The organism is uncultured Chryseobacterium sp. (genome assembly GCF_913776365.1).
GTDB lineage: Bacteria > Bacteroidota > Bacteroidia > Flavobacteriales > Weeksellaceae > Chryseobacterium.
In genome coordinates, this window is record NZ_CAJYMO010000250.1 from 1 (window position 1) to 41,083 (window position 41,083).

A 41,083-nucleotide genomic window follows, 5' to 3' on the forward strand; every position below is an offset into this window, starting at 1 on the left:
TGGGAAATATAATCTTCACTTTCATAATACCTGGAAATATCCGGTGGAATAGGAGAGGTCCTGTATATCCCTTTTGTTTCCGTTTCTATAATTTCAAAAATTTCCTGCGAAAGAAAATGATCTTTGATTTTCATTTTTTGTATTCAGTTTAATACAGAATCCGGAGCTTATCAGAGCCCCGGATTTCAGCTTATTTTAATTTTGACAGGCCGGATGTTTCACGTGAAACATAAGCCATTTTAACGCCCTAAATAGACCAATAAAACATTAATATCAGCTGGCGAAACACCACTGATCCTGCCTGCCTGTGCAATCGTTTTAGGTTTCACCCGGGACATTTTCTGTTTCGCTTCTGATGAAAGGCTTGATATTTTCATAAAATCAAAATCTTCAGGGATTTTAATATTTTCAAGCCGGTTTAATTTGGCTACATTTTCTTTTTCCTTCTCAATATACCCTTTGTATTTGATATTGATTTCTGCCTGCTCTTTCACTTCACTATCGTAATGAGAAACTTTTTCACGGATGGCTTCAATTCCTTCCAGTTTTTCTAATGTCATATTCGGGCGGGTCAGGATCTGGGCTGCTCTGAAGGCCTGATCAACCGGGCTGCTTTCGATGGTCTCCAGGATCGGATTTATTATTCCGGGTTTTAAAGAAGTTTCTTTCAGGAAAGATTCGAGTTCTTCACTGGCTTTAACTTTTTCCTGTACTTTTCTCAGACGCTCTTCTCTGGCCAGCCCTAACTGGAATGATTTTTCCGTAAGCCGTATATCTGCATTATCCTGTCGCAGCAGCAATCTGTATTCGGCTCTGGAAGTGAACATCCGGTAAGGTTCCTCAGTGCCCTTTGTAATGAGGTCGTCAATCAGTACTCCGATATAAGCTTCATCACGGTTCAGGATAAATTCATCCTTTTCATGTACTTTATTGTGTGCATTGATTCCTGCCATCAATCCTTGTCCTGCTGCTTCTTCGTATCCTGTAGTCCCGTTGATCTGGCCTGCAAAATATAAATTTTCCACCAATTTCGTTTCCAGGGTATGCTTGAGCTGGGTAGGAGGGAAGTAATCATATTCAATGGCATAACCCGGACGGAATACTTTTACATTTTCAAATCCCGGAATGTGTTTCATTGCTTTGATCTGAACATCTTCCGGTAAAGAAGAACTGAATCCGTTGACATAGATTTCTACCGTTCTCCATCCTTCAGGTTCTACGAAAAGCTGATGCCTGTTTCTTTCTGCAAACCGGTTAATTTTATCTTCAATGCTCGGGCAATATCTTGGGCCGAGGCTCTGGATGGTTCCATTGAACATCGGGCTCCTGTCAAATCCTTCCCTTAAAATATCGTGTACGGTTTCATTGGTATAGACGATATGGCAACTCAACTGTCTGGTTAATTTCGGAGTGTCCAGATAACTGAATTTCTGAGGTTGGTCGTCTCCTTTCTGTTCTTCCATTTTGGAATAATCCAGGCTCCGTCCATCTACGCGGGGTGGGGTACCGGTCTTCATTCTTCCGGCTTCAAAACCCAGAGAGACGAGTTGTTCCGTAATTCCGAAAGCGCGTGGCTCGCCCATTCTTCCGCCGCCCAGCTGTTTGTCGCCGACGTGGATGAGCCCGTTCAGGAAAGTACCGTTGGTGAGAACCACTGAACGCCCTTTTATTTCTATTCCCAGCGAGCTGATAACACCTGTCACTTTATTGTTTTCTACAATCAGCTGTTTTACCATATCCTGAAAGAAATCAAGATTAGGTGTATTTTCCAGGGCCAGCCTCCATTCTTCTGCAAAGAGCATCCGGTCGTTTTGTGTTCTTGGCGACCACATGGCAGGACCTTTTGAAAGGTTCAGCATTTTGAACTGGATAGCCGATTTATCCGCTACGATACCGGAATATCCTCCGAGCGCATCAATTTCACGTACAATCTGCCCTTTCGCAATTCCTCCCATAGCAGGATTGCAGCTCATCTGTCCAATGGTCTGCATATTCATTGTAATCAAAAGGGTTTTTGAACCCAGGTTGGCGGCTGCGGCGGCTGCTTCACAACCGGCATGGCCTGCGCCGACTACGATGACGTCATATATTTCTGAAATCATTTTATTGCTTGTTTTAAGCCTTAAATTTTAAGTTTTTATGTAAATGTTTCACGTGAAACATTATTTAAAAATACAGGTTTAAATCGCCTGTATTGCGGTCTGTTTAACCGGCATTCCATCAGATCCAAGTGTCATTTCTTTAAAGATTGCACTTTGGGTTTTTTTATTGCTGATACCTGGCTAAATAAAAATCTTCTTTCTCCCGCATTTCTTTCTCTTCCGCTTCGGTTTTGTCTTTGTATCCTGAAAGGTGGAGAATACCATGAGCCAGCACTCTTCTGAGTTCTTCTTCATATTCCCGGGATAGAGTAGAGGCGTTATCGGAAATGCGCTGCAAAGATACAAAAATCTCTCCGCTTATGGTCCTGCCTTTTACATAGTCGAAAGTTATAATGTCTGTATAGTAATCATGTTGTAAATAATCCTGGTTAACTTTCAGCAGATATTCGTCATCACAAAAGATATAACTTATTTCGCCCGGCTTTTTTCCTTCCGAAAGAATAATATCTTCCAGCCATGCCTTGTAATCTATAGCTACCGATTCCGGCAGATTTTCGTAAAAAAAATGTATCATGATAAATTTAAAACCAGTGTCCTAGAATAACACTGAATATGCCTTTTTGGTTGTTTTTAAGTGAGTGGCTGAAATTGATTTTAATCTGTCCGAATGGAGATTTATATCCTGCCGTAATCCCGAGTGAACTGTAGTTCAGCTTTACAGCATCCTCAAAACTCAGATCATCCGATAAATTAGCGAATGAAAAATTTCCGCTGATGAAGTAATTTTTGTTGAATTTGAACTGCAGGTCATTGGAGATGAGAATCACATTATTGGTACTGAGCTGTCCGAAATAAAACCCTGAAAAGCTTTTGAGATTAACCATATTCTGTTCAAATATCCCTCCGAGCCTGTATTGGTAAAAAGAGGGAAGATCTTCTCCAATGGTAATTCCTCCATACAGATTAAGCCGGTAGGCAAACTGTTTCGCAATAGGGAAATTAATCCTGATATCCGCCTTTACCTGAACCAGTCTTTTTTCAACTTCCGATTTCATCAGGTCGATTACCTTACCTTCTGCATTGATGTAAATCCCGCGGGTAGGGAAGTCTTTATCGTCCTGGGTATCACTTTTCAGGAACACATACGGATTGAGGAAGCGGTTATAAATTTTATTTCCGCCAATAGGTTCCGATTCAAAATAGTCATGGCTCATTCCTCCGCCTACTGCAAATTTGTCTCTCCAGATAGATTGTATATACGCCTCATTTCTCAGCCATGTCCATTTTTCTGTATCGTCGTTGTTTACATTTCTCAGCGTAAAGCTCATTCCGGAGGAATAAAGCCCGAATCCGGGAATATATCCGTTATCGACAAAATAATTCAGGTAATATCTCGGTTTATCACCTACGATCACATCCAGTGAAAGATTGGAATTTCTGAAAAGCAATCTCTTGGCAGAATAATTGAGCAGAAGCCCTGTTTTGAATATTTCATCGTAATGCAGGCCGAATTTCAGAAAATGCCTTGAGTCGTCTTCCGTTACATAGAGCTTGAGATAATTCGTATTATTTTCCGTAACAATATCATAGTTGATGAATTTATAATTATTTGTAGCAACAAGCTTGTCTATTTTTTTATTAATGCTTCCGTAGGTTTGCAGGGAAGGAAGCCTCAATGCCATTTTACCGAGAACATAATTTTCCCCGTAAATCCTTCCGCCGTCAATTGAAACACTGTCTATTTTATATACATTGGAATAAATAGGGTTGACATGCTGCCGGAGGCGGTCAAAAGGCCGTTTAGGAAGTTCATTCAGGATCTTCAGGTATTTTAGTCCTTCCGTATAGCCGCTGTCGAGTATTTTTTTCTTTTCATCATAACTGGTAGCGGTCATTCCTTTCAGATCGGGCTTGATATTGATGTCTGTGTATTTATATTGACGCCGGGTGTCTTTTTTAATCCCGAAATCGATTACCTGATTCAGGATAGAGATAATGCTGTTCAGATCCTCCCGCTTGGAAAGGTCCTGATTAAGATCAACGCCGATGACGATATCAATCCCTTTATCCTTTAATGGTTTTGAAGGATAATTAACTGACATGGCACCGTCGATATAAATACTGTCCCCGATTTTTATGGGATCCATCAGAGAAGGGAAAGCAGAACTTGCCATGATGGACTGTACCAGATCTCCCTTCTCAAAAATTTCCATATTCCCGCTTTCCAGATTGGTTGCAACGCACATGAATGGAATGGGAAGCTTTGAAAAATCATTGATATTAGAAACGTTTTTAAAAAGTTCTTTCAGAAGATATACATTTTTCTGGCCGGTACTGATGGAAGAGGGAAGGGTAATTTTTCCGTTTTTAAGCGGAATGGAAAGCAGGTATTTGTCTACGGATTTATTAAAGAAAGTGGTTTCCTGCCGTGTGGTTTTAGGATCTGTAATCAGAGAATAAAAATCGGTATCCATCACGATCTTCTCAATTTCCTTTCCGGAGTATCCTGACGCATATAGTCCGCCAACAATAGCGCCCATGCTGGTACCGGCAATATAGTCTATTTTTACGCCCAGTGAATCCAGTACTTTAAGAACTCCGACATGGGAAAAACCTTTTGCTCCGCCACCGGCCAGGGAAAGTCCGATCCTGGGATTCGGAGGGATCTTAAGGTCTTTTTTTACCTGCGCAGGAATCAGGATGACTAGAATCACAAACAGAAGGAACAGAAATTTTCTCATGGCTTAATCTTTTATGTAGATCCTTTTCACACGGGGTGAAATGGAAGTTAATACTTCATAGGTAATGGTACCGCAGTATCCTGCAAATTCTTTTAATGCAGGAAAGGCATTGAAAAGTGTAACGGGATCGCCTTCTTTGGCATCAGGAATATGGTCTACGTTTACCATCATCATATCCATACAGATGCTTCCTACGATGGGTGCCAGAGTTTTATGGATTCCGACATTTCCCACCTGGTTTCCGATCAGTCTCGGAATACCGTCTGCATAGCCGACCGGAATAGTGGCAATTCTCATCCGTTGGTCTGCTTTAAACCGCCTGCTGTAGCCGACGGATTCCCCGGCTTCTATGGCAGAAATCTGTGAAATGACCGTTTTAAAACTTACCACCGGACGCAATTGTCTCTGTATTCCGGAAGCAGGAGATTCTCCCAGCATACCGATTCCGATTCGTACCATATCATACTGATGGGCGGTATAATTGGTAATTCCCGAAGAATTAAGAATATGCCGCAGGGGAGTATAGCCCAGTTTCTTGATCAGACTGGATGAATTGTTCTCAAATGTCGTCAGCTGGGCTGCTGTAAATTCTTTCTCATCCGGCAGATCCGAAGAGGAAAGATGACTGAAGATGCTCTGGACTTTAAGATTCTTATTTCTCAAGGTGTCTGCCAAATGATCCAGCTCTCCGGTTTTGAAGCCCAGCCGGTGCATTCCTGTTTCCAGTTTGATATGGATAGGGTATTTCTGGTCATATCCTGATCTCTGAAGCGCTTCATTAAACAGTTCCAGCACTCTGAAGCTGTAAATTTCGGGCTCCAGATTATAACGGATCACGGTATCATAACTGTGCTGCTCCGGATTCATTACGATGATGGGAACCGTAATCCCTTTTTTCCTGAGCTCTACGCCTTCATCTGCAAAGGCTACTCCAAGGTAATCGATGTGATGGTGCTGAAGAAATTCCGAAATCTCATAGCTTCCCAGACCATACGCATTCGCTTTTACCATGGCCATCATCCGGGTGGATGGTTTCAGCAATGATTTATGATAGGCGATATTATGCAGGATAGCATTCAGGTTAATTTCCAGTACCGTATCATGTTTCCGGAGTTCCAGAATATCTTTTAGCCGTTCAATTTCAAATTTCCGGGCCCCCTTTAAAAGGATAATCTGATTTTCAATTTCTGTAAGATACTTGCTGTCAATAAGTTCTTTAGTATCAATGAAAGTATGGGTTTCAGATTTAAATAAATCACTGTATTTTGATATATTATAGCCGATCAGGAATACGGAATCGAAATGTTGTTCGTTCACCAGGTCGGCAACTTCCTCATACAGATGCTGCAGATCAGAACTTACCTCAATCATATCGGTCAGAACAAGGGACTTTTTTTCCTTATTGTATTCATTCAGAAACTGCAGGGCAGTCTTCAGGGAATCCAGATCGAGATTAAACGAGTCATTGATAATAATGTTGTTCCGGATTCCTTCAATGGCTTCCAGGCGCATTTCCACTGCTTTCAGCGCATTGATTTTTTCTACGATCCTGTGGTTTTCGATCTTCAGTTCTTTTAATACGGTTACAAGAGCCAAGGCATTGGTTAAAGTAGCTTCGTCCCTCTGATGGACAGGAAAGGAGATTTCTTCCCCGAAATAGCATACTATAAGATCTTCATCTCTGGAAGACGGTTCTTTAAAATGTACTTCATTGTGTTGCTTGAGCCCGTATGAAATTAATTTTTTACCTGAATAAAGTGCTTTTAATTTATGATCAGTCAATACGTTATCTCCGTTGTAAATAATGACTCCGGATCTTTTGAAAAGTTTGATTTTTTCGTCGATCAGATGTTCTTCGGAATCAAAATTGGCGAGATGGGCGGTACCGATATGGGTAAGCAGTCCGATCTGAGGTTGAAACAGATGTTCCAGATGTTCCATTTCGCCGGGCCCGGAAATCCCGGCTTCAAAAATTCCAAGCTGATGGGCAGGATTGATCTGAAGCAGTGAAAGGGGAAGGCCGATCTGTGAATTGAAACTTTTCGGGCTTTTCACGGTCGGGAATTCGTTCCACAGACATTGGTAAAGCCACTCTTTCAATATGGTTTTTCCATTGCTTCCCGTAATACCGATTGATTGCAGATGCGAATTTCTGAAATGATATCCCGCCAGTTGTTGCAGGAAGGTTACTGTATTTTCTACAATAATCCAGGTAACTCCTTTGAAACGTGGGTCGTAATGTTCTGATATAATAATACTGATTCCCTTTTCTATGGCTGCTTCAATGAATTTTTCACCGGAATTTTTATGGGTATTGATGGCTATAAAAGCCGTATTACGGGTAGAATAAATAATTCTGCTGTCAAAAGCAATATTCCTGATGAGTAGTCCTGCATCTCCGATAATTTCTGCACTGGTAATTTCTGCTATCTGATGGATGGTATAATTCATTGGTCCCTTTCTGCTAATCTGTTACTTTACATGGATGCAGCGGCAGTATTTCAGAACAGGCCAAGTCTCTGCCTCTGCAAAACCGGCTCTGTTCAACCGGACAATGTTAATTCGGTCTAAGTTACTTAATTTTCTTTCTGGAAAGTACTTCATCTATAAAAACCCTGCGGCTTACCGCTTCGTAGCTTTCCGTCTCTCCCAGCTCCACCAAATCATTTCCCTGGGAAATTCTCATCGAATAGTTGGCCAGGTTTCCTGTCCTTTTGCAGATGGCGTGCACTTTGGTCACGTATTCCGCCATGGCCATCAGATAAGGCATCGGTCCAAAAGGGCGGCCCAGGAAATCCATGTCGAGTCCGGCAATGACTACCCGTATTCCGCTGTTTGCCAGTTGGTTGGCTATATCAATGATTCCTTCATCAAAAAACTGGGCTTCATCAATTCCTACAACATCACAGTTGGAAGCAAGCAGAAGAATCTCACTGGGATTGTCTACCGGGGTACTCCGGATTTTATTCTGGTTATGGGAAATGACATCCTCTTCAGAATAGCGCGTATCCAGTCTTGGCTTATAGATTTCTACCTGCTGGCCTGCCATTTCCGCTCTTCTCAGCCTGCGGATGAGTTCCTCCGTTTTGCCGGAAAACATGGAGCCGCAGATAACTTCCATCCAGCCGCTTTGTTTGGAATGATTAATTGTATTTTCTAAAAACATTTGTTAAATTAGCCGTATATTTTTAAGATCAAAAGTACGCAATTTTAATAAGATTCTTCCTATGCAGAATATCCAAGATTTAAAGGAGAAAATTTTTTCCGAATCCAAGAATATCATTGGTATTCTGGACAGAATAAGCAGTGTAGAGGAACTGTTGGGCAGGGTAGAGCTTATCGATGAGCTTGCCGAAAGAATTTCATTTCTGCGCCTTCTGGAGAAGAATCTTCAGCATTCCGGAGACGTAAGCCCTTCCTATGCTGCCGGAAGTACGCAGCGTATTTCCGGAGAAGAAATCATGGAAGAAGAAGCGGTCTTTAATAATGAACTGAACGGAATTGATGCGCAGGGAAATGATCTTTCCGTAAATCAGCCTGAGGAAGAAGCCATTTTTAACAACCAGCTGCATGAGATTGTAGAAGAAAAGTTTCACGAAGCGCTGGTGAGCAGTGCAGAAGAAAACGCAGAAATAAAAATACCGGAGCCGGATGAGACGGCCTCTTATTCCGGGCCAATACAAGAAGATTCCGGAAGTGAAGAAAATTACCGGAATGAAGATACCGGACATGATACCAGCCCTTTAAGGCCATCCGGCTACAGTGCTGCTACCGAAGAAGAAGTCCTGTTCAATAAGCAGCTGAATGAGATCAATGAATTTGAAAATGAGATTTCCGATCCCGGTGCGACAGACCGTTTCAGCAATTTTGACGAAGAAGAAAGGATTCAGGAGCGGTATGAAGCAGGAATGATAGCAGATCATCAGTCACCTGAAAAAAACCGGCTTGCTCCGGCTATTTTCGGAGACGGGCCTTTAGAAGATCCGGTAAGTGAAAAAGAAGAAAATGAAACCCGTTCCCTGTCTTCGCGGGCGCTGGAAATGGGAGAATTCGCTACGGATACTTCCAGTACAGACCTTCTGGTTCATACAATGGAACATGAATCGGCAACAGAGGAAAAGGAAGCATCCGTTCTTGCCGAAATCAATGACAGAAGAAAGATAACGGATATTGAAAAACAGGTTCCGGATCATGGAAATGATAGTCCTGCTTCGGACAGGGATTTTGAAATCCGGGAATCCGGGAATCCGGAAAGGAAGATAAGACTTTCCGGTATCAGAGGATTGAAATCCGTACAGTCTTTTTTTGATGACCACCATTTTGAAACGAAACAGACTGAAGAGATACAGAGCCCTGTTCAGGATGCCGGAAGCCTGCTGAAAAGCAATGTCCCGACCGGATTTATGGAGGCGGAAAAGAAAAAACCGGAATTCCGGCTGGACCTCAATGACAAAATTGCCTTTTCAAAGATGCTGTTCGGAGGAGACCAGGCTGAACTGAATGCGGTAGTGGATAAACTCAATACTTTCAGGAACATTGAGGAGGCAAAAGAATACCTGAGCGATCTCTATTATTCCCACAAATGGAATAAAGTGGATGAATATGCCCAGCGGCTCTGGGTATTGGTAGAAAACAAATTTTTATAAATCATATTTTGAGCGGAATTCTCTATTTTGTTCCCACCCCGATCGGGAACCTTGAAGACATGACCTTCAGAGCCATTAAGGTACTGAAGGAAGCGGACTATATTTTATGTGAGGATACAAGGACATCGGGTATTCTTCTGAAGCATTTTGAGATTTCAAAACCGCTGAAATCCTATCATCTTCATAACGAACACCAGGCGACGGAAAAAGTGATTGCCGACCTCAAAAGCGGACAGACCGTTGCCATCATCACTGATGCCGGAACTCCCGGTATCTCGGATCCCGGATACCTGCTGGCTAAAGCAGGATCAGATCATGGGATCGAAATGATCTGCCTGCCCGGAGCAACAGCTTTTGTACCTTCCCTTGTGGTTTCCGGCCTTCCGAACAATGAATTTCTTTTTGCCGGCTTCCTGCCGCAGAAAAAAGGCCGCCAGACCAAACTCAAGCAGCTTGCCGAAGAGAAAAGGACAATTGTCCTGTATGAAAGCCCGCATAAGATCAATACAACCCTGGAACAGATCAGGGAGTTTTTCGGGGAAGGAACCAGGGCCAGCCTCAGCCGTGAAATCTCCAAGAAATTTGAGGAGACCAAACGCGGGACCATTACGGAACTTATTGAATTTTCCAAAAGCAAAACGCTGAAAGGAGAAATTGTCCTCATCGTCAATAATTCCATCTGATTGCATCTTGCATTCCCTACACCTGCCGGCCTTATCTTAAAAGATGTGATCCGGCGATCACCCGGGATGTCTGAAGCATTTAAAAAATAAAGCCTGAAACCATAGGATGTAATTCCGGGATGAACTGTATTCACCTGTATAATTTGAGTATAGATCATTAATTTAACACAGAATGAGCAGGAGAACTTCTTTCCGGGCTGACTTTCCAGTCGTTGCCATGACAAAAAACAGCAACAAAATGTTACTAATAGGATGATTTAAAATGTATTGAATAACATTTTGTAATATCTTTGCGCACCGTTTTATTTCGGTGCGGTTTAAATGCTGTATATTAGCCCGGTTTTCACAAAACCGGGAGGTCATAAAGAAAATAATTGTCATACATATGAAACTATTAGAAGGAAAAGTAGCGCTAATTACGGGAGCTACAAGAGGAATCGGTAAAAGAATTGCTGAAATGTACGCCGACCAGGGTGCAAAAATAGCATTCACCTATGCCGGCTCTGTAGATAAAGCGAAAGAATTGGAAGCCACTTTAAGTTCTGTAACTCAAATTAAAGGGTATCAGTCTGATGCATCGGATTTTGATGCGGCACAGAAGTTAGTTGATGAAGTGATTGCCGAGTTCGGGCAGATCGATATTGTGGTAAACAATGCCGGAATCACCAAAGACAACCTGCTGCTGAGAATGACGAAAGAAGATTGGGACAAAGTAATGAGAATCAACCTGGATTCTGTATTTAATCTTACCAAAGCGGTAATCAAGCCGATGATGAAGGCAAAGTCAGGTTCTATTATTAATATGACTTCCGTGGTGGGGATCAGCGGAAATGCAGGCCAGGCCAATTATGCTGCTTCCAAGGCCGGAGTAATCGGGTTTACCAAGTCTGTTGCTCTTGAACTGGGCTCAAGAAACATCCGTTGTAATGCCATTGCACCGGGCTTTATCGAAACGGAAATGACTGCTGCCCTGGATGAAAAAGCTACCCAGAAATGGGCTGATGCCATCCCGATGAAAAAACTGGGGAAAACCACCGACGTAGCCAACGCATGCATCTTTCTAGGCAGCGATATGTCTTCTTATATTAACGGACAGACCCTGAATGTCGACGGAGGCTTATTAACATAAATAATACAATAAAAAAACCGGTAGAAAAGTAAGCTCTTCTGCCGGTTCTATCATATATCGGTCTGGTATGCATTGAAAATGTTTCCAGACCGATATTTATTTATTAGTCCATACAGGCAGGAACTGTAATCGAAGGAACTGGTAGAGTACAGGATGAAGATGAAGTATTCTGACCGGCTGTCAGTAAGGTTTCATTTTAGTCATCTGTACCGGAGGTTCATCCGTTGAATACCTGGTTTTCCTGTTCCTGTACCCGGATAAAAGTAGTTCGCTTAGACAGTTCTTTCAAAGTGGAAGCCCCCACATAGGTACAGGTAGAGCGTACGCCCCCCAGAATATCCCTTACCGTTTCCGCAACCGGGCCTTTGTAGGGTACTTTTACGGTTTTGCCTTCCGAAGCCCTGTATTCGGCGACACCGCCGGCATGCTTATCCATAGCGATCTTTGAGCTCATTCCATAAAACATTCTGAATTTTTTCCCGTTTTCTTCTATGATTTCCCCGCCGCTTTCATCATGTCCGGCGAACATTCCGCCGAGCATCACGAAATCGGCACCGCCTCCGAAAGCCTTGGCCACATCACCGGGAACTTTGCATCCGCCGTCTGCAATGATATGGCCTCCCAATCCATGCGCGGCATCCGCACATTCGATAATGGCTGAAAGCTGGGGATAGCCTACGCCGGTTTTCACACGTGTGGTGCATACGGATCCTGGCCCGATGCCTACTTTGATGATGTCGGCACCCACCAGCAGCAGCTCTTCTACCATTTCACCGGTCACCACATTCCCGGCGATGATGATTTTATCCGGAAAATCAGCCCGTGCCTGCTTTACAAAGTCCACGAAATGTTCCGAATAACCATTCGCTACATCAATGCAGAGAAATGCGATTTCCGGATGTTTTTCCAGAATAACCTTTATCTTTTCGCGGTCTGCATTTCCGGTTCCGGTGCTCAGTGCAATATACTGGTGGATTTCTTCCGGCTGCGATTCCAGGAAGGCGGTCCACTCTTCAGGAGTATAATGCTTATGTATGGCAGTAATGATTTTATCCTTAGCCAGTTCGGCAGCCATTTCAAATGTTCCCACCGTATCCATATTGGCGGCGATAACCGGTGTGCCCTTCCATTTCTTTCCTGTATGCCGGAAGGTGAATTCCCTTTCCAGATCTACCTCAGACCGCGATTTCAGTGTTGAACGTTTCGGACGGAACATTACATCCTTAAATCCCAGTTTGATATCATATTCTATTCTCATAATTCGGAAATATATAACTTAAAATTAAGAAAAAGATCTCACGGAAGACACAGTGAAATGAATTTTATGGATTATTTAAGAGGAGCCCTGCGAAATACGGGCGGGAAAAATATGATGCATTTGTCCGGAGATTGCCTGAAAATCGATATTTTTGAACTTATGGATTTCCCGGTCACCTTTCACCTTTTCGGAAAAAGCATACTTGCCCATCCTGTCTTTGAAACGGCAGGAATATTCCTCGGGATGCGGTATTATTTTTATCTGAAAAGAAAGTCCCATGAAAAAGTCTCCTTTAACGTTTCGGCCGCCGTGCTGATCGGAGCCACGGCAGGAGCCCTTTTCGGATCAAAATTAATTGGAAACCTGGAAAATCCGCATGCTTTTTTCAGTCATTTTGATTTTAAGAAATTCTGGACGAATAATACCATCGTGGGCGGTCTTGCTTTCGGGCTGATCGGAGTGGAGATTGCCAAAAAGAGCGTCGGGCATAAGAAAAGCACCGGTGACCTTATGGTCTATCCGCTGATGCTGGCCATGATCATCGGAAGAATCGGCTGTTTCCTTACCGGAATCCATGAACAGACTTATGGAATTCCTACCCATTCCATATTCGGGATGTATCTGGGAGACCAGTACCGGAGACATCCGGTAGCCTTGTATGAAATTGCCTTCCTGGTCGTGCTCTGGATTGTATCGAGAACAGTTCAGCAAAGAAAATCATTGCCTCCGGGTTTCCTTTTCCAGCTGTTTATGCTGAATTATTTTACTTTCAGGTTCCTGCTGGATTTCATCAAGCCGAGAGTAGAAATTGCCGGAAACCTGGGAACCATACAGCTTGTCTGCCTGTGTGTTATTTTTTATTACCTTTATCTCATAAAAAAAAGAATAGGATTAAAATACAGTAAGATATGAAAACACTGACCTTACTGGAAGTCGGAGGCCTGGAAGGCTTTGTCTTCTTTATTATTCTGATCATTTTGGGGGTCGCTTCATTTGTTTCCCTTATCATTACCGTTTTCGTCAAGCTTATTTATGAAAGCGGAGGCAAGCGAAAGTTTTCGAATAAACAATTCTGGCAGACCATGCTGATCTCACTGCTGATCTGCGGGTTGATCAGCGGAGCGTTATGCGGAGGAATGTAAAAAATAAATTATGCCGGTAAGAAATTATACCTATTACGATTATACCATCAGCCTCTGTCCGGAATGCCTGAAAAGGGTAGGTGCCAAAATCATCATTGAGGAAGAAGCGGTCTTTATGACCAAAAGATGCCCGGATCATGGTTTTTTTAAAACCAAGATTGCTTCTGATGTCCATTACTACAAAAACATCAGAAACTATAACAAAGCTTCTGAAATGCCGCATCATTTCGGAACGGAAGTGGAATATGGCTGTCCTTACGACTGCGGTCTCTGCGTAGACCATGAACAGCACAGCTGCCTGTCAATTGTAGAGGTAACAGACCGTTGTAACCTGACCTGCCCGACCTGTTACGCCATGTCTTCCCCGCATTACGGGAGCCACCGCAGCCTGGAAGAAATAGAGGCCATGTTTGATGTTATCGTAAAAAATGAAGGTGAGCCGGATGTCGTACAGATCAGCGGAGGCGAGCCCACGATTCATCCGGAGTTCTTCAGGATCATGGATATAGCCAAATCGAAACCGATCAAACACCTGATGCTGAATACCAACGGTGTACGGATTGCCAATGATCCCGGTTTTGCCGAAAGACTTGCATCCTATGCACCGGAATTTGAGGTTTATCTTCAGTTTGATTCCTTCAAGCCGGAAGTTCTGCAGGATTTCAGGGGAAAGGATCTTACTGATGTCCGGATGAAAGCGCTGGAGAAACTCAACGCCCTGAATCTTTCAACGACATTGGTTATCGTGCTTCAGAAGGATAAGAACATCGACGAAATCGGAAAGATCATTGATTTTGCCCTGAAGCAGAGATGTGTCCGGGGAATTACTTTCCAGCCGGTGGAAATTGCCGGACGGAACCGGGAAGATTCTGCCCATGAAAAGATTACCCTTACGGAAGTACGACAGGAAATCCTGAACCAGTTCCCGCTGCTGAATTCCGATGACCTCATCCCGGTCCCCTGTAACCCGGATGCCCTGGTCATGGGCTACATCCTGAAGCTGGAAGGGGAAACCATTCCTTTAACACGATACATCAATCCTGCTGACCTGCTGAATAATGAAACGAGAAATACCATTGTGTATGAGCAGGATACCGGCCTGCAGATGCAGCTGCTGGATATTTTCAGTACGGGCATTTCAGTAGATAAAGTACAGCCTAAGGTCAATCAGTTATTATGCTGTCTCCCTGAAGTTTCCGCTCCCGATCTGGATTATGACAACCTCTTCAGGATCATCATCATGAACTTTATGGATGCCCATGATTTCGATGTCCGTGCCGTGAAGAAATCCTGTGTGCATATCGTCAATAAAGACCTGAAGATGATTCCTTTTGAAACGATGAACCTCTTTTACCGGGATGATAAAAGCAAGTACCTGGAAGAATTGAGAAGGGAGGACAAAGTCCTGTTCTGATCCATTACACTTTATCACAGGTAATGGCATGGGAAGCTGAAGCATTACGGAAATTAAAAATCAATCCGTTAAAAAATTCCTGCTGTTTGAAGCCCGGAGAGACACCGATAAAATAATGGATTTGCGTAGGTTACGGGAACTTCAGGATTTGAGCTTTCAGGTGTAAAATGAAAAAGAGGCAGAAATTTCTGCCTCTTTTATCTTATTTAATCAAATTTCATTACTTCATTCAGCGTATTCATGTACTCATAGGCTGTAAGGTCAAACTTTACCGGTACAATGGAGATATATCCGTTGGCCAGAGCCGTTTCGTCGGCATCTTCGGACTCATCCATGTTGTTGAAATAACCGGTCAGCCAGTAATATTTTTTACCGTGCGGATTTACCCTTTCATCAAAGCTTTCTTCCCATTTGGCATGGGCCTGTTTGCAGACTTTTACGCCTTTGATCTCTTCTTTTGCAAGCTTCGGAATGTTTACATTGAGAACAATACCCTTCGGCATCGGGTTTTCCAGTGTTCTTTTTACAATGTTCTGAATGTATTCTTTGGCCTGGGTAAAATCGGCTTCCCAGCTGAAATCCAGGAGTGAAAACCCGATGGCCGGAAGATTTTCCACGCCTGCTTCTACCGCAGCCGACATCGTCCCGGAATAAATGACATTAATGGAAGAATTTGCTCCGTGATTGATCCCGGAAACCACGATATCCGGTCTTCTCGGCAATATTTTATCGAGGGCCATCTTCACACAGTCTACCGGTGTTCCGCTGCAGGAAAAATCGGTTTGCGGGCCGTCCAGCTGTACTTCTTCATAGCTTAGCGTAGAATTGATGGTAATAGCATGGCCTTTACCGCTTTGCGGGGAATTGGGTGCCACCACCACAACTTCCCCGATTTCGTTCATAAAACTGACAAGATTTCTGATACCAGGTGCTGTAATTCCGTCGTCATTCGTTACCAGAATAAGGGGTCTTTCCATAGATGTATTTTAATTTTAACAAATATACTATTAAAAGCTTTTCTTTAAAAACCTTTGTATTTAAATATTATCTGAACTTTTTAATATTTTTTACTCATTTTTGCAGCAAACTAATTGAGATGATTTCCATGAGAATATTTTTATATGTTACCGGTATTTTGGTATTACTGCTGGTACCGTTCTTTGTTAAAACCCATACCGTGAATAAAATGGTAATCGGTTTTTTGCTGGGATTTGTGGCCATAACCTTCCTGATCAATATTGAATTCTTTTCACCGCCTCCCGCTCAAACTTACAAGGAAGACGCGCTGATCTATGTTGTGAATTGGGTAGCCTATGGAATATTCGGCCTGATCTGCCTGTTGTATCTTCTGATAAAAGCGGGAAGCCGGAAAGAATATTTTTTCTTTTTCCCTGCCATAGCTACCTGCGTTGTCTTTACTCTTACCTCTTTCTACGGAGTAAAGTATTCATCCATCATAACAGGGAACATTCTGCTGGTATTTTTACCGGTTTATATCCATATTTATTATCTGAAGTACAAAGCAAGAAAACTTCAGCCATAGCTTTCTAATTTTATCATTTCTTCTTCTTACCGTTGATTTTAACAGTAAGAATTGATTGAAATCATCATTCTGATAAAATGTCTTAAAAGTAATTGATATTTGTAAATAAGGTATTAAATTTGATAGTTTGTAACGATATAAAAAAAGTGACTACTTATTACATACTTTTTTAAAATTAATAAAAATACAGTACAGATTTATGTGGAAAAATTTTAAGTTGAATAAATTTTTACTCCTCATTCCATTAACAAGCCTCATGTTTTGTTTCAACTCGCCAAAAAATGATGACGAAAAGATGCAGACGATAATGGTGAGCGTCAAAAATACACTTTCATATTTGCATTACAGCCCGAAACCGATCAACGATGCCTATTCAAAGGATGTGTACAAGCATTATTTTGAGCTGGTGGATCCGGGAAAAAGATACTTCGTACAGTCGGATATGAATGAATTCGGCAAGCACGAAACCAAGCTGGACGATTACATCAATCAGGGAGACCTTACCTTTTATAAGCTTACCATTGACAGATTGTACCAGCGGGTAGACGAGATTGATAAAATCACACAGGATATTTTCAGCAAGCCGATCAACCTTGAAGAAGATGAAACCCTGATCCTCGAGCCGAAATCGAAAAAAGTTCCGGCCAATAAACAGGAACAGTACAATGAATGGAAGAAGTTCATCAAGTACAATATCCTTCAGGAAATTGAATCGATGAACAGCAAGGAAGAAGCCCAGAAAGAGAAAAAAGACTCTGTTCAGAAATACAACCTGAAAGACACCATCAAATACCAGCCGCTTGCCCCGGACCAGAAGCTGAAAAAAGCAACGGATGAGGTAAAAGACCTTGTCAAAGAGACCTTTACAAGGTTCAAGAAAAGAAAGAAAATGGATTGGTTTACCGTGTACATGAACGCGTATACAGAAGTTTTCGATCCGCACACCAACTATTATTCGCCTAAGGACAAAGAGGATTTTGATACTAATTTTACCGGTAAGGTAATTGGTATCGGTGCGATCATCCAGGAGAAAAAAGGGAATCTCTACCTGGGAGCCTTAACGATCGGAGCTCCTGCATGGAAGTCGAAGCAGCTTTCGGAAGGTGATAAAATCCTGAAGGTAAAATCCAAGCCGAAAGAAGATGCGGTAAATGTGGTAGGCATGCTTTCTGATGAAGCAGTAAGGCTGATCAGAGGTGAAAAAGGAACTCCTGTTACCCTGACCGTACAGAAAAAAGACGGAACCATCAAGGATGTGACCATGATCCGTGAAGAGGTGGCTATTGAAGATACTTTCGCAAGAAGCATCGTGGTAAATTCACCAAATGGGAAAAAATACGGATTTATTAACCTTCCGAGCTTTAATGCTGATTTTGAGAATCCGAACGGCAGAAATGCTTCGGATGACATCAAAAATGAAATCATCAAGCTGAAAGGTCAGAATATTGAAGGGATCGTACTGGACCTGAGAAATAATGGCGGAGGATCGCTGACGGAAGTAGGGGATATCATGGGACTGTTTATGCAGGCAGGACCCTATGTTCAGGTAAAAGACGGAAACGGGAAAATACAGACGTTAAAAAATAAAAACGAAACCCCGGTATGGACAGGCCCGCTGGTAATCATGCAGAATGAATTGTCTGCCTCGGCATCGGAAATCCTGGCCGGAGTGATGCAGGATTACGGAAGGGCTATGATCATAGGTTCCCCGCAGTCTTTCGGGAAAGGTACGGTACAGACTTTCGTAGATCTTAACAGGTTCCTGAATACGGAAGATGATTTCGGATCCCTGAAACTGACCATCCAGAAATTCTACAGGATCACAGGAGAATCTACCCAGAGAAAAGGCATTGTCTCCGATATTCAGATGAAGGATTTCTTTACCTATGCGGAAATCGGTGAAAGGTATGACGAATTTGCACTGGCATGGGATAAAATTCCGGCTACCAAGTTCCAGCCGCTGAATTACTTCAATATAAAGGCACTGGAAGCCAAGAGCGCATCCAGGATGGCTAAAAACAGCAATTACCAGCTGTTGCTTGAATCGGCTCAATGGAGAGAAAAACTGGACAAAGAGGAAACCATTACCTTAAACATGAACAAATTCAATGAGATCATGAAAGAGAGGAAAGCCCAGATCGAAAGATTTAAAGTGCTGACGAAGTTTGACAACGGACTGAAATTCATGATGTATCCGGCCGAAATCGAAAGGGAGAAGAAAGATGAAGCATTCAAGAAAAAATCTGAAATGTGGATCAAGAACCTCCGGAAAGATACCTATCTGCAGGAGGCCATGAATATCATTGCCGATATGAGTGTAAAAGCATAACGATTGCTATAACCATAAAAAGAACCGCTGCCTATTTTTAGGCAGCGGTTTTTATGTTTGATGACGATCTGCTTTTATTCAGAAACTTCTACATCTGGATCATTACATACAACATAAGATACAGGAATAGCAGATAAAAGTGATGGATAAAATGATCAGATTCTGTCATAAAATAAAAATCACTAAACTGACTCGGCGATTTTCATTTTACAGTAAGTCAGTTAATTACTTAATCTCCACACATCCTACACGTCCTCCGGCATTTCCGGTGGGCTGGGTATGGAAATCATCGGCAGCGGCATGAATAATCAGGCCTTTCCCGATGATGTTTTTAGAAGGATCCGTGCATCCCAGGCACCATTTGTCGGTGGTAAAAGTCAATACGGCATTTCCATCCTGGCCGGCGGTAAGGTTTCCGATATCGCCCATATGGAAATGTTCGGCACCCCATTTTCCGTGATCGTCTTTGGCCGGGTTCCAGTGGCCTCCTGTTGAGGTTCCGTCGGCAGCTGAACAGTCACCTTTTTCATGAATGTGTACGGCGTGAATTCCAGGGGTAAGATTGGTGACATCAAGTTTCATGATGACCTCGTTTCCTTTTTGGGTAAATTTTGCCGTTCCTCCGGTTTGGGTATTGCTCTTGGACATCACCTGGTAGGTATTGGTGGTTCCGCAGGATACTGCAAACAGGGCACATCCGGCAAGTAACAGAAGACTTTTGCTTTTCATAGATCAATAATTAAGTGATTATGTGCTAATTTAAAAAAGATTTTCCGGAAAGTTTTCATCACGGCAACGGTTTTTTACAATCTGCAACAAAAGACAAGCATTTTCCTGGAAATCCTGATATTTTTGCAGAAAATACCATTTTGGAAGAATATAAAAAGAGAATTGTAAAAGCGATCCGGTATATTGATGATCATCTGGACGAAGAACTGTCCCTGGAGCAGGTTTCGGAGGTGGCTGCGTATTCCCCTTTCCATTTTCACAGGATCTTCCGGCTGATGACCGGCGAAACGCTACAGCAGTATATCATCCGGAGAAGACTTGAGAAAAGTGCTTTCTACCTTGCCCTGCGGAAAGAGTTCAGTCTCAAAGATATTTATCTCCAGTCCGGTTTTTCCAGCCATTCAGCCTTCAGCAAAACCTTTAAAAACTATTATGGCATCTCACCATCAGGGTTCAGGAAATCGGTTCCCGAAAGCTTTCACCGGATCATTCAGGAACAGAGCAAGAATGGACAAGTCAGCACGGTTTTCAGCGATTACCTTTGCCATATCGAAAATCTTTTAAACTGGACCGATATGAATATAACCATTACCGTCACCGAACTTCCCGAAATGCATCTGGCAGCCGTGATGAGCCTGGGAATCGCCAACGTGGAAACCTCTTATGGCACCCTGATTGACTGGGCAAAAGAAAAAGCCCTGTTTCCTGACGATCATGTAAAAATGATCTCTGTTTATCACGACAGCTTTAAAGTGACACCCCCTGATAAAGTAAGGATTCATGCCTGTATGCTTTTGAAAGACCGGCTGGAAAAGCAGGAAGGTGAAGTTTTTCCGGAAGCCCTTGATGCCGGGAAATACATAGTCGGCAGCGGGGAAGTTACGCTGAACGATTTTGAACAGTGCTGGGTATCACTGTTCATCTGGATGAATGAGAACGGATATGCCATGCGTAAAGCCTTTCCTTTTGAGATCTACCATACCAATTTCAAAGAACATCCCGAAGGCAAAATGACGGTTGATTTCTGCATTCCGGTCAGTTAAGCGGACAGGATTTCCGGCACATTCAGTAAGAATATGATTCTGTACATCCATGAAATCTGCCTCTGGCTTCTTTATTTCTGAAGAAGCCATTTCATTATCTTTTTTCCCCTTAAATAACTACCGGACCCCGGATTCATGACCGGTTTGATATGCCTTCTTCAACAGGATGGAAAGAATATTCTCCCATCCTGAAAGACAGGCTGTCTCATACAATGTATCTTGACTGGGCAAAATAGCTCGGAATCTACGGTTCGGAATTCAAAATCTACGGTTCGGTGACAAAAATTGAGTATCCCTGAAATTTCAGCCTACTTTTGAACCGTAATAAAGAAACTATGACAACAAAATTACTCTTTTTCGTCTCATTTTTTTTGGTAACCCTAAGCTTTGCACAGATTAAGATCTCCGGGAGAGTGACCTATAAAAACAAAGGAATAGGAGCGGTAAATGTAACCCTGAAGGATACATATGACGGGGCAACCACGGGTACAGACGGGCATTTCTCTTTCGAGACTTCAGAAAAAGGAGATCATACCCTTGTCTTTACCCATCCGAAATATACAACAGTTGAAAAAAATATTCCTGCCGGAGATCAGGACCTGGTGGTTGATGCTGAAATGAAGGAGCAGGTTGGCGAAATTGATGCGGTCGTTATCTCCGCAGGATCTATCGAAGCCAGCGACAGGAAAAGGGCAACGGCAGCATTAACACCGATGGATATTTATACGACGGCAGGCTCTCAGGGACAGACCACCACCGGATATAAGTTCCTGCCGGGTGTCCAGAATGCCGGGGACAGTGAAGGCCTTTTTGTAAGAGGCGGCACAGGAGCCGAAACCAAGTTTTACATTGACGGAAACCTGGTCAACAACTATTTCAGCAGCTCGGTTCCGGGACTGGCAGGAAGGGAGCGTTTCAATACTTCCATTTTCAAGGGAAGCGTGTTTTCCAGCGGCGGATATTCCGCATTGTATGGCCAGGCGCTGTCATCGGTCCTGTTGCTGGAAAGCGTGGATATGCCGGACGAAACCTCTTATTCCTTCAGCCTTTTTCCTTTTTCCTTAGGTGGCGACTATCAGCACCTTAATGAAAAAAAGACATTCAGTTACGGCATCGATGCCAGCATTTCCGACTTAGGGCTGGTAACGAAGGTCCTGAATTTTGAAACGGATTTTATAAAAGCACCAAGAAATGTTTCAGTCAACGGGAATTTCCGGATCAAAACAAAGTCAGGCGGATTCCTGAAATACTACGGGAGCTTTGATACCAATTCGCTGACAGTTTCACAACCCAGCCTGGAGCAGAACTATGATGAACAGCAGCCTGCAGTCAACGGGAAAAACACCTTCCACAGCCTTACCTATAAAAAGAAAATGGGCCGTTACCTGATGAATCTGGGATCTTCTTTCAGCATCAATAAAAATGACCTGGAAATAGGCATTATCAATGCAGGAAACAGATTGGGAAATGTCAATATGAATACGGAAGGCCTGTATTGGAACAGCAGGGCGGTCTTCGAGAGAAAGATCGCTGCCGTAAGCAACATAAAAGCAGGGTTTGAACTTCTTTCCGAAAACGATAAGACGTCATTTTCCGTACTGGATGCGCCGCAGCAGGAAAATACGGTCCATAATTTTACCTCAGCCTTATTTGCAGAAACTAATCTGGCTTTCGGGCGCAATTTTTCTGCCAGCTTCGGAATAAGAACGGAAAACTCCGGTGTTCTGAACCAGTGGAACCTGGCCCCAAGGTTTTCAGCCGCCTATCGTCTTTCGGAAAAATGGGTTACTTCACTGGCCTACGGGATTTTTTACCAGACTCCGGAAGCCAAATATCTGACCCAAAGCTTTAAGCAGGATTTCCAGAAGGCAACCCATTATATTTTCCAGATCCAGCGGAGTGAAGAGAACAGGACGCTGCGCATGGAAGCTTTTTATAAAAATTACAAAAATTTAGTAAAAACTTCAGCTTCAGGTTTCCGGAATATCGTCCTGCCAGGTTACGGAAACGGTTTTGCAAAAGGCGTTGAGGTATTGTGGAGAGATAAGAAAAGTATCAAAAATGTAGATTACTGGATATCATACTCTTATCTTGACAGTAAAAGGGAATTCCTGAATTATCCTACAGAATTATATCCGAGCTTTGCTGCAAAGCACAATATTTCCCTTGTGGCAAAGAAGTTCGTTACCCCATGGAAGACAGGTTTTAATTTTTCCTACACCTACACTTCCGGCCGGCCTTTTTACAATATCATAGCTCAGAACGGGGAGAATGTACTGAAATCGGAAGGCAAGGTGAAAGATTTCAATTCATTGAACTTCAGCCTCAATTATCTGCCGAACCTGGGAAAAAAGGATGCCAAAGCATTTACCATACTGGTAGCCGGTATCAATAACCTGCTGGGTAATAAAAATATCTACGGGTACCGGTTTTCTTCCAACGGCCAGATGAGTGCACCCGTTCTGCCGGCAGCCCAGACTTTTGTTTATATCGGTGCACTCATCAGTTTCGGGATCGACAAAACCCAGGAAGCCATAGACAACAATCTTTAATCAGAAAAAAATAACAGTAAAAAACAATTTAATATTTAGAAATCATGAGAAAATACCTTTTAACTTTTGCTTTAGCTTTTACCGGTTTAACTGCTTATGCCCAGTCCGGTTACGAAAAAATAATGGCTGAGAAAATCAGTAAGATCGAAACTTCAAAATCCCCGGAAGATTTCCAGGCGCTGGCGAATGACTTCCAGAGAATTGCCGATAAGGAGAAAGATAAATGGCAGCCGAGCTACTATACAGCACTTGCCTATATCCAGAAAGGACGGGCGCAGATGCAGGGCGGCAACAACCAGGCCCTGGAAGAAACGGCAGACCAGGCCCAGAAATTCGTAGATGCGGCCGAGTCCCTTCAACAGGATAATTCCGAGATCCACCTGCTCCAGAAAATGATCTATTCCCTTAAGATGATGGTAAACCCGATGGAAAGGTTCAGGACTTTCGGGTCGAAAGCTGCAGAAGAACTGCAGAAAGCCGAGCAGCTGGACCCTTCGAACCCGAGAGTAACGCTGATCAGGGCTGAAGATACTTTTTATACACCCGAGCAGTTCGGCGGAAGCAAGACGAAAGGGATGGAGCTCTTTAAGGCAGCCCTGGAAAAGTTCAATACTTTTAAACCGAAAACAGCATTGGACCCAACCTGGGGAAAATCGGAAGCCCAGTATTTCTTAAACAGTGCCGAAAAATAATCATCATTACATTCCTTTAAAAACCTTCTCTTACGGAAGGTTTTTTTTATTTACCTTTCAGCCATGAAAAGTAACCATTCAGCCGGAAATAATTGGTGCGGTACCGAGAATCGGTTAATTTTGGATCAGGAAAATCAGTTATGAAACGTAAAAACCTTATTACCCTCTGCTGGATATCACTGGCTACCTCCATGGTCTTTTTCCTTGGCTTTACGGATGAAAAGACGCCGGAAAACTTCATGCTTAATCTGGCGGTATGTTCTATGTATTCGTTTGTATTGGGAGCAGGAAACGGCTTTATCAATGATTTCCTCAATAAAAAATTCCCATGGTCTGAGGCGACTACGAAAAGGGCAGTCATCAGCATCATATCCATCCTTATTGCCAATACGGTGATGTTATACTTCTGTAACTATATGAACTTCGTGGTATTTCAGAAAGCGGTAACCACGGAAGAATATTTTTCCGGTAAGTATGGCTTTATCAATTGGTTCACCATCAATATAGCCCTGCTGATCTCCGCTTTTCTTCATGCCAAAGGATTTATGGAAGAGCTGAAGAAAACCTCCCGGAAAGAAGTGGTGGAGCAGAAGCTGATCGCCAAATCGGCCAATGCCCAGTTTGAGAGCCTTAAAAACCAGCTGGACCCGCATTTCCTTTTCAATTCGCTGAATGTCCTGAGCTCGCTGATCGATGAAAACCCGAGACAGGCACAGAAGTTTACTGCCTCCATGTCAAAGATTTACAGGTACGTGCTTGAACAGAAAGATAAAGAGCTTGTCACGGTGGAAGATGAACTGGAGTTTGCCAAAACTTACTGCGACCTGTTGAAAACGCGGTTTGAAGACAGCGTGGATTTTGTTTTCGGGGTCAGAAAAGAAGAGTACAGGCAATTTGTAGTGCCGCTCTGCCTGCAGCTGTTGCTGGAAAACTGTATAAAACACAATTTTGCGACTTCATCCAAACCGCTGGTTATAAAAATTTTCTCTGAAAACGATACCCTCTGTATCGAAAATAACCTTCAGGTACGCGAGCAGATCAAAGAAAGCTCAGGGATCGGGCTGGCCAACATCGTCCAGCGGTATGCGCTGCTTACCAGGCGCAACGTCTTCATCGAGAAGTCGGAAGACTACTTCAAAGTGAAGCTTCCGGTGCTTTCTTCCAAACCCAGTACGGTAAGCGTTATACCGGAAAATAGAAATGAATCCTATGAAAGGGCGCAGAAACGCGTCAAGGAAATAAAAAGCTTCTACAGCAACCTGATTTCATATGGTATTATCATTCCATTTTTAATCATTATCAACCTCGTCACAACTCCTGAAAATATCTGGTTCTTTTTCCCGATGCTGGGCTGGGGGATCGGAGTGGTGGCACATGGCATGAGTGTTTTTGCCATCGGTAAAAAGTGGGAAGACGAAAAGATCAGGCAGATTCTTGAAAAACAAAACAAACGATAAATTTTAAAATCATGGAACCGATCAGCAAAGACGATATCCGTTATAAAGAAGCCGAAAAGCAGGTAAAAAGGATCAAACAATTCTATGTTTCCCTGTTCATCTATCTTACTGTGAACATTTTTATCCTCATCCTGAATTACCGGGAACTGAAACCGGGAGAAACAATATGGCACCTGAAATACTTCTCCCTTCCGCTGTTCTGGGGAATTGCCGTGGTCATCCATGCGATGAGGGCTTTTATCCCCGGTTTTATGCTGGGAAGCAAATGGGAAGACCGCAAAATCAGGGAACTGATGGAAAAGGAGAAAATGAAGTAAGATGCCTGTAAACTGTCAATCCGTTAAATTAGAATATAATGAACATCCTTCAGATAACTTTTGCCGTTTCCATGGCTGCCTGGTTCCTGAGTGAATTCCTGTACAAAAACATTCTGAAATCCGGCGAAAACGATCGCAAGGGAAAAGACCGGTCTACCCTGAATTTTCTCTGGATTGCCATTCCGTTTTCCATCACCACCGCTGTCATGGTGTCTGAATACACGCGGATTCCCATTACCGGCAGAAACTGGATCCTGTATCTCGGTGAAGCCTTTATCCTCACCGGAATCCTGGTAAGGTACATCATCATCAGGTCGCTGGGAAGGTATTTTACAGTGGATGTAACCATCCGGAGAGACCACAGCCTGAAAAAGGAAGGATTTTACCGATACCTGAGGCATCCGTCCTATTCATTTTCCCTGCTGACTTCATTAGGGCTCGGATTGTATTTAAATAACTGGCTGTCACTGGTGTTGGCCTTTCTTCCGCCTTTCATTGCTTTCAGCTACCGGATAGCCATTGAGGAAAGAACCCTGATTGAACAGTTCGGGGAAGAATACCTGGAGTACGGGAAAAAGACGAAGAAGCTGATTCCTTTCGTATACTAATACTAAGATCCCGCGGATTTGTAACCGTGAGATGTTATTTTGCAATCCTCAGGTTTCTCATCATTTCCGGAGATATTCCTCCAGTTTAGCCATCATTTCCTCTTTTTCTTTCAGCATTCTTTCATACAGCGCAATTTTCTCCTCGTGCAGCTGAAGAAGCTTGTCAACCGGATGGTAGGTATTGTTTACCGTATCATTCATAATAGGTAAGGAACTGTTGTTAAATGTATTGGCTATGATATTGAATGCCTGTTCTTCCTCTAGTCGTTCGAGAGCTTCTATCGGGACATTCATAATTCCGGCAATTTTTTCAAGCATGTCCTTTTCAATGGTTTCCCTCTGTTCCAGAAGGGATATTTTCTGCTGGCTGCAGTTGAGGTCGTCAGCCAGTGTTTCCTGCTTAATGTTCAGCATTTCCCGGAACCTTCTGATGTTCCTGCCCTGATGTATTTTTTTGTCCTGTATATTTGTGTATGTAAAGAACAAATATAAGTAAAAAGTTTCATGGAATTTTTTCAACAAAGATCCCGCAGATTTGTAATCCGTGAGATCTTTATCTACAATTCTTACCGTTCGGTACCGTTTTTCTACGGTTCGGTAAGGTAAAGTTGATTTGAGGGAAGGACCTGATGTACATTTGTATCAACAAAAACAAACAATTCATCTTTAAAACAAAAAATATGGAAACTTTCATCAACAAAGACACCCAGGCTTACGAAAAAGCGGCAAGAAGAGTAAAAGAACTTAAAGGATTCTATGGAAATTTAACTTCCTATCTCCTGGTTATTTCTTTTTTAGTCATCCTGAACCTCATTACTTCACCAGGTTACCTGTGGTTCATCTGGCCGATGCTGGGATGGGGAATCGGTGTTGCCGCACACGCTGCCGGAACTTTTGGAATCGGTAAAGACTGGGAAGAAAAAAAGATCAGAGAACTGATGGACGAAGAAAGAAAAAATACCAGGGCATTATAAATTAAATCAACTTAAAAAAACAGAATATCATGGACTACAATCAGGCACAGCAAAGAGTAAAAGACCTTAAAAAATTCTATAAAGGCGTTTTATGGTTTTTCATCGTGGCTTTCATTATATTTTTTGATGATATTTTCGAAAAGGGAATCTTCAGTTTTTCTTTATGGGACGGATCCATCATTCTCAGCATCTGGGCGGTTATCCTGATCTCAAGGGCCATAAAGCTTTTTCTTCTGGATGCTGAATGGGAGAGGGGAATTATGGAAAAGGAAATGCGCAAGACAAAGAAGCCGCTGCAGTTTTAGGATCCGCTGAATTTAAGTATTTTTAATCCCTAATTTTACCCGAAAAAATAAACAGCAATGATCAGAACTGTGATTATCGAAGACGAAAGGCCGGCTTCAAGGAAACTGGAAAGAATGCTTGGTGAATTTCCTGATATCGAAGTGGTTGCCAAAATAGAATCTGTGGAAGAAGGCATCCGGTGGTTTTCAGACCAGCCCCATCCGCAGCTCATCTTTTCGGATATTGTACTGGGAGACGGCCTGTCATTCGATATTTTTGAAAAAGTTCCTACCAAAGGCTTCATCATTTACACTACGGCTTTTGATCAGTATACGCTGAAAGCTTTTAAACTGAACAGCATCGATTATCTTTTGAAACCGATTATGGAAGAAGACCTTTCAGGAGCCGTTGAGAAGTTCAGGTCATTCATCCCGTCAGACAGCTCAGAAAATTCCGGGGAGATCAAGAATCTCATCAAAAGCGAGAGAACAATACTCTCCAGGATTCTTGTGAAGATAGGATATAACCTTAAAATTGTACAGACGCATGAAATCAGCTGTTTTTTCAGCGAAAACAAGATTGTATACCTGCAGACCCGTGAGCGGGCTTATCCGTCGGATTTTACCCTTGATGAGCTGGAAGAGGTATTGGATGAAAAGAAGTTTTTCAGGGTCAACCGGCAGTTTATGATCAGTTCGGATTATATCAAGAATATCCATACTTCACCCAATTACAAAGTGGAACTGGAGTTTCAGCCGCAGGAAGAGATTAGCGTCAGCCGTGACCGGGTGAAGGATTTCAAGGACTGGCTGGTAAGCTGATCAGGATATGGCAGAATCAAGGATACACTATAATTTCATCATTCATCACTCATCACTTATCACTCATCACTTATCTGTAATCCATACGGTTAGCTTCGGTATCTTCAAGCTGTTGTACAATGGTTTTCGGGATTTCATCGCTGCCGATTGGGAAGCTGAGGGAATCTGAAATGAAGGTCTTCCGGTCTGCCTTCCGGAAAATTTCGAACAGGGCAATAGGTTCTTGGTTGAAGCTGATACACGTACTTACAAAATGCAACTCATGGAGCTTATATTCTGGATTTTTCAATTTTTCCTTGATGTCTTTTATTCTTGAAATAAAATGACGCTGGCGGATGAACGTATTGCTGTTCATGATGATAAAAACGTAGTCTGAATACGCCGTTATTTTCCCGAAATACTTATGCCGGTCGCCGCCGCTCCTTTCAATAAGATATTCACCGGTGGTTTCGGACTTATAGATTTCCGTTGCCGAGCGCCAGACCCGGTCATCCTTGGCATGAAGCGGACTTTCCGGAAGGTTCCTGTTATAGGAATACCAGCAGCCGACAAGCCTGTCCAGCAGCTCTGTATTCTGTTTCACATTATTCATATCAATCCTGAGGTCATTGAAGTTGAATGATTCCGTATGGGAATTGATAAAGTCGATATAGCTGGAATATCCCAATACCCTGACCATAAGGCTCAGTTTTGCCAGGTTAGGTTTGCTCAGGCCGGCATTTTCGTTTCTTCTGTATTTCTTCAGTTTGTTGATGATAAGATGTTCATACAGATAATTGGAACCGAGCAGTTCAGGATTCTTTCCGTTTCCTTTTTCCTGATGGTCAGTATTGATCAGGTCATTAAGCTCGGCAACGATGTATGACCATTCTGTTTTGGAAACGTCTTCCCAATGAAGCTTTTTCAAAAAATGCAGGCTCAGGAAGTTCATGAGCTTTTCCAGATGCAGAATATCCTCTTTTTTCATTCTTTTAATTTATAAGACCAATATAAGATTATTTTAAAACTTAATACGACTGTTGCAAGACTTTTGTATTTTAGGGTTGACGGATATTTCAGTAAGAAATAAACGTTGAAACAATGGAAACAAAAGCACAGTTACAGAACGATCCACTGTGGATCAGGTTACAGCATCTTTCATTAGACCACCCGGATGCTTATTTTCCTTTCTCTAAAAAACTGGCAGAACAGGAAAACTGGACGGAAGATTTTACGGAAAAGGCAATTGAAGAATACAAGAAATTTATCTATCTCTGCTGTACAATACCCACCGGCGCTTCACCCGGTGAAACAATAGACCGGGTCTGGCACCTTCACCTTACCTATACACAACATTACTGGGAGGAATTCTGCCCGGAAATCCTGCACCGGAAGCTGCACCATCATCCTTCCGGCGGCGGTAAGGATGAAACCGAAAGACACAGGAAATGGTTTGAAGAAACCGTAAAAAGCTATCAGGAAATCTTCCGGCAGCCGCCGCCTGAAGAGATATGGCAGCCATTGCGAAAAAATATTCCTGCGAAAAAGAAATTGCAGTTCACAGGAAAACTGGTCCTGGCTATTCTTATCCTGTCGGTGGTTCTTTATGGTTTCCTGAATGAGTATACGGGACTTATCGCCTGTTTTTCAGGGATTGCCATTGTTTTTATCATCGTAGGGATCATCCGGAGATATGGTAATAATGCAAACTCTTCCGCAAACGGCAGCAGCGGAATATTCTTTTTTACCTGTGGAGGAGACAGTTCCTGCGACGATGGCGGGAGCTCTTCCAGCTGCGGAAGTTCCTGTGGCAGCAGCTGCGGCGGAGGATGCGGGGGATGCGGCGGCGGTGATTGATTTTAAAACCAAATGCAATGAAGAAAGTTCTTATTCATACCCTTCCGGTTGCACTTACCTTTACCGGGCTGCTTGTAATCGGGCATGCATTCAATCCGGTCGCTTTAAAAGGTCCGGACTTTCTGAAGTCTTATCTCATTCTGATATTCAGTTTCTACGCTTCAGTTTTTTCCTCTACATTATTCAAAGAAAGCATTTCGAAAACCACCCTGTATGGTATGGCTCTTATTTTCATTTTAGGAGTCGTTAAACTGATCAATGGGGTCATTTTACAAAAACCCGTAGGATTTTTACTTATGATTTTAACAGGGGAACTGGCTGTTATGCTGTCTGTTTATCTCTATCATTTCAATAAAAGGATGCAGTAGCCATTTCAGGATTCTGCAAAAATAAAACCCGAAACAATTGCTTCGGGCTTATTATTGTATTGATTCTTTACTTATTTTCTTTCCGGTTTTATCCCGTATGTATTGATCAGGGCATAGGTAATGACTACCAGCATAATGCTTAAGGTTAGCTGCGATTTCTCAGGGCTTACTATTTCCTGATACAGGTGGTATCCGAAAAATGAAGATACGATGGCGATGATCAGTTGCTGTACATGAGAATACCTGTTTTCTAAAATGGCTTTCATAATGATATTTTTTATTGTTATTTACTGAGTAAGTATCACAATTCAAAATAGGTTACAGAAAAAAATGAAATTTTTTCCATTTTTATGAAATTACGCCGCTTCCCAACAATTCTTCTCCATTATACCAGGCAGCAAACTGGCCTTCTGCAATCGCAGACTGCGGATCTTCAAATTCCACATACAAAGCCTCTTCAAACTGATATAAAACGGCCTTTTGCAAAGGCTGCCGATACCTGAATCTTGCCATCACCTCCATTGATTCCCCGTTTTTCAGTTTCAGGTCTTCACGCACCCAGTGCAGTTCTGAATAGTTAATCTTCAAAGCTCTTTTCAGCAATCCCGGAAACTGGTGGCTTTCTCCTACGAACAGGATGTTGTTCTCCATGTCTCTGGAAATGATAAAGCAGCTTTCTTTATGACCGCCGATTCCAAGTCCTTTGCTTTGTCCGATGGTGAAAAACTGGGCGCCCTGATGCTTCCCGATCACTTTTCCATCCGTTTTTTTATAATTGATCTTCTGGCTCAGGAATTCCAGCTCCTCCTGTTTTGATGAAAATTCAGGCATTTCCTGCGTAAAAAGCGGTGAATCCTTGAAAATTTCTACAATTTCCCCTTCTTTTGGAACCAGCTGCTGTTGTAAAAATTGGGGAAGGCTTACTTTACCGATAAAGCATAATCCCTGGGAATCTTTCTTATCAGCCGTTACAAGGCCTATTTCTTTTGCAATTTCCCTTACCTGAGGTTTGGTCAGTTCACCAAGCGGAAACAATGCTTTGGACAGCTGATCCTGGCTTAACTGGCATAGAAAATACGATTGGTCCTTGTTATTGTCTTTTCCGGCGAGCAAATGGAAAATTTCCTTTCCGTTCTCATCTGTTGTGGAATCCACCCTCGCATAATGTCCGGTAGCCACTTTATCCGCTCCCAACGACATGGCAGTCTTCATAAAAACATCGAATTTCACTTCCCGGTTGCACAGCACATCAGGATTCGGAGTTCTGCCTTTCTGGTATTCATCGAACATGTAATCTACAATTCGCTCTTTGTAAAGATCACTCATGTCGATTACCTGAAAAGGGATTCCCAACTTCTGAGCGACCATTAAGGCATCATTGCTGTCTTCAATCCACGGACATTCGTCTTCCAGCGTTACGGATGCGTCATTCCAGTTTCTCATAAACAGGGCGACTACTTCATGGCCCTGCTGCTGTAACAGATAGGCTGTTACGCTTGAGTCTACACCCCCGGAGAGGCCTACTACTACTTTCATTGTATTTCAATTTTACGGAACTCTTAACGGGAGTCCTTAGTTTGACCCGGCAAAAATACAATTAAAAAGATTCGTAAGAAAGGGATAATTCAGGCATTGATAAAAACAATGTTGGTGACATTGCGTTTAGCTCTTTATTATAATGTGTCAACTGTATAAGAAAAAACCCGTTCTGAAAATATCAGAACGGGCCTTTCAGTATTTTTTTTCTTTAGTAAAAAATGACCCACTCTTCATCTGCAAATGTAAAATAAGTGCCAGAAATCAGAGTCGTATAAGCAGTAAGATTCAAAACAGGAGACTGTCCGCAGCTGATATACCCGATTGGGAAATACCCTGCTACATTAGTCCCGGTAGCGGGATCTTTCATTCCGAATTTAAATCCCAGAGAAGTAGCGGCGTTGCTGCTGCTCAGCGGGATGGTCGCACCGGGAAGTATGTATGGATTCAGATAATCATTATCAAGCACCCAGCGGTCTATTCCGGTTGTTTGCGGATATAAAGGGTTGAATGTGTTGGACAGATTTAAATCACTTTCGTAAAAGGCCTCAACAGGCGTGCTGGAAGACGGGGCATTGTTCAGCACCATCAGCCCGGTTACGCTGCTGCTGCCTTCCCAGGTAGGAGAGCAGCCTCCTGATGCATTGGTCTGATCAGATTTGATCAGGTTATATTCCAGTATATAGGGCGTGTAGTTTTGAAGATGAACTTTCGTACCTTGTGCCGACATCCAACAAGATACAGTGATGGCGGTTAGAGCTAATAATTTTTTCATGGTATAATCTGTTATCTGTTGATTTTAATTAATAGAATACCACCCATGTATCTCCTGCAAGCGTAAAATAGCTTGCGTTCACTGCAGGGGACGGATATCCGGATAAATCAGGAACTACGGCACCTCCGCACTGTTGTCCTACGGTATAATAGCCACCGATGTTATTGCCAGCCACATCAGTAACACCAAACTTGAGGAATGAATAGGTCGTAACATTACTGAATCCGGTTACAGCACCGGAAGGGGCCACAATGTAGGGCGGATTATAATTACTGTTAATGATGACTCTTCCGATGGGCGGAGTAGGAGGTGTCGCAGAAAATGCTAAATTAAGATTTGAGTCATATTTTGCATCGAGAGATTCAATTCCGGGATTCGGACTGGGCGGCAGCCAGATATGATCATTGGGTGCGGTTCTGGCTTCCAGGGTAGGGGTGCAGCCTCCTGATACATTTGTTAAATTTTGCTTGTTGAGCGTGTAGGCAATCTTATGGGGCGTATAATTCTGCATAATGAAAGACTGTGCGGATAGGCAACCTGAAACTGCTGTTATTGCCATCAAAAATAGTTTTTTCATGAGTCCTAGTTTTCAGATTTAAAATTCTGGTTTGCCTTTTTATTATATTCCCCATAGATCTGCACGGCCCATTTCAGGATTTTTTCCCTGTCGTTGGCAGTCTGTCTTTCGATTTCAGTAGCAGTTACGCCGGTAGAAGCAATCAGTTCCTTGGCTGCAGGAATAAGCATGTCTTTTTTCTCGTCGCTTAATTCTGCTGAGGTTCGCGGCATGGAAGGAGCCGGGTCTTTGATCATGGCTACTTTTTTAATGGCTGCATTAAACTTAGCCACTGCATCCGGTCTTGTAATTTCAGGGGTGACATTTGTGGCAAGGCTGGATTCATTTCCACAGGAAATCATACTCAATGCTGCAATGCTGAAAAGCAAAACTGTTTTTTTCATTTTCATAATATTAATTCTTTATTGTTTAAGGTTTGATAAAGATAATAAAATTTTGTTATTAGTCATCATTTGGTGAAAAATAAATTCAAAAGGTGATATAAAAGAAAAAGCACCGGAAATTCCGGTGCTTTTATGGTATTGTTTTATATTGATATTAAGATTGGGAAGACTTTTCAGCTGATGATTTTTTCGGCTTGGAAGTTTTTCCGGTTAAGCCGTCTTTCGCTTCATTGAGGTCAAGAACTACCGTTTCCCCTTCTGATAACTGTTTGTTCACCAGCATTTCTGCCAATAAATCTTCAATATATTTCTGGATCGCTCTCTTCAGTGGCCTTGCTCCGAAGTCTTTATCCCAACCCTTATCGGAGATGAAATCTTTTGCCTCATCGGTAAGTTCCACTTTATATCCTAATTTTTCCAGTCTGCTGTACAGCTTATTCAGTTCAAGATCGATAATTCTCTTAATATCTTCTTTTTCAAGTGAATTAAAGATTACAATATCATCAATTCTGTTCAGGAATTCCGGTGAAAACGCTTTCTTAAGCGCGTTTTCTATGGTGCTTCTTGCTCTTGAATCAGTATTGGTCTTCTTGGCATTCGTTCCGAATCCAACGCCGTCTCCGAAATCCTTGAGGTCCCTTGTTCCGATATTGGATGTAAGAATGATAATCGTATTCCTGAAGTCAATCTTTCTTCCCAAGCTATCGGTCACATGACCTTCATCCAGGATCTGAAGCAGGATGTTGAATACATCAGGATGCGCTTTTTCAATCTCGTCCAAAAGCACTACGGCATAAGGTTTCCTTCTCACTGCCTCGGTAAGCTGTCCTCCTTCTTCGTATCCTACGTAGCCCGGAGGCGCACCCACCAGTCTGGATACGGCGAATTTTTCCATATATTCGCTCATATCAATCCTGATCAGCGATTCGTCAGATTCAAAAAGCTCTCTCGCCATTACCTTAGCAAGTTCGGTTTTACCGACACCGGTGGTTCCGAGGAAAATAAAAGTACCGATCGGGCGGTTAGGATCCTTAAGACCCGCTCTGTTTCGCTGGATGGCTTTTACCACTTTTTTCACGGCATCTTCCTGGCCGATTACTTTTCCGTTCAGGTTTCCATCCATTCCGGCAAGTTTGTCAAGCTCATTTTTACCCACTTTGGTTACAGGCACACCGCTCATCATAGAAACCACCTCAGCTACATTTTCTTCGCTCACGGTTTCTTTCTTTTCCTTTACATCTTTGTCCCACTTATCCTGAGCGGAATTCAGTTCCATCTGCAGCCTTTCCTCCTCATCTTTCAGCTTTCTTGCTTCAAGATAATCCTGTGCTTTCACCGCTTTTTGTTTCAGTTCCTTGATTTCTTCGATCTTCTTTTCAAAATCGATAATCTCGGTAGGAACCTTCATATTTTTAATATAGACACGGGAACCGGCCTCATCCATCGCATCAATTGCCTTGTCCGGTAAGAAACGGTCCGTGATATATCTTGAAGTCAGGTTAACACATGCTGCAATAGCTTCAGGGGTATAAATTACATTGTGGTGCTCTTCATACTTATCTTTGATCTGGTTCAGGATCTGAATTGTCTCATCGATGGAAGTAGGTTCTACCATTACTTTCTGGAACCTTCTTTCCAGGGCACCGTCTTTTTCAATATACTGGCGGTACTCATCCAGGGTAGTGGCCCCGATGCATTGGATTTCACCTCTCGCCAACGCCGGTTTGAACATATTGGAGGCATCCAGGCTTCCGGTAGAACTTCCGGCTCCCACAATCGTATGGAGCTCATCGATAAATAAGATGACATCCCTGTTCTTTTCCAGTTCGGTCATGATGGCTTTCATCCTTTCTTCAAACTGGCCACGGTATTTGGTCCCGGCAACCAGGCTGGCAAGATCAAGCGTAATTACCCTTTTTCCGTACAGGACGCGGGACACTTTTTTCTGCTGAATCCTCAGCGCAAGCCCCTCTGCAATGGCTGATTTACCTACACCAGGCTCCCCAATGAGGAGCGGGTTGTTCTTTTTCCTTCTTGACAGGATCTGGGATACCCTTTCAATCTCTTTTTCACGGCCGATAACCGGATCCAGTTTTCCGTCCCTTGCCAGTGAAGTGAGATCCCTCCCGAAATTATCAAGGGTAGGGGTTTTGCTTTTTGCACCTCCGAGATTGCCTGTGGGCTTTCTCATCTGTTCAAAATCTTCTCTTTCGTCATCGTCATCATAGGCACTCATCTGTGGCGCCTGTCCGGAATTTTTAAGCATGGTCTGGTATTCTTTTGATACCCCTTCATAATCAACGTCATAAGCGCCTAATATGCTGGAAGTAGGATCTTCATATTTGTAGAGAATGCCTAAAAGCAGGTGAACGGTATTAATTTCATTGCTTTTGTATTGTCTGCATTCAAGTTCAGCACGTTTTACGGCATGATCTGCCATTTTCGTGAATGAAATATTGGTCACTTCTTCAGAAACAGGATTAAGACTTGCTGTATTTAGGGTTTCAATTTTTCTTCTGATCTGTGTTAAATCCGCATTAAGGTTATGAAGGATTTCTTTTGCAGAGTTTTCCGTTTTTATAATACCTAAAAGTAGATGTTCTGTATTAAGAAATTCACTTTTCAGCCTCTTCGCTTCGCTTTTGCTTTGTTTGAACACCTGGCTCAAACCTTGTGAAAACTTATAATCCATATTGTATCTCATTAGAATAAAGGCAACATTGCCATTTATTCATTATCTAAATTACAAATATTTTACCAAAAACCAATAAATGACTTTATGGCAGAAAAAATTTTATTATCTTATTGGAAATGATTAAGTTTGTGATCCTGTAAATTTTTTTCATGAATACGGAAACGGCAACTTACATCGGATATTCCGCCTCGCTTTTTATTGTATTAAGTTTTGTCCTGAAAGACATAAGGAAAATCCGGATCGTCAATATGGTCGGCTGTATCTGCTTTGTCATCTACGGGATCTTCAGCGGGATGCTTTGGCCGGTAATTATACCGAACGGGCTCATCTGCCTGATTCAGATCTATCATCTTGTAGCAGATAAGAGAAAAGCCTGATGCGGAAAAGAAAAATCATTACTTCTGCCTTCAGCAATTTATCTAATGACCAGCGTATTGAGAAAGCAGGCCGCACACTTTATGAAAACGGATATGATATCGAACTGATCGGGAATAACTGGGGCGGGGAAGGAGCTTTGTCAAGGCCTTATCCATGTTCAAGAATACCGCTGGCGTCTTCAAGTTTAAAGACTGCTTATTTTGAGTTCAACTGGAAATTATACCGCATCCTGAAAAAAAAAGCGGACCGGGATACCGTGCTGTATGCCAACGACCTGGATGCACTGCTGCCGAATTATCTGGTGTCAGAAAAACTCAATATTCCCTTGGTTTTCGACAGTCATGAAATCTTTTCCGAAATGCCGGCCATTCAGGGCAAAATGTCACAAAAATTATGGAGATATCTTGAAAAATCTGTCGTTCCTGACATAAAATTCATGATCACGGCAAGCCAAAGCTATTCCGAATGGTTTAAAAAAACATATGGTGTCAATGCCGTTGTTGTACAGAATGCTCCCAGAAAACTGTATGATATTACCGAAATTCCGGACAACCATCCCCGCATCATCCTGTACCAGGGAGCCCTTAACCCTTTCCGGGGAATCGATAAGGCCATTATGGCCATGCATCACCTCGACGATGCCGTTTTTAAAATTGCAGGTGACGGACCGATGAAAAAAGAATATGAATCAATGGTCATCAGGGAAAAACTGCACGATAAAGTGGAATTCCTTGGTAAACTGCCTCCTGATGAGTTAAGGAAAGTAACCCTGACTGCCGATTGCGGCATGAGCATCGAAGAAAACGGCGGGGCAAGCTATTATTATTCTTTACCGAATAAAGTGCTGGACTGTATCCAGGCAAGGGTTCCGCTGATCCTTTCCGGGCTTCCGGAAATGCAACGGATCAGGAGCCGGTTCGATATCGGAGAAATCATCGCAGATCACCGACCTGAGAGCATTGCTGTAGCCCTCAGGAAAGTACTTGAAAAAGGAAGAAAAAACTACCGGCCCGAACTGGAAAAGGCAGCCGGCCTTCTGTGCTGGGAAAATGAGGAACCTAAGCTTCTGCAGGTTTTCGATGAGGCCAGCCGCGCCTTCTGAGAAGCCGGTCCTGCCCGGGTGATGCTGAATGGTTTCTCATAGTAAAGCTGCCTGTTTCCGCCTGTATTCATGCTTCCGGCCTCATATAATTGATTTCGATTGCAAATCATCTTTTATAAATTGGCTATCTTTGCAGAAAGAAAGTAGAAATGACCATTAAAGAAAAGCAGCAGGAAATTATTGACGAATTTTCATTTCTTGAAGATTGGGAACAGAAGTATGAATACATTATCGATCTGGGAAAAGAGCTGAAAGGACTGCCGGAAGATAAAAAAACAGAGGAAAACCTGATCAAGGGATGCCAGAGCAAAGTCTGGATTGACGCTGAATTCCGGGAAGGGAAACTGTTTTTCAATGCAGATTCGGACGGAATACTTCCCAAAGGAATTGTTTCCCTGCTGGTAAGCATCTACAGCGGTCATTCTACCGCAGAAATCCTGGATTCTGATTTTGATTTTATCTCAGAAATCGGGTTACAGGAGTTTCTTTCGCCTTCACGTGCCAACGGATTGATGGCAATGACCAAGCAGATTAAATTTTACGCCGTAGCCTATCAGTTGAAATCTTAACCGTGACAAGAATTTTAGCCTACCGTTTTTCCGCTTTCGGAGATGTCGCCATGACAGCTCCCGTATTCCGTGAGTTTCTGGAACAGAATCCGGAAACAGAAATTATCATGGTTTCCCGCAAAAATTTTAAAAGCCTGTTTGATGATATTCCGAATGTGATCTTCAAAGGGATCGACTTGGATGATTATAAAGGTCTTTTCGGATTACGGAAGCTGGCCAATGAACTGATTGAAGAATTCCGGCCGGATCTGGTGGCCAACCTCCATGATGTAATCCGGACAAAGATCCTGGACAGAATCTATCGGGGAAAAGGTCTTAAGGTCTTTAAAATCAATAAAGGAAAAGAGGAAAAGGAATTGCTGACAGATGTCTGGAACCTGAATAAGGTCCAGCTGAAAAAAACAGTGGAACGCTATGCGGATGTCTTCCGGGAAATGGGCTATCCTGTTGAACTTTCCCACCGTTTACGGCCCCGGGCAGTTGAAAAATCAGGAATCGGCTTTGCGCCTTTCGCCCAGCACCGCGGAAAAATGCTGCCATTGGAAAAATCCTATGAGCTGGCGAGGATTCTGGCACAGCAGCATACGGTCTATTTCTTCGGGGGCGGGAAATCCGAAACTGAAACCCTGGAAAAATGGGAACGGGAAATCCCGGGCACCCAGAGCCTGGCAGGCAAACTGAGCCTGACGGAAGAGCTGGATCGGATTTCCCGGCTGGAGCTTATGATTTCCATGGATTCCGCCAATATGCACCTGGCCAGCCTTATGGGAACGCGGTGCATCTCTGTCTGGGGACAGACCCATCCGTATGCCGGCTTTCTGGGATTCGGGCAGAGGGAAGAAGATGTGGTACACGTTAAAGACCTTACCTGCAGGCCCTGTTCCGTTTTCGGGGACAAAGAGTGCTACCGCGGAGACTGGGCCTGCCTGGAAGAGCTCAGTGTACAGAAGATTGCAGAGAAGGTTCTATGATCTCAGTAAGCAGATGAAACAGGGGGTCTGTTTTCCGGCATTCTGATTTCTTTCACCAGGTAAATACCGTACCGCTCTTTAGAATAGGGAGGATTCTGCAGGGATGATCTGTGCAGCAGGAGAAATTCAACCGGATCAGCGCTCTGTGTGCGTACTCTCTGAATGGCCGCCGTAAAAAGATTAAATTCCTCCGGAATCCGGTTGTTCCTTTGTTTTATCCTGTTAACTAAACAGATACTGCTTTTTGGAGCTGATCAGATCATCAGCAGGGCTCTGTTTGAGATGGATGCCTGCGGCTGCCTGGCAATGATTGAAAATTTGCCGTCCGAAGCTTCATGAGCAGACCATTGTCTTCGTTCAGATCCGGCTTTCAACGGTGGTTCCCTCTTTGGATAGTCCCCGGGATTTGTGCCGGATCCCATGATCTGCATACCGGAGTTTAAACCGGATCCTGCGATGGCATTATCACTGAAAATAAAAAGCCTCCGTCATCAGATGACGGAGGCTTTTCTACGCTGTGCGGATGAAGGGACTCGAACCCCCATGCCTTGCGGCACTAGATCCTGATTCTAGCGTGGCTACCAATTACACCACATCCGCAGTTTAAAGAACGTTGTTCATTTATAAGAGCAAAGATAAGACATTTCCTGAAAAATACAAACGCAGACGGAGGAATTTTTACATAATACATCAACGAAACCGGCATTCCGCTTACAATCAAGTTTTTAAATATCTGCGGAAATTCAGAAATCACCTGGGACAGATGTCAAGAAGTCCTGATCACGTGTTATAATTGGTTTTTTCATGTACTTTATAAATGGGAATCCAGAGCAACCGGATCCGAAAATGCAGAGAATAACGCAAAGAATGGTAGGCGGCATGACGTCGAAAATTGCACTTACCTGGAAATCCATTTTCGGACAGGCTTAAAAAAGCGGGGTCTGTTTTTTAGAAGGCAGGCGATATTGATAATTGGAGATTGACGAATGATTTGAAACCAGGATTTTTTAGCAGTTCCCGATTCCGGGCGATAAGGAAGATGGGTATTTCAGAAGGTTAAATAATGCAACAGGCCGCTGACCGGTTTCACATCGTTTCAGGTACTTATGGCTCCTGATTTTTAAAATCAATTATAAAAGTAATGCATCGGCCGCCCGTTCAGTCATTCCTGAAAACAAAAAACCCTCTGTCAACCGAAGTTACAGAGGGTTTTTAGTACCCCGGGCGGGACTTGAACCCGCACGCCAAAAGAGGCACAGGATTTTAAGTCCTGCGTGTCTACCAGTTCCACCACCAGGGCAGCGTGGAGCGAAAAACGGGATTCGAACCCGCGACCCCAACCTTGGCAAGGTTGTGCTCTACCAGCTGAGCTATTTTCGCAAACTGTGCGGATGAAGGGACTCGAACCCCCACGCCTCACGGCACCAG

The 41,083-nt window shown here is 43.0% G+C and carries 39 protein-coding genes, 3 tRNA genes and 1 pseudogene; 23 read left to right on the top strand and 20 right to left on the bottom strand.

Features of this window, described 5'->3' with window-relative positions:
• From QZ735_RS12645 to QZ735_RS12670, 6 genes and pseudogenes are all read right to left on the bottom strand, one after another.
• Positions 1-134 (bottom strand): annotated as a pseudogene (locus QZ735_RS12645) (methyltransferase type 11); the annotation flags it as partial.
• A 105-nt stretch (positions 135-239) separates the two neighbouring features.
• Positions 240-2,102: a tRNA uridine-5-carboxymethylaminomethyl(34) synthesis enzyme MnmG gene (gene mnmG, locus QZ735_RS12650; protein ID WP_294249025.1), complete on the bottom strand. Its 1,863-nt coding sequence runs from the start codon at positions 2,100-2,102 to the stop codon at positions 240-242.
• Positions 2,103-2,265: 163 nt separating this feature from the next.
• Positions 2,266-2,676, bottom strand: coding sequence for an rRNA maturation RNase YbeY (gene ybeY, locus QZ735_RS12655; protein WP_294249028.1), 411 nt, complete (start codon positions 2,674-2,676; stop codon positions 2,266-2,268).
• Between the two features lie 7 nt (positions 2,677-2,683).
• Complete coding sequence (locus QZ735_RS12660; protein WP_294249030.1) at positions 2,684-4,843, bottom strand: patatin-like phospholipase family protein; 2,160 nt, start codon at positions 4,841-4,843, stop codon at positions 2,684-2,686.
• A 3-nt stretch (positions 4,844-4,846) separates the two neighbouring features.
• Positions 4,847-7,294: a bifunctional UDP-N-acetylmuramoyl-tripeptide:D-alanyl-D-alanine ligase/alanine racemase gene (locus tag QZ735_RS12665; protein WP_294249032.1), complete on the bottom strand. Its 2,448-nt coding sequence runs from the start codon at positions 7,292-7,294 to the stop codon at positions 4,847-4,849.
• 121 nt (positions 7,295-7,415) lie between these two features.
• Positions 7,416-8,009 (bottom strand): thymidine kinase, encoded by a 594-nt coding sequence (locus tag QZ735_RS12670; RefSeq protein WP_294249036.1) that lies wholly within the window; start codon positions 8,007-8,009, stop codon positions 7,416-7,418.
• A 61-nt stretch (positions 8,010-8,070) separates the two neighbouring features.
• Here QZ735_RS12670 and QZ735_RS12675 point away from each other — a divergent pair, with 61 nt between their 5' ends.
• The 3 genes from QZ735_RS12675 (at position 8,071) to fabG (ending at position 11,301) form a co-directional block, all read left to right on the top strand.
• Positions 8,071-9,489 carry a hypothetical protein gene (locus QZ735_RS12675; RefSeq protein ID WP_294249038.1) on the top strand — a complete coding sequence of 473 codons (1,419 nt, stop codon included), beginning with the start codon at positions 8,071-8,073 and terminating at the stop codon, positions 9,487-9,489.
• An 8-nt stretch (positions 9,490-9,497) separates the two neighbouring features.
• Complete coding sequence (gene rsmI, locus QZ735_RS12680) at positions 9,498-10,172, top strand: 16S rRNA (cytidine(1402)-2'-O)-methyltransferase (protein WP_294249040.1); 675 nt, start codon at positions 9,498-9,500, stop codon at positions 10,170-10,172.
• Between the two features lie 385 nt (positions 10,173-10,557).
• Complete coding sequence (gene fabG / locus QZ735_RS12685) at positions 10,558-11,301, top strand: 3-oxoacyl-[acyl-carrier-protein] reductase (RefSeq protein WP_294249042.1); 744 nt, start codon at positions 10,558-10,560, stop codon at positions 11,299-11,301.
• A 217-nt stretch (positions 11,302-11,518) separates the two neighbouring features.
• On the opposite strand, the gene QZ735_RS12690 is transcribed toward fabG, so the two are convergent.
• On the bottom strand, positions 11,519-12,559 hold the full coding sequence (locus tag QZ735_RS12690) for a GMP reductase (RefSeq protein WP_294249044.1): 1,041 nt from the start codon (positions 12,557-12,559) through the stop codon (positions 11,519-11,521).
• Between the two features lie 66 nt (positions 12,560-12,625).
• On the opposite strand from QZ735_RS12690, the gene QZ735_RS12695 reads away from it, so the two are divergent.
• From QZ735_RS12695 to QZ735_RS12705, 3 genes are read left to right on the top strand one after another with little or no spacing between them, the layout of a single operon-like run.
• Positions 12,626-13,471, top strand: a complete 846-nt coding sequence (locus QZ735_RS12695; protein ID WP_294249046.1) for a prolipoprotein diacylglyceryl transferase — start codon at positions 12,626-12,628, stop codon at positions 13,469-13,471.
• Positions 13,468-13,701, top strand: coding sequence for a hypothetical protein (locus QZ735_RS12700; protein WP_294249048.1), 234 nt, complete (start codon positions 13,468-13,470; stop codon positions 13,699-13,701). The genes QZ735_RS12695 and QZ735_RS12700 overlap by 4 nt, the downstream gene beginning before the upstream one ends.
• A gap of 10 nt (positions 13,702-13,711) precedes the next feature.
• Positions 13,712-15,115, top strand: coding sequence for a radical SAM protein (locus QZ735_RS12705; protein ID WP_294249050.1), 1,404 nt, complete (start codon positions 13,712-13,714; stop codon positions 15,113-15,115).
• 206 nt (positions 15,116-15,321) lie between these two features.
• On the opposite strand, the gene surE is transcribed toward QZ735_RS12705, so the two are convergent.
• Complete coding sequence (surE, locus tag QZ735_RS12710) at positions 15,322-16,092, bottom strand: 5'/3'-nucleotidase SurE (protein ID WP_294249052.1); 771 nt, start codon at positions 16,090-16,092, stop codon at positions 15,322-15,324.
• 128 nt (positions 16,093-16,220) lie between these two features.
• Here surE and QZ735_RS12715 point away from each other — a divergent pair, with 128 nt between their 5' ends.
• Positions 16,221-16,658, top strand: a complete 438-nt coding sequence (locus tag QZ735_RS12715; RefSeq protein WP_294249054.1) for a hypothetical protein — start codon at positions 16,221-16,223, stop codon at positions 16,656-16,658.
• Positions 16,659-16,857: 199 nt separating this feature from the next.
• Entirely contained in the window at positions 16,858-18,987 is a 2,130-nt protein-coding gene (locus QZ735_RS12720) for a carboxy terminal-processing peptidase (protein WP_294249056.1), read from the top strand.
• Between the two features lie 225 nt (positions 18,988-19,212).
• On the opposite strand, the gene QZ735_RS12725 is transcribed toward QZ735_RS12720, so the two are convergent.
• Positions 19,213-19,716, bottom strand: a complete 504-nt coding sequence (locus tag QZ735_RS12725) for a superoxide dismutase family protein (RefSeq protein ID WP_294249058.1) — start codon at positions 19,714-19,716, stop codon at positions 19,213-19,215.
• A 140-nt stretch (positions 19,717-19,856) separates the two neighbouring features.
• Between QZ735_RS12725 and QZ735_RS12730 the strand changes: the two genes are divergently transcribed.
• From QZ735_RS12730 to QZ735_RS12755, 6 genes are all read left to right on the top strand, one after another.
• A complete protein-coding gene (locus QZ735_RS12730; protein ID WP_294249059.1) occupies positions 19,857-20,759 on the top strand; it encodes a GyrI-like domain-containing protein in 903 nt (300 codons plus the stop codon).
• A 335-nt stretch (positions 20,760-21,094) separates the two neighbouring features.
• Positions 21,095-23,311, top strand: coding sequence for a carboxypeptidase-like regulatory domain-containing protein (locus QZ735_RS12735; RefSeq protein ID WP_294249061.1), 2,217 nt, complete (start codon positions 21,095-21,097; stop codon positions 23,309-23,311).
• Positions 23,312-23,355: 44 nt separating this feature from the next.
• The gene (locus QZ735_RS12740) at positions 23,356-24,003 is read left to right on the top strand and encodes a hypothetical protein (protein WP_294249064.1); all 648 of its coding nucleotides are present in this window, start codon (positions 23,356-23,358) and stop codon (positions 24,001-24,003) included.
• Positions 24,004-24,143: 140 nt separating this feature from the next.
• Positions 24,144-25,460 carry a 2TM domain-containing protein gene (locus QZ735_RS12745; RefSeq protein WP_294249066.1) on the top strand — a complete coding sequence of 439 codons (1,317 nt, stop codon included), beginning with the start codon at positions 24,144-24,146 and terminating at the stop codon, positions 25,458-25,460.
• Between the two features lie 11 nt (positions 25,461-25,471).
• Positions 25,472-25,777: a 2TM domain-containing protein gene (locus QZ735_RS12750; RefSeq protein WP_294249068.1), complete on the top strand. Its 306-nt coding sequence runs from the start codon at positions 25,472-25,474 to the stop codon at positions 25,775-25,777.
• A 38-nt stretch (positions 25,778-25,815) separates the two neighbouring features.
• On the top strand, positions 25,816-26,385 hold the full coding sequence (locus QZ735_RS12755; protein ID WP_294249070.1) for an isoprenylcysteine carboxylmethyltransferase family protein: 570 nt from the start codon (positions 25,816-25,818) through the stop codon (positions 26,383-26,385).
• A 60-nt stretch (positions 26,386-26,445) separates the two neighbouring features.
• On the opposite strand, the gene QZ735_RS12760 is transcribed toward QZ735_RS12755, so the two are convergent.
• Complete coding sequence (locus tag QZ735_RS12760; protein WP_294249072.1) at positions 26,446-26,871, bottom strand: helix-turn-helix transcriptional regulator; 426 nt, start codon at positions 26,869-26,871, stop codon at positions 26,446-26,448.
• Positions 26,872-27,065: 194 nt separating this feature from the next.
• On the opposite strand from QZ735_RS12760, the gene QZ735_RS12765 reads away from it, so the two are divergent.
• The 3 genes from QZ735_RS12765 to QZ735_RS12775 are packed head-to-tail and all read left to right on the top strand — an operon-like array spanning position 27,066 to position 28,465.
• Positions 27,066-27,359, top strand: a complete 294-nt coding sequence (locus QZ735_RS12765) for a 2TM domain-containing protein (protein WP_294249074.1) — start codon at positions 27,066-27,068, stop codon at positions 27,357-27,359.
• Between the two features lie 29 nt (positions 27,360-27,388).
• Entirely contained in the window at positions 27,389-27,664 is a 276-nt protein-coding gene (locus tag QZ735_RS12770) for a 2TM domain-containing protein (protein ID WP_294249076.1), read from the top strand.
• Positions 27,665-27,721: 57 nt separating this feature from the next.
• A complete protein-coding gene (locus tag QZ735_RS12775; protein ID WP_294249078.1) occupies positions 27,722-28,465 on the top strand; it encodes a LytTR family DNA-binding domain-containing protein in 744 nt (247 codons plus the stop codon).
• Between the two features lie 70 nt (positions 28,466-28,535).
• Here the strand turns inward: QZ735_RS12775 and QZ735_RS12780 are convergent, their stop codons facing one another.
• Positions 28,536-29,432, bottom strand: coding sequence for a hypothetical protein (locus tag QZ735_RS12780; RefSeq protein WP_294249080.1), 897 nt, complete (start codon positions 29,430-29,432; stop codon positions 28,536-28,538).
• A 113-nt stretch (positions 29,433-29,545) separates the two neighbouring features.
• On the opposite strand from QZ735_RS12780, the gene QZ735_RS12785 reads away from it, so the two are divergent.
• Both QZ735_RS12785 and QZ735_RS12790 read left to right on the top strand, forming a co-directional pair.
• Entirely contained in the window at positions 29,546-30,301 is a 756-nt protein-coding gene (locus QZ735_RS12785) for a hypothetical protein (protein ID WP_294249082.1), read from the top strand.
• 17 nt (positions 30,302-30,318) lie between these two features.
• Positions 30,319-30,669 carry a hypothetical protein gene (locus QZ735_RS12790; RefSeq protein ID WP_294249084.1) on the top strand — a complete coding sequence of 117 codons (351 nt, stop codon included), beginning with the start codon at positions 30,319-30,321 and terminating at the stop codon, positions 30,667-30,669.
• Positions 30,670-30,740: 71 nt separating this feature from the next.
• Here the strand turns inward: QZ735_RS12790 and QZ735_RS12795 are convergent, their stop codons facing one another.
• From QZ735_RS12795 to QZ735_RS12820, 6 genes are all read right to left on the bottom strand, one after another.
• Positions 30,741-30,935 carry a hypothetical protein gene (locus tag QZ735_RS12795; protein WP_294249086.1) on the bottom strand — a complete coding sequence of 65 codons (195 nt, stop codon included), beginning with the start codon at positions 30,933-30,935 and terminating at the stop codon, positions 30,741-30,743.
• An 82-nt stretch (positions 30,936-31,017) separates the two neighbouring features.
• A complete protein-coding gene (gene mnmA, locus QZ735_RS12800) occupies positions 31,018-32,205 on the bottom strand; it encodes a tRNA 2-thiouridine(34) synthase MnmA (protein WP_294249088.1) in 1,188 nt (395 codons plus the stop codon).
• Between the two features lie 211 nt (positions 32,206-32,416).
• A complete protein-coding gene (locus QZ735_RS12805; protein ID WP_294249090.1) occupies positions 32,417-32,980 on the bottom strand; it encodes a hypothetical protein in 564 nt (187 codons plus the stop codon).
• A gap of 28 nt (positions 32,981-33,008) precedes the next feature.
• On the bottom strand, positions 33,009-33,557 hold the full coding sequence (locus QZ735_RS12810; protein ID WP_294249092.1) for a hypothetical protein: 549 nt from the start codon (positions 33,555-33,557) through the stop codon (positions 33,009-33,011).
• 5 nt (positions 33,558-33,562) lie between these two features.
• Entirely contained in the window at positions 33,563-33,940 is a 378-nt protein-coding gene (locus tag QZ735_RS12815; protein WP_294249094.1) for a hypothetical protein, read from the bottom strand.
• A gap of 154 nt (positions 33,941-34,094) precedes the next feature.
• Positions 34,095-36,632: an ATP-dependent Clp protease ATP-binding subunit gene (locus QZ735_RS12820; RefSeq protein WP_294249096.1), complete on the bottom strand. Its 2,538-nt coding sequence runs from the start codon at positions 36,630-36,632 to the stop codon at positions 34,095-34,097.
• Positions 36,633-36,784: 152 nt separating this feature from the next.
• Here QZ735_RS12820 and QZ735_RS12825 point away from each other — a divergent pair, with 152 nt between their 5' ends.
• The 4 genes from QZ735_RS12825 (at position 36,785) to QZ735_RS12840 (ending at position 39,655) form a co-directional block, all read left to right on the top strand.
• Positions 36,785-37,012: a uroporphyrinogen decarboxylase gene (locus tag QZ735_RS12825; RefSeq protein ID WP_294249098.1), complete on the top strand. Its 228-nt coding sequence runs from the start codon at positions 36,785-36,787 to the stop codon at positions 37,010-37,012.
• Positions 37,012-38,115 (top strand): glycosyltransferase, encoded by a 1,104-nt coding sequence (locus QZ735_RS12830; RefSeq protein WP_294249100.1) that lies wholly within the window; start codon positions 37,012-37,014, stop codon positions 38,113-38,115. The genes QZ735_RS12825 and QZ735_RS12830 overlap by 1 nt, the downstream gene beginning before the upstream one ends.
• Positions 38,116-38,264: 149 nt before the next feature.
• Positions 38,265-38,684 (top strand): SufE family protein, encoded by a 420-nt coding sequence (locus QZ735_RS12835; protein ID WP_294249102.1) that lies wholly within the window; start codon positions 38,265-38,267, stop codon positions 38,682-38,684.
• A gap of 2 nt (positions 38,685-38,686) precedes the next feature.
• Positions 38,687-39,655, top strand: coding sequence for a glycosyltransferase family 9 protein (locus QZ735_RS12840; RefSeq protein ID WP_294249104.1), 969 nt, complete (start codon positions 38,687-38,689; stop codon positions 39,653-39,655).
• A 518-nt stretch (positions 39,656-40,173) separates the two neighbouring features.
• On the opposite strand, the gene QZ735_RS12845 is transcribed toward QZ735_RS12840, so the two are convergent.
• The 3 genes from QZ735_RS12845 to QZ735_RS12855 all read right to left on the bottom strand — a co-directional run bounded on the left by QZ735_RS12845 (position 40,174) and on the right by QZ735_RS12855 (position 41,035).
• Positions 40,174-40,255: transfer RNA gene (locus tag QZ735_RS12845), tRNA-Leu, on the bottom strand.
• Positions 40,256-40,871: 616 nt separating this feature from the next.
• Positions 40,872-40,955: transfer RNA gene (locus tag QZ735_RS12850), tRNA-Leu, on the bottom strand.
• A gap of 4 nt (positions 40,956-40,959) precedes the next feature.
• A tRNA-Gly gene (locus QZ735_RS12855) sits at positions 40,960-41,035 on the bottom strand.
• Between the last annotated feature and the right edge of the window lie 48 nt (positions 41,036-41,083).

Coding starts and splice junctions, on each gene's coding strand:
- QZ735_RS12820 (WP_294249096.1), bottom strand. CDS start 36,632: ATGGATTATAAGTTTTCACAAGGTTTGAGCCAGGTGTTCAAACAAAGC.
- QZ735_RS12700 (WP_294249048.1), top strand. CDS start 13,468: ATGAAAACACTGACCTTACTGGAAGTCGGAGGCCTGGAAGGCTTTGTC.
- mnmA (WP_294249088.1), bottom strand. CDS start 32,205: ATGAAAGTAGTAGTAGGCCTCTCCGGGGGTGTAGACTCAAGCGTAACA.
- QZ735_RS12750 (WP_294249068.1), top strand. CDS start 25,472: ATGGAACCGATCAGCAAAGACGATATCCGTTATAAAGAAGCCGAAAAG.
- QZ735_RS12805 (WP_294249090.1), bottom strand. CDS start 32,980: ATGAAAAAATTATTAGCTCTAACCGCCATCACTGTATCTTGTTGGATG.
- ybeY (WP_294249028.1), bottom strand. CDS start 2,676: ATGATACATTTTTTTTACGAAAATCTGCCGGAATCGGTAGCTATAGAT.
- QZ735_RS12690 (WP_294249044.1), bottom strand. CDS start 12,559: ATGAGAATAGAATATGATATCAAACTGGGATTTAAGGATGTAATGTTC.
- QZ735_RS12740 (WP_294249064.1), top strand. CDS start 23,356: ATGAGAAAATACCTTTTAACTTTTGCTTTAGCTTTTACCGGTTTAACT.
- QZ735_RS12660 (WP_294249030.1), bottom strand. CDS start 4,843: ATGAGAAAATTTCTGTTCCTTCTGTTTGTGATTCTAGTCATCCTGATT.
- QZ735_RS12715 (WP_294249054.1), top strand. CDS start 16,221: ATGAGAATATTTTTATATGTTACCGGTATTTTGGTATTACTGCTGGTA.
- QZ735_RS12745 (WP_294249066.1), top strand. CDS start 24,144: ATGAAACGTAAAAACCTTATTACCCTCTGCTGGATATCACTGGCTACC.
- mnmG (WP_294249025.1), bottom strand. CDS start 2,102: ATGATTTCAGAAATATATGACGTCATCGTAGTCGGCGCAGGCCATGCC.
- surE (WP_294249052.1), bottom strand. CDS start 16,092: ATGGAAAGACCCCTTATTCTGGTAACGAATGACGACGGAATTACAGCA.
- QZ735_RS12720 (WP_294249056.1), top strand. CDS start 16,858: ATGTGGAAAAATTTTAAGTTGAATAAATTTTTACTCCTCATTCCATTA.
- QZ735_RS12775 (WP_294249078.1), top strand. CDS start 27,722: ATGATCAGAACTGTGATTATCGAAGACGAAAGGCCGGCTTCAAGGAAA.
- QZ735_RS12735 (WP_294249061.1), top strand. CDS start 21,095: ATGACAACAAAATTACTCTTTTTCGTCTCATTTTTTTTGGTAACCCTA.
- QZ735_RS12815 (WP_294249094.1), bottom strand. CDS start 33,940: ATGAAAAAAACAGTTTTGCTTTTCAGCATTGCAGCATTGAGTATGATT.
- QZ735_RS12795 (WP_294249086.1), bottom strand. CDS start 30,935: ATGAAAGCCATTTTAGAAAACAGGTATTCTCATGTACAGCAACTGATC.
- QZ735_RS12665 (WP_294249032.1), bottom strand. CDS start 7,294: ATGAATTATACCATCCATCAGATAGCAGAAATTACCAGTGCAGAAATT.
- QZ735_RS12790 (WP_294249084.1), top strand. CDS start 30,319: ATGAAGAAAGTTCTTATTCATACCCTTCCGGTTGCACTTACCTTTACC.
- QZ735_RS12825 (WP_294249098.1), top strand. CDS start 36,785: ATGAATACGGAAACGGCAACTTACATCGGATATTCCGCCTCGCTTTTT.
- QZ735_RS12755 (WP_294249070.1), top strand. CDS start 25,816: ATGAACATCCTTCAGATAACTTTTGCCGTTTCCATGGCTGCCTGGTTC.
- QZ735_RS12830 (WP_294249100.1), top strand. CDS start 37,012: ATGCGGAAAAGAAAAATCATTACTTCTGCCTTCAGCAATTTATCTAAT.
- QZ735_RS12785 (WP_294249082.1), top strand. CDS start 29,546: ATGGAAACAAAAGCACAGTTACAGAACGATCCACTGTGGATCAGGTTA.
- QZ735_RS12810 (WP_294249092.1), bottom strand. CDS start 33,557: ATGAAAAAACTATTTTTGATGGCAATAACAGCAGTTTCAGGTTGCCTA.
- QZ735_RS12705 (WP_294249050.1), top strand. CDS start 13,712: ATGCCGGTAAGAAATTATACCTATTACGATTATACCATCAGCCTCTGT.
- fabG (WP_294249042.1), top strand. CDS start 10,558: ATGAAACTATTAGAAGGAAAAGTAGCGCTAATTACGGGAGCTACAAGA.
- QZ735_RS12725 (WP_294249058.1), bottom strand. CDS start 19,716: ATGAAAAGCAAAAGTCTTCTGTTACTTGCCGGATGTGCCCTGTTTGCA.
- QZ735_RS12695 (WP_294249046.1), top strand. CDS start 12,626: ATGGATTATTTAAGAGGAGCCCTGCGAAATACGGGCGGGAAAAATATG.
- QZ735_RS12765 (WP_294249074.1), top strand. CDS start 27,066: ATGGAAACTTTCATCAACAAAGACACCCAGGCTTACGAAAAAGCGGCA.
- QZ735_RS12835 (WP_294249102.1), top strand. CDS start 38,265: ATGACCATTAAAGAAAAGCAGCAGGAAATTATTGACGAATTTTCATTT.
- QZ735_RS12780 (WP_294249080.1), bottom strand. CDS start 29,432: ATGAAAAAAGAGGATATTCTGCATCTGGAAAAGCTCATGAACTTCCTG.
- QZ735_RS12675 (WP_294249038.1), top strand. CDS start 8,071: ATGCAGAATATCCAAGATTTAAAGGAGAAAATTTTTTCCGAATCCAAG.
- QZ735_RS12670 (WP_294249036.1), bottom strand. CDS start 8,009: ATGTTTTTAGAAAATACAATTAATCATTCCAAACAAAGCGGCTGGATG.
- QZ735_RS12770 (WP_294249076.1), top strand. CDS start 27,389: ATGGACTACAATCAGGCACAGCAAAGAGTAAAAGACCTTAAAAAATTC.